A 55888-nucleotide genomic window follows, 5' to 3' on the forward strand; every position below is an offset into this window, starting at 1 on the left:
GGGTTGGCGTTGGCGTTGGTGTGGGCGTCGGCGTTGGTGTGGGGGTCGGTGCGGGTGCTGGCGCAGGGGTTGGCGTGGGTGTCGGCACCACGGCGGTGGTCTGGGTGCTGGTCCCTTGCGGCGAGCAGCCGCCGATGATCAGCGCGGACGCGAGCAATCTGGCTTTCGATGTCATTGCCACTCCAACGTCTCCACCGCGACGCGCCAACGGCCATCCGCTGCGCGACTCGGGCTCCGATATGTTGTGAATCCCCAATCGCGTTAGGCACGACGATTGTTGCGGGCGTATGAAAGCCGTTTGTGCGCGGCTTTCGGCTGTCGCGCGGGCCTCGGCGTTCTAGAACACCGCCTTCACCAGCGCGGCAAAGGCGCGCGCGCGGTGGTTGTTTGCCTGTTTTTCCTCGAACGGCATTTCGGCAAAGGTGCGCGTGTCGCCGAACGGCACGAACATCGGGTCATAGCCGAAACCTGCGGCGCCGCGCGGCGGCCAGTTCAGCGTGCCGTCGATCCGCCCTTCGAACCATTCGACATGGCCGTCGGGCCAGGCAAGCGCGAGCGTCGAGACGAAGGTCGCCGCGCGGCTGGCATCGGGGCCGAGCGCCGTCAGCTTCTCGTGCACCCGCGTCATCGCCAGCATCCAGTCGCGGCTGCCATCGGCGGTTTCGGCCCAGTTGGCCGTGTAGACGCCCGGATCGCCGCCGAGCGCTTCGACGCACAGCCCGCTGTCATCGGCGAGCGCAGGCAGGCCCGAGAGATCAGCAGCGGAACGCGCCTTCAGCTCGGCATTGGCGACAAAGGTCGTGCCGGTTTCCTCGGGCTCGGGCAGGTCGAGCTCGCCCGCCGCGATCGTCGTCATGCCGTAAGGCGCGAGCAGCGCGGTGATCTCGCGCACTTTCCCCGCATTATGCGTCGCGATCACCAGCTTGCCGGGCACCAGCTTGCGGATCGCCTGCGGCGGCACCTCGGTCATGCGACGGCGCGGGCTTGCGCGGCAAAAATGTCGGCGCAGCCGATGCGCGCGAGGCGGAGCAGGCGGAGCAGGCCTTCCTCGTCATAGGTCGCGCCTTCGGCGGTCGCCTGCGCCTCGGCGATGTTACCGTTTTCGAGCAGCACGAAATTGGCGTCGGCGTCGGCGGTCGAATCCTCGTCGTAATCGAGGTCGAGCACCGGCGTGCCCTGCCAGATGCCGCAGCTGATCGCCGCGACCTTTTGGCTGAGCGGGTCGGCGGTGAGCTTGCCCTCGCGGAGCAGCCCGTCGATCGCGAGCCGCAGCGCCACCCATGCGCCCGAAATGCTGGCGGTGCGGGTGCCGCCATCGGCCTGGATCACGTCGCAATCGAGCGTGATCTGGCGCTCGCCGAGCAGCTTCAGGTCAGTGACGGCGCGCAGGCTGCGACCGATCAGCCGCTGGATTTCCTGCGTGCGGCCCGATTGCTTGCCCTTGGCCGCCTCGCGATTGCCGCGGGTGTGCGTGGCGCGGGGGAGCATGCCATATTCGGCGGTCACCCAGCCTTCGCCCTTGCCGCGCAGGAAGGGCGGCACGCGCTCCTCGACGCTGGCGGTGACCAGCACCTTGGTGTCGCCGAAGCCGATCAGCACCGACCCTTCGGCATGTTTGGTGAAGCGCGGCTCGATGCTGATCGAGCGCATCTGGTCGGGGGCGCGGCCGGAGGGGCGCATGTCGGTCTCCTGTGAATGACTGGCCTCGCCTTAGAGGATCGGCGGCGGCGCGCAACGCTTGTCGCCACCGCGCCGAGACCATAGCTATAACGCCATGAGCCCACCGATCGTCGAACTGAGCGACCGCGCGCGCGACGTGTTTCGGATCGTTGTCGAAAGCTATCTTGAATCGGGTGCGCCGATCGGGTCGCGGACCATAGCCAAATTGTCGGGTCTCAACTTGTCGCCCGCGTCGATCCGCAACGTGATGCAGGATCTGGAGGAACTCGGCTTGCTCGCCGCCCCCCACACCAGCGCCGGCCGGATGCCGACGGATACTGGCTTGCGGCTGTTCGTCGACGGGATGATGCACGCGCTCGAGCCATCGCCCGAGGAACGCGCGACGATCGCCGCGCGGTTGGCGCAGGCCGGACCGGTCGAGGAAGCGATCGCGGCGACGACTGCCGCGCTGTCCGGGCTGTCGGCCTGTGCCGGCCTCGTCTTCGTGCCCAAGCGCGAAGTGGTGTTGCGCCAGCTGGCGTTTGTGCCGCTGTCGGGGACGCAGGCGCTCGCGGTGCTGGTCGCCGAGGATGGCTCGGTCGAAAACCGCGTCGTCGATCTGCCGCCCGGCACCAGCGTGTCGGCACTGACCGAGGCCGCCAATTACGTCAGCGCGATGCTCTCTGGCCTGACGCTCGCCGAGGCGCGGGCACGGCTCGACCGCGAGATTGCGGCGGAGCGGGCGGCGCTCGACGGGGCGGCGCGCGCGTTGGTCGAAGCCGGGCTTGCGGTGTGGAGCGAGGATGGCGAGCGACGCCCGGTGCTGATCGTGCGCGGGCAGGCGCGACTGATCGATGCCGCCGCTGCCGCCGACCTCGACCGCGTGCGCGATCTGCTCGACGACCTTGAAGGCAAGCAGGAAATTGCCCAATTGCTCGATCGCGCGCGCGATGGCGACGCGACCCGGATTTTCATCGGCGCGGAGAACAACCTCTTCGCGCTGTCGGGATCGTCGGTGATCGCGCGGCCGTTCCACGGCGTCGACGGGCGCGTCGTCGGCGTGGTCGGGGTGATCGGGCCGACACGGTTGAACTATGCGCGCATTGTGCCAATGGTGGATTTCACCGCTGCCACGCTTGCGCGCCTGATGCAGTAACGGGGATTTGTGACGACATGACCGAAGACGACAATCTGGCCGCGGCGGAAACCGCTGGCAGCCCCTTTGCCGAGCAGGCCGCCGCCGATCGCGCGGGCGACGCCGATGCCGAAGCGGCGCAGGCGCGCCTCGCCGCGCTCGAAGCCGAACTCGCCGAGGCCAAGCAGGCCGTGCTCTATGCCGCTGCCGAAGCGCAGAACGTCCGCCGCCGTGCCGAAAAGGAAGCGATCGATGCGCGCGCCTATGCCGTCACCGGTTTCGCGCGCGATCTGCTGTCGGTCGCCGATAATCTCGAACGCGGACTGGCGGCGATCCCAGCGGAAATGCGTGCCGACGACAAGATGAAGGGCCTCGTCGCGGGTCTCGAAGCCACCGGCCGCGAGCTCGAAGCGGTGTTCCAGCGCCACGGCATCGCCAAGGTGAAGGCGATGGGCGAAAAGCTCGATCCCAATTGGCACCAGGCAATGATGGAAGTGCCGAGCGACGCTGAACCCGGCACGATCGTGCAGGAAATGCAGGCGGGCTATTCGCTGAAGGACCGGCTGCTGCGTCCGGCGCTGGTCGGCGTGGCGAAAGCGGGGTGACTCTCAACCCCAACCTCACCGAGGCGCGCGCGTCCTACGTGACGCATCTCGAATGTTCGATGACGGGCGAGCGCTATGAGGCCGACCAGCTGCATGGGCTGAGCAAGGTCGGGCGGCCTTTGCTCGTGCGCTATGATCTCGCGGCGATCCGGGCCGCGTTGCCGCGCGCGCTCGTCGAGGCGCGGCCGACCGATCTGTGGCGCTGGCGCGAATTGCTGCCGGTACGCGACCCCGCCAACATCGTCAGCCTGGGCGAGATCGAGACGCCGCTGGTGCCGGTGCCCGCGTCGGGCGGGTCGCGCGTGGTCGTGAAGGACGAGGGGCGGCTGCCGACGGGGTCGTTCAAGGCGCGCGGGCTGGTGATGGCGGTCAGCATGGCCAAGGCGCTCGGGGTCACCAAGATCGCGATGCCGACCAACGGCAATGCCGGGGCGGCGCTCGCGGCCTATGCGACGCGCTGCGGCATCGAGACGGTGGTGCTCTGCCCTGACGACACGCCCGAGATCAACGTGCGCGAGATCGCGCTGCAGGGTGCGCGCGTCTACCGCGTCAATGGCCTCATCGACGATTGCGGCGCGATCGTCGGGAAGGGCGCGGCGCAGGGGCTGTGGTTCGATTTCTCGACGCTCAAGGAGCCGTACCGGATCGAGGGCAAGAAGACGATGGGGCTCGAGCTGGCCGCGCAGTTCGGCTGGCAGCTGCCCGATGCGATCTTCTACCCGACCGGCGGCGGCACCGGGCTGATCGGCATGTGGAAAGCATTTGACGAGCTCGAAGCGCTCGGCTGGATTGGCCCCACGCGGCCCAAGATGTTCGCGGTGCAGGCGAGCGGCTGCGCGCCGATCGTCAAGGCCTTCGATGACGGTGTCGAGCACGCCGAACGCTGGGAAGGCGCACACACGATCGCCAGTGGCATCCGCGTGCCAAGGGCGGTCGGCGATTTCCTGATCCTGCGCGCGGTGCGTGAGAGCGGCGGCATCGCGATGGCGGTGGATGACGATGCGATCGAAGCGGCGGTTGTCGACTGCGCAGCGAAGGACGGGTTGCTGCTGTGTCCCGAGGGCGGCGCGACGCTCGCGGCCTATCACGCGGCGCGCGCGCGTGGGCTCGTGGGAGCGGACGACAAGGTGGTGCTGTTCAACTGCGCGACCGGGCTGAAATATCCGATGCCCGACCAGTCGAAGACGCTCGATCGGCACGCGGAGATCGATCTGGCGGGGTTGTAGACCGACCGGTGGGAACCATTAAACCCCTCCCCTAAAGGGGAGGGGCTGAGTAAGCCCGCTACCCCAGCACCTCCGCCACCAGATCCTTGCGGCTCAGCTTGCCGATCATCGTCTTGGGCATCGTCAGCCGCACCACGACTTCGTCGACCCGCTCATGCTTCCCCAGCTGGGGGTTGAGCCACGCGCAAAGCGTCTCGCCGGTTTCGGTCGCGCCCTCGTTGAGCGTCACATAAGCGCGCGGGTGTTCGCCGCGATAGGTATCGGGGATGCCGATGACGAGCGCCTCTTTCACCGCCGGGTGGGTGTAGAGCACGGCTTCGATCTGGCTGGGGAAGACCTTGAAGCCGCCGACCGCGATCATGTCCTTCAGCCGGTCGACGATGCGTACAAAGCCGTCGGCGTCGATCGTGCCGACATCGCCGGTGCGCAGCCAGCGCGTTCCCTCGGCATCGGTTACGAACACTTCGGCGTCAGCCTCGGGCCGCTGCCAATAGCCCTTCATGATCTGCGGGCCGGCGACGATGATCTCGCCGGGCTCGCCCTCGGGTGCAGGCTTCGACGGGTCTTCCTTGTCGACCAGCCTGATCCGCGTGGCCGGCACCGGCTGGCCGATCGTGCCGGGCTTGCCCTCGGCTTCATAAGGATTGGCCGAGACCACGCCCGAGCTTTCGGACAGGCCATAGCCTTCGATCAGGGTCGATCCGGTGACGCGCTCAAAGCGGGTCTTGAGTTCGCTCGGCAGTGGCGCGCCGCCCGAAATGCAGGCGCGCAAATGGCTGAAATCGGTCTTGCCGATCGCCGGATTGTCGAGCAGCGCCTGATACATGGTCGGGACGCCGGGAACCGCAGTCACTTTCGATCGGCTGATCGCGGCGAGTGCCTGCGCCGCGTTGAAGCGCGGCAGCATGACAATGCAGCCACCGCTCAGCACGGTGCGGTTGAGCACGCAGGTGTTGGCGAAGACATGGAACAACGGCAGCGCGCCGAGGATACGGTCGGGCATGCCGGGTTGCGGATCGATCGCATGCACCTGGCGCGCATTGGCCGACAGATTCTGGTGCGTCAGCATCGCGCCCTTGGGCGTGCCAGTGGTGCCGCCGGTATATTGGATCAGCGCGACATCGTTTTCGGGATCGATTTTCGCGGTGGCGTGGCGACCGTCATTGGCGATCAGCCTGGAAAAAGCGATGATCCGCGCGTCGTCGGGCTTCGCCGCGATGTCCTTCCGGCTGAACCAGCGGTAGAGCACCGACTTGGCGGCGGGCAGCGCGCCCGCCACCGATCCCACTACCAGCCGCTCGAGCGCGCTGTCGCTCAGCACCTTGAGCGCGGTCGGCAACAGCGCGGTGGCCGAAATCGTGAACAGCATCCGCGTGCCCGAATCCGCCACCTGATGCGCGAGCTCGGCAGGCGTGTAGAGCGGCGAGAAATTCACTACCGTCGCGCCCAGCTTCAGAATGCCGTAATAGGCGGCGAGGTAGTGCGGCACATTGGGCAGGAACAGCCCGATCCGGTCGCCCGGCCCATAGCCGAGCGCTGACAGCCCCGCCGCAACGCGGTTCGCGCCGTCGAGCGTTTCGGCATAGCTGTAATGCCGCCCCAGGAAATCGATCAGCGGTGCACGGCCATGGTCGGCGGCGGCGCGATCGAACAGGTCAACCATCGACAGTGGCGGCAGCGCCATCTCCCATGTGCCGGGGTGACGATAGGCAGCGCGCCAGACGGCTTCGGGATCATGCATGGTCAATCGTGTAGGCAAGCCCGGCGGGGCGTGCAAGGCAGCTCAGCCGACGCGCTTGGCCGTCCAGGTAATCAGCAGCGAGAAGGCCATCACGCCAACGTCGATGGCGGCGGTCACTTGCCGCGGCGCGGGGTCGCCCGCCTGATGCATGATCACGCGGACATCGGCCGACGGGTGCCGCAAGGTCGTAACCGCCAGCAGCAGCAAGGCAAAGGCAACAATGGCAGTGCGGCGCTTGGCCATCTCATCCCTCCGATGAAGATTTACCATAGCTGCTGCGCTCGCGCCGGACAAGCGCGCAACGAGCGAAACACGCCGCCGTCGCCGGGTGGTATCCGGCGACGGCGCGTGCGCGTTACTTGGCCTCGATCGGCTCGGCCTTGCCCTTTTTCTTGGGCTTTTTGGGCGCAGCCGGCGTGATTTCGAATGCCAGCGCGCCGTCCTTCAGCTTGACCGTCACTTCGCCGCCATGGACGAGCTTGCCGAACAGCAGTTCCTCAGCAAGCGGCTGCTTGACCTTTTCCTGGATCAGCCGCCCCATCGGCCGTGCGCCATAGAGCTTGTCATAGCCCTTGGCCGTCAGCCAGCTCTTGGCATCCTCGTCGAGCTTGATGTGGACGCCGCGGTCGGCAAGCTGCAGTTCGAGCTGGAGGATGAACTTCTCCACCACCCGCGCGACGACTTCGGGCGGCAGATAGCCGAACGGCACGATCGCATCCAAACGGTTGCGGAACTCGGGCGTGAACATCTTCTGCACCGCCTGCTCGTCCTCGCCCTCGCGGGTGAGGTTGCCGAAGCCGACCGTTTCGCGCGCCATGTCGCTGGCACCGGCATTGGTCGTCATGATCAGGATGACGTTGCGGAAATCGACGCTCTTGCCGTGCTGGTCGGTCAGGCGGCCATTGTCCATCACCTGCAGCAGGATGTTGAACAGATCGGGGTGCGCCTTTTCGATTTCGTCGAGCAGCAGCACCGAATGCGGCTGCTGGTCGACGGCGTCGGTAAGCAGCCCGCCCTGATCGAAACCGACATAGCCCGGGGGCGCGCCGATCAACCGGCTGACCGAGTGGCGCTCCATGTATTCGCTCATGTCGAAGCGCTGGAGCGGGATACCCATGATCGACGCGAGCTGGCGCGCGACTTCGGTCTTGCCGACACCGGTCGGGCCGGTGAACAGATAGTTGCCGATCGGCTTGTCGGGATCGCGCAGGCCTGCGCGTGACAGCTTGATCGCCGAGGCGAGCTTTTCGATCGCGGCATTCTGGCCGAACACAACGCGCTTCAGATCGGCCTCGAGCGTTGCGAGCGCCTTGGTGTCGTCGGTCGACACCGATTTGGGCGGGATGCGTGCCATTGTCGCGATCACAGCCTCGATCTCCTTGGCGGTGATCGTGCGCTTGCGGCGGCTTGGCGGCACCAGCATCTGCATCGCGCCGACTTCGTCGATCACGTCGATCGCCTTGTCGGGCAGCTTGCGGTCGTTGATGTACCGCGCCGACAGTTCGACCGCCGACTTGATCGCGTCGGGGGTGTATTTGACCTTGTGATGATCCTCGAACGCGGTGCGCAGGCCAGCCAGGATCTTGACCGTATCCTCGATCGTCGGCTCGTTGACGTCGATCTTCTGGAACCGGCGCAGCAGCGCCCGATCCTTTTCGAAATGGTTGCGGAATTCCTTGTAGGTGGTCGAGCCGATGCAGCGGATCGTGCCGCCTGACAGCGCGGGCTTGAGCAGGTTCGACGCATCCATCGCGCCGCCGCTAGTGGCGCCAGCGCCGATCACGGTGTGGATTTCGTCGATGAACAGGATCGCGTCGGGCAGCTTTTCGAGTTCGTTGACGACGGCCTTAAGCCGTTCCTCAAAATCGCCGCGATAGCGCGTGCCGGCGAGCAGCGCGCCCATGTCGAGCGAATAGATGACGGCGGGCTTCAATACGTCGGGCACATCGCCCTCGACGATCTTGCGCGCGAGACCCTCGGCAATCGCGGTCTTGCCGACGCCGGGATCACCGACATAGAGCGGGTTGTTCTTGCTGCGGCGGCACAGGATCTGCACCGTGCGATCGACTTCGGCGGTGCGGCCGATCAGCGGATCGACCTTGCCGCGCTTGGCCTTTTCGTTCAGGTCGACCGTGAACTGCTTGAGCGCGCTCTCGCTCTTGCCCTTTTCGCTTTGCTTGGCGGGCTTTTCCTCCTCGGCGCCTTTGGGTGTCGAGGGTTCGGGCGTCGTCGCGCCCTTGCCGACGCCGTGGCTGATGAAGCTGACGGCATCGAGGCGGCTCATGTCCTGCTGCTGCAGGAAATAGACCGCATAGCTTTCGCGCTCGCTGAACAGCGCGACGAGCACGTTCGCGCCGGTCACTTCGTCGCGGCCCGACGACTGGACGTGCAGGATCGCGCGCTGGACGACGCGCTGGAAACCGCTGGTCGGCGACGGATCGGTCGCCTGCGCCACTTTCAGCGCTTCGAGTTCGGTGTCGAGATAATGGGCGACGGTGCGTTTCAGCTCGCCGAGGTCGACGCCGCACGCGGTCATCACCTTCGAGGCATGCTCGTCGTCGATCAGGGCGAGCAGCAAATGCTCGAGAGTCGCATATTCATGGCGCCGGGTGGACGCAGCTTCGAGCGCCTTGTGGAGCGTGGTCTCGAGAGCGGAAGCAAAGGACGGCATCAACTTACTCCTTGGGACCGCGACCGATGCGCGGGCCAGCCGATCCTATGTCGGAAGGCTGGCGTCTGGCATCAAGCACTTGAAATCGAGTTTCCGCCACACAGCGCCGAGGCGAGCCGGCGCTCACCGCTTGAACAGCTGGTCGGCAATGGCGCGGTGGCTGACCGCGCGCGTCATGTGGGACTTGGTGCGCTCGATCTCCGCTTCCAGCGCGGCGATGCGGGCTTCGAGTTCGCGCACGGACAAAGGATCGAGGTCCTGCTTGCCCAGCAGTCCCACCGGATCGCCAGCGCGAGGCGGCGGTGCGATGTCGTCGGTGTCCATCTTTGTCGATGGTCTCGCTTGCGCGAAGGCGAGTCAATGGGCTCACGCCTCATTTGAACGCGAATTCGGCACCCCAATGCGCCATGCAGGCGACATCGGCGGCAGAATTGCTGCTGACTTTGCTGCCCGCCCGCGGCTAAGAAGCATTCTGGGGGACGAGATGACGGCTATACCCGAAACAATGCTCGCGATCGACCCGGTGACGCCCTGCGATGCCGATGCGCTGGTGCCGGTCGAGCGGCCCGTGCCGACGCCCGGCCCGGGCGACGTGCTGATCCGGGTCGCCGCCGCCGGGGTCAACCGCCCCGACGTGCTTCAGCGCCGGGGCATGTACCCGATGCCGCCGGGCGCGCCGTCGATCCTGGGCCTTGAAGTGGCGGGCACGATCGTCGCGGTCGGCGAAGGCGTCGAGCCCGACCAGATCGGCCAGCCGGTATGCGCGCTGCTCGGCGGCGGTGGCTATGCCGAGTTTGTCGCAGCGCCGATCGGCCAGTGCCTGCCGGTGCCCGAAGCGCTGACGATGGTCGAGGCGGCTGCGATCCCGGAAACGCTTTTCACGGTCTGGACCAACTTGTTCGAGCGCGCTTATGCGGTCGAAGGCGACACGGTGCTGGTCCATGGCGGTACCAGCGGCATCGGCACGATGGCGATCGCGCTCGGCGGGCTGTTCGGCCTCACCGTGATCGTGACGGCAGGGACGGACGAAAAATGCGCCGCCGCGCTGAAGCTGGGCGCCGCGCATGCAATCAATTACCGGACCGAGGATTTTGTCGCGCGCGTGCGCGAGATTACCGGCGGGCAGGGGTGCCAGGCAGTGCTCGACATGGTCGGCGGTGATTATGTGCCGCGCAATCTCCAGTGCCTTGCCGATGACGGGCGCCATGTGTCGATTGCGGTGCAGGCGGGGCTGACCGCGACGATCCCGATCTTCGACGTGATGCGGCGGCGACTGACGCTGACGGGGTCGACGCTGCGCCCGCGTGACGTGTCGTTCAAGACGATGGTCGCCGACGAACTCGCGCGCATGGTGTGGCCCTGTGTTGCCGAAGGGCGGCTGAAACCCGTGATCGACACGACCTTCCCGCTGGCCGAAGCAGGCGCCGCCCATGCGCGGATGGAAGGCGGCGATCATGTGGGCAAGATCGTGCTGACGGTCGGAGCCGGTAAATGACATACATCCTCCACGAATATGCCCCGTCGGGGAACTGCTACAAAATCCGGTTGACCGCGGCGCACCTCGGCACCCCGATCGAGCGGCGGGGCTATGACATCATGGCGGGTGAGACGCGTACGCCCGAATTCCTGCGCAATGTGAATGCGAATGGTCGCATCCCGGTGCTCCAGGTCGGCGACAAGTTTTTGCCCGAAAGCAATGCCGCCTGCGTCTATCTCGCCCATGGTTCGCCGCTGATTCCGGGCGACCGGTTCGATCACGCCGACATGCTGCGCTGGATGTTCTGGGAGCAGTATAACCACGAACCCAATATCGCGACCTTGCGCTTCTGGCTGGCGTTTGTCGGCGCCGACAATCTGAGCGACGCGCAGAAGGGCCAGTTGGCGGCGAAGCAAGTCGCGGGCATGGCCGCGCTGAAGCTGATGGACGACCAGCTCGCGAAGACGCCGTTTCTCGTCGGCGATACGCTGACGCTCGCCGACATCGTGCTCTACGCCTATACGCACGTCGCCGAAGAAGGCGGTGCGTTCTCGCTGGCGCCCTATGCCAACGTCGTCGCATGGCTGGCGCGAGTGGCGGCGCAGCCGGGGCATATCGCCATCGCCGATTAAGGTCGCGGCATCGCCATCGGGGGCCGTCGGCTCGGTCGCCGACGGTTGATGACATCAGGGCCGCGGTGGTGCGTCATGCGGTGCGCCGAGCATGTTGCCCGCCAGCCGGATCAGCGTCGCGCGATCCTCCGGCAGCAGCAGCGACAACATGGCGCGGCAGTTTTCACGCTGGATTTGCAAGAGCCGGTCGACCAGGGCAACCCCTTCGGGGGCCAGCGAAATAAGTACGCTGCGACGGTCCGCATCGCTTGGTCGGCGCTGAATCAGTCCGCGACGGGCCAATCGGTCGAGCGCGGAGGAAATCGTCGAATCGGGCGCTCCTAGCTCGGCAGCCAGTGCGCGCACCGGCTGCGCATCCCCTGGCTTGAGATGCGTGAGCAGACCGATGTCGTTGTGATGCAGATCGGCATAGACGCTGTCAGCCAGCAGGCCCGGCTCAAGCTTGAACCGCCGCAGCAGCCCGGTGACGCCAGCGAGGAAGGCGTCAACCTGCGCTTCGTCCACGGGAAGTCGTGTGTCGCCCATGGCGCGACCTAATCCACCCGATGGCAAGCCTGCAAGCGCCCGTTGACCAATACTCCGAATGTCGGATAATACGACTATCGGTATTTCCGATTTTCGTTGAAGAAGGAGTGGGCATGCGACGCTTGATCACCGCGCTATTCATGTTGGGGACCACCGGATCGGCGGAGGCGGCGCGCTGTGGCACCGGTGCCAACACGAAGAGTCCACCGCCCGTGCCGCTGCCGGTTGATCGGCTGGTGGCGCATGTCGAGACGATCCGGATCAAGGCGCCGCTTGCGACGGTGCTGGCCTCGGCGGAGGCTGCGCGGCTGGAAGATGCGATCCCGCGGCAAAAGGGCTTGCCATATGTGACCGGCACCCGCGCCCTAACACCTGGCGCCTTCGACTATGCCGGCGCGCGCCGCATTGTCTGCCTCTCGGATGGCTCAACCCTGACCGAGCAATTGCTTGAAACCCGGAAGACAGCATCGGAAGCGCGGTTCCGCTATATAGTTTGGAACTATACATCCGCGACAGCGCGGCCGGTCCGCTACGGCGTCGGCGAATTTGTGCGGACAGCATTGCCGAGGGGTGAAACCGACGTCCGCTGGACCTATGCCTTCAAGATGGATCGCACGCGCTTTCCGGGATTTCTTGGCTTTGTCGGCGACTGGCTGTTTCGCTGGTCTTTTCTCGATGCCGATTACGCGCAGATGATGCGTGCGACGCTTGCGGCGGGCAAGCGCGATGCCGAAACGCTGGCAAATGCAGGCAAGCAGTGACGGGCCGGGAGGCCGAGCGACAGCCTCCTTGAGCAGTCGCGCAACAACGATTCAAACTGTAACACAAACCCGGCATAGCGGTCCGATCAACCAAGTTCCGCGTGCAGGAAAATCGCATGAAGGTCGCACAAGTCGTTGATGCCGGACTGGGAGAACTCGCCGATTTCGCCCAGTCCAACCCGACAATTCCCGAGCGCCAGGTGACCGAGCGGCGCAAATATCGCACGATCTGGATTTCGGACATCCACCTCGGCACGCGCGGCTGCAATGCCGAAATGCTGATCGACTTCCTCGATCATGTCGACAGCGAGACGATGTATCTGGTCGGCGACATCATCGATGGCTGGCGGCTGAAGAAGAAATTCTACTGGCCCGCCGCGCACAATGACATCGTCTGGCGGCTGCTGAAGCGGGCCAAGCGCGGCACGCGGATGATCTACATCCCCGGCAATCACGACGAAATTTTCCGGCAGTTTTCGGGCCTTGATTTCGGCGGCGTCGCGATCCGGCGCAAGGCGATCCACGAAACCGCCGACGGGCGCCGGTTGCTGGTGCTCCACGGCGACGAGTTCGACGCGATCACGCTGGCGCACAAGTGGCTCGCGCATGTCGGCGATTTCGCCTATAATGCGCTGATGACCGCCAATGTCTGGGTCAACGGCGTTCGCCGCGCGTTCAACATGCCGTATTGGTCGCTGTCGAAGCATGCCAAGGCACGGGTCAAGAACGCGGTCGAATTCATCTCCAATTATGAGGAGGTGGTGGCGCAGGCAGCGGGCGCGCGTGGTGTCGACGGGGTCGTGTGCGGCCACATCCACACCGCCGAGTTCCGCACGATCGGCGGGGTCGAATATTATAACGACGGCGATTGGGTGGAAGGCTGCACCGCGCTGGTCGAACATTTTGATGGCCGGATGGAGATTTTGCACTGGGCCGACGAAATGGCGGTACGCGCGCTCGCCGAGCGCGAGCGCGCCGCGCCCCTCTCCGATTTGCCCGCACTGGCGGCATAGTGCGGATCGCGATCGTCACCGACGCTTGGAGTCCCCAGGTGAACGGCGTCGTCCGCACGCTCCAGTCGGTGCGCGCCGAACTCGAGCGGCAGGGACATGAAGTGCTCGTGATCTCGCCTGAGCGCTTCTATTCGCTGCCGTGCCCAACCTATCCCGAAATCCGGCTCGCCTTTGCGCGCACCGCCGCGGTCGGCAAGATGCTCGCCGATTTTCGCCCGAACGCGATCCATCTCGCGACCGAAGGGCCGGTGTGTCTCGCCGCACGACGCTGGTGCCTTGCGCGGCGGTTTCCGTTCACCACCGCCTATCACACGCAATTCCCCGATTATGTGTCGGCGCGGATCGGCATCGATCCGGGCTGGATCTGGCGTTACATCACTTGGTTCCACTGGCCCGCGCAGGCCGTGCTCGCCTCAACCCCGTCGATTGCCGAGACGTTGCGCCAGCATGGCCTGACCAAGATCCGCCATTGGGGACGCGGCGTCGATTTGTCGACTTTCGGCCCCGAGGTAACGCCCGACCCGGCGATCCGCAGCCTGCCCGGCCCGATCCAGCTCTATGTCGGGCGGGTCGCGATCGAAAAGAATATCGAGGCATTTCTCGACAGCGACCATTCCGGCACCAAGGTGATTGTGGGAGATGGCCCCGCGCGCGCCTCGCTGGAGGCAAAATATCCACAGGCGCATTTCCTGGGGCCGAAGTTCTGCGCCGATCTCGCCGCTGCCTATGCCGCCGCCGATGTGTTCGTCTTCCCGAGCAAGACCGACACCTTCGGGCTGGTGATGATCGAAGCGCTGGCGTCGGGCGTGCCGGTCGCGGCCTTCCCGGTGACCGGGCCAGTTGACGTGCTGAAGCCCGGCGTCGGCGTGATGGACGAAGACCTGACCGCCGCGATTGCCGCTGCGCTGAAGCTCGATCGCGCGGCCTGCGCCGATTACGGCAAGAGCTTCACCTGGGAAGCGAGCGCGCGGCAATTCCTCGAAGCGCTCGCCCCGGTCGGGCTGGAAAGCGAGCGGCAGGCGGCTTGAGGACGCTGCGCCGGGTCGTTGCCTGGTTGGTGCTGGCGGCGGGACTGTTAACGGCCTTCATGGTGTGGCAAGCGACTGCCGATCCGGTCGTGCGGCGGCTGACGCTCAATCTGCCAGACTGGCCCGCCGGCACGCCGCCGATGCGGCTGGTGCTGATCAGCGACCTGCATGTCGCGGGCCCCGAGACGCCGCCGGCGCGGCTGGCGCGTGTGGTCGGGCAGGTCAATGCGATCCACCCCGATCTCGTGCTGATCGCGGGCGATTTCGTGACCGAGAAGCGGACAGCGACGAAGCTTTACGGTGCCGATGCGGCGATTGCGCCGCTGGCGGCGCTGCGGCCAAAGCTCGGCACGATCGCGGTGATGGGCAATCACGACCATTGGCTGAACAGCCGTGACGTCCATGCGGCATTGGCGAAGGCGCGGATCACCGTGCTCGACAATCGCGCCGTGCGGGTCGGCCCGCTGGCGATTGGTGGCGTCGATGATGCGTTCACCAGGCACGCCGATGTCGCGGGCACGGTCGCGGCGCTGGAGCGTATCGGCGGGGTGCCGATCGTGCTGAGCCACAGCCCCGACATTTTTCCGCAGATTCCCGGCAGCGTACCGCTGACGCTGGCGGGCCATACGCACTGCGGCCAGATCGTACTGCCGCTGTTTGGCCCGGTCGCCACCGCGTCGCGCTATGGCGAGCGTTATCGCTGCGGCGCCGTTGAGGAGGGCGGCAAGCGGCTGATCGTGACTGCCGGCATCGGCACAAGCATCCTGCCGTTTCGGCTGGGGGCGCCAGCGGATTTGTGGGTAATCGAAGTCGGCGGACGCCGATAGCCTCGGCTTCAGGCACACGCGCCTTGCCTCTCGGGGGCATCCGCATTAAGTCCATAGCGTGACAGGCCATCCCGCAAGGGGTGGCCCTTATTGTTTCCAATGGAGTTTCCCGCATGGCCCAGCCGCTCATGCCGCACGCGACCGCCAGCTGGCTGGTCGACAATACCGCGCTCAGCTTCGAACAGATCGCCGAATTCTGCGGTCTGCACATCCTTGAAGTGCAGGCAATTGCCGATGATACCGCCGCGACCAAGCTGACCGGCCGCGATCCGGTGCGCGCGCACGAACTGACGCAGGAAGAGATCGAGAAGGGCCAGGCCGATCCGTCCTATGTCCTGAAGATGTCGAAGGGCCCCGAGCAGGTCCGCCGCACCAAGGGGCCGCGCTACACGCCGGTGTCGAAGCGGCAGGACAAGCCCGACGGCATTGCCTGGATCATCCGCAATCACTCCGAGATTTCGGACGGCGCGATCAGCAACCTGATCGGCACCACCCGCACGACGATCGCAGCGATCCGCGACCGCAGCCACTGGAACATCGCCAACATCGTCCCGAAAGACCCGGTGACGCTTGGCCTATGCTCGCAGCGCGAACTCGACGCAATCGTTGCCAAGGCAGCGAAGGCGGCAGGGATCGAAGCACCCGTTGACAACAAGCTTGAAGGCGATCGTGCCGCGCTGATCCAGTCGCTGCGCAACGAACGCGAGCAGGCGGCGCGCGATGCCGAGGGCGGCGACGCCGCGCTGCTGCCCGGCGGTCTGCAAGACCCGTTCAAGCGCGCCTGATCCGGCGGTGACGCGCCGCGCCGACGCGCCGCTGATGCTCGACGGCAGTTTCGTGCCGACCAGCCATCGCGGGCTGACCTATCCGTTCGGCCATGTCGGGCCCGAACCGCAGCAAGTGCTGACGGTGGCGGATGGGCTGCGCTGGGTGCGGCTGGTGGTGCCGGGGCCGCTGAAGCACATCAATTGCTGGCTGATCGACGACACCGATGCGGCCGGGCCGGGGGTTGCGCTGGTCGATACCGGCATGAACCTCGATGCGACGCGCGCCGACTGGAAAGCGATGTTCGCCGACGGCGGCGCGCTGGCGGGGGTGCGGCTGACGCGCGTGATCGGCACGCATTTCCATCCCGACCACATTGGCTTGGCCGGCTGGATGTGCGCGCACCACGGATGCCCGCTGGAGATGACGCGCGGCGAGTGGCTGACTGCGCGGATGCTCGCGGCCGATGCGCGCGATGCCGTGCCCGACGAGATGATTGCCTTCTGGCGCGGCGCGGGCTGGGACGATGAGGCGATCGAGCGCGGCACCGCGCGGGGATGGTCGGGCTTTCGCCGGATCATCACGCCGCTGCCGCTCGGCTATCGGCGGCTGGTCGATGGCCAGGTGCTGACGATCGGCGGGCGTACGTGGCAGATCGTCGTCGGCAGCGGCCACAGCCCCGAGCATGCCTGCCTGCTCGATGCCGAGCGCGGCATCCTGATTTCGGGCGATCAGGTGCTGCCCCGCATCAGTTCCAACATTTCGCTCGGCGTGACCGAGCCTGAGGGCGATCCGCTGGGCGACTGGCTGGCGTCGATCGCCAAGCTGCGGCAACTGCCCGCCGATCTGACGGTGCTGCCATCACATGGCGACATCTTCACCGGGCTGCACCAGCGGCTCGATGCGCTCGACCGCGAGCATCGCGACCGCCTCGACGAGCTCGAAGTGTTCATCGGCGCCGCGCCGCGCCGGTCGGTCGACTGTTTCGGGCGGTTGTTCCGCCGCGCGATCGGGCCGGAGTTGCTTGGCATGGCGACGGGTGAGTCGCTCGCGCATTTGCGCCGCCTCGAAGTCGAAGGCCGCGCGGTGAAGGATGTGGTCGACGGGGTCTGGTGGTACCGCAAGGCGGCTTGACTCGCGCGGCCTTTCGTTCTCCATTCGTTCACATCAGTGGAGGTGAGTCGCGATGACCCTGACTTTCTACACCAACCCGATGTCGCGCGGACGGATCGCGCGCTGGATGCTCGAAGAGACGGGCGCCGATTATGAAACGGTCGTGCTCGACTATGCCTCGTCAATGAAGGCCGAGGATTATCTCGCGATCAACCCGATGGGGAAAGTGCCCGCGATCGTGCATGACGGACACGTCGTCACCGAATGCGCGGCGATCTGCGCCTATCTGGCCGATGCGTTTCCCGATGCGGGCCTTGCGCCGCCGGTTGACCAGCGCGCGGCCTATTACCGCTGGCTGTTCTTCGCCGCCGGGCCGGTCGAGCAGGCAGTGACGATGAAGGCGATTGCGGTCGATCCGCCCCCCGAGAAATCGGGAATGCTCGGCTTCGGCAGCTTCGACAAGATGGTCGATGTGCTTGAGGCAGCCGTGTCGGCCACCCCCTATGTCGCGGGCGAGGCGTTCAGCGCCGCCGATGTCTATGTCGGGTCGCAGATTGCCTGGGGCACCCAGTTCGGCACGCTGCCCAAGCGCGACGGCTTCACGGCCTATCTGGGCCGCATCCTCGCGCGCCCGGCCTATGCACGCGCAAACGCGAAGGACGACGCGTTGATTGCAGCGGCGAACGCGCCGGTCGACGCCTAACCCTTCGGTCGGTCCTGCGCGCGGCGCGCGGGGAGCGCTGCCATCACCGCCGCGCGCCATGCCGGGGTGGCGCTGGCCCACTGCGCGATTTCGTCGAGCGTGCGCGCGCAGCCGGTACAGCGCCGGGTCGCGGGATCGATCGCACAGATATTGACGCAAGGACTGGCGATCATTTCCGGTTCTGTCGATGATGCGCCTTCGCCGGGCGGCATTTTGCTAGCCGAGTGTTGGCCGGAGGAAATCGGGGAAGGGGCCGTCCCAATTGTCCTCGCCGACGGGCTTGCCGCGCTCGGCCGGCCCCGCTGGTGCCTCGCTGCGCGGACGAGGCGCAGGAGGCGTTGCTGATCGCGCCGGAGGGGCGGGCGCCACAGCGCGTGCTTCTTCCGCTGGTATCTCGCCAGCCTCGGCGCGCTTGCCGCCACGACGGCTGCGCTTCGGGCGCTCGTCGGCGCGGTCGTCGCGGCTGTCATCGGGCGTTTCGGGAGCCTTCTTGGCTTTCGCCCGCGGCTTGGTCGGCGCGCTGTCGTCCGACGGTTCGGCGGCACCGATGCGCTCGATCGTCTGGCCGGTCAGCTTTTCGATATTGGCAATGTTCTCGGCGTCGTCAGGGGTAATGAGCGTGAAGGCGATGCCGGTCGCGCCTGCGCGGCCCGTGCGGCCGATGCGGTGGACATAATCATCGGGATGCCACGGCGCGTCATAATTGAAGACATGGCTGACGCCCTTGATGTCGAGTCCGCGCGCGGCGACGTCGGACGCGACGAGGATGTTGATGTCGCCCGACTTGAACCGGTCGAGTTCGGCGATCCGTTCGGATTGCTCCATGTCGCCATGGATTTCGCCCGACCGCATCCCTTCGCGCTTCAGGATCTTGTTGAGATCGCGCACCGTCGTCTTGCGGTTGCAGAAGATGATCGCGGTGCGGACATCGTCGCCGAGCAGCCCGATCAGCCGGTCGCGCTTCCTGGTCGCGCTGACAGGCACCAGATATTGCTTGATGTTGGTGTTGGTCGTCGCCGGGCGGGCAACCTCGATCGTCTTGGGATTCTCAAGGAACTTGTCGGCCAGCTTCTTGATCGGCGGTGGCATCGTCGCCGAAAACAGCAGGGTCTGGCGCTGTTTCGGCAGCTTGGTGCAGATTTCCTCGATATCGGGGATGAACCCCATGTCGAGCATCCGGTCGGCCTCGTCGATCACCAGCAGCGAACAGCCGTTGAGCATGATCTTGCCGCGCCCGAACAGGTCCATCAGCCGCCCCGGCGTCGCGATCAGCACATCGACGCCCTTTTCGAGCGCGGCGAGCTGGTCCCCCATCGAGACGCCGCCGATGAGCAGTGCCATCGAAAGCTTGTGATATTTGCCGTATTTCTCAAAATTCTCGGCGACCTGCGCGGCAAGCTCGCGGGTCGGCTCGAGGATCAGCGAGCGCGGCATCCGCGCGCGGCTGCGGCCGTGGGCAAGGATGTCGATCATCGGCAGCACGAAGCTGGCGGTCTTGCCGGTGCCGGTCTGGGCAATGCCGATGATGTCGCGCATCATCAGCACGGACGGAATCGCGTTCGCCTGAATAGGCGTGGGTTCAGTATAGCCCGATTCAGTGACCGCGCGCAAAAGTTCGTCGGAAAGGCCGAGATCGGCAAATGTCATAATGTGTCCGGAAATACCCGGCCATTGCCGGGGAAACATGGGGCAGCGCTTGCGGATTCCACGGCGCTTGTCAAGGTTTCGGCCCGGTTACCGCTTGGGCACGAGCCGCTTGAACGCGCGGATTTCGCAGGCCGCGCCGGATCGCGAACGGACCGCGTCGCGCCGCGCGCAGACCCGGCCATCGGCGGCGGGCTTGATGTAGAAGCCCGAATAGAAATCGATCGCCGGGCATTTGTCACCGAGCAGCGCGCGCAGCCGGCGCCCATCGCTGAAGTAAAGATCGACGCTGCCGTTGTTCGTGAACGCCGCGCCGGCAATCCCGTCGAGCAAAGTACAGCGATCGGCACGCTTTTCGCGCCATTCGATCGGCTTGACCGGGGCTAGTCGCGGCACGCGGATTACCAATCGCTGGCGAATGGTGAGTTGCGACAGCTGCTGGCCTTCGCCCGGGTCGCCGAGCAGCGCCATTGCCAGGAAAGTGATCGCCGGAATCATGATGGCATATCGGCATAGCCGGGCCGCTTGAACAACCGATGAATTGGCGCGGCGCCCGCCACATGATAGCGCGGTCGCCATGACCGAGCCGCAAAACGCCCTGATCACCGTCGTCCGCGCGCGCTTCGGCGCCAAAGCGGTGATCGTCGATCCGCACGACGTCGCGCCGTGGCTCAGCGACTGGCGCGGGCGCTATCACGGGCGCGCAGCTGCGATCCTTGCGCCTGGCTCGACCGAGGAAGTGGCAGCGATCGTCGGGCTGGCGCATGACGCGGGCGTCGCGCTGGTGCCGCAGGGCGGGAATACCTCAATGGTCGGCGGCGCGACGCCGCCCGCCGATGGCAGTGCGCTCATCCTGTCGACGCGGCGCCTGAACCGCATCCGTTCGGTCGATGCCGACGCGGGGCTGGCGATTGCCGAAGCCGGTGTGATTCTCGCCGATCTGCATGCCGCAGCGCTCGCGGTGGGACGGCGCTTCCCGCTAACGCTTGGCGCGCGCGGCTCAGCGACGATCGGCGGACTGGTGTCGACCAATGCCGGCGGCACGCAGGTGCTGCGCTTCGGGACGATGCGTTCGCTGGTTGCGGGAGTCGAGGCCGTGCTGCCCGACGGATCTGTGCACGACGGGCTTGCCGCGCTGAAAAAGGACAATCGCGGCTATGACCTGAAGGAACTGCTGGTCGGTGCCGAGGGGACGCTGGGCATCGTGACCGCCGCCACGCTGCGGCTGGTCCCGGCCGTTGCGGCGCGCGCGGTTGCTTGGTGCGGTCTGGCGAGCCCGGCCGATGCGCTGGCGTTGCTGCGGCACATGGAAGCGAAGACCAATACGGTCGAAAGCTTCGAAATCGTGCCGCAGGTGTCGCTCGATCTGGTGCTGCGCCACATTCCGGGCACGCGCGCGCCGCTCGGCGGCGTCCATCCGTGGCACGTGCTGATCGAGGCGACCGCTGCCGACGGTGCCGCCGAAGTGCCGACGGCACTGTTCGAACGCCTGCTCGCGCCCGCGCTCGCCGATGGCATGGTCGCCGATGCCGTGATCGCCGCCAGCGAAGCGCAGGCCGATGCCTTCTGGAAACTGCGCGATTCGATTTCGGAAGCCGAGCGCGCCAACGGCCCGGCGGTCCAGCACGACATTTCGGTACCGGTCGAGGCCATGCCGCGCTTCATGGTCGAGGCAGCGGCGGCGTGCGAGGCGCGCTTCCCCGGCACCAGCGCGAGCGGCTTCGGGCATCTGGGCGACGGCAATGTCCATTTTCACGTCCGCGCGCCCGCGGGTGTCGATGGCGAGCGCTGGTATGCCGAGGAAGCGCCGCGAATCACGCCCTTCGTCAACGATCTGGTGATCGCGGCGGGCGGATCGATTTCGGCCGAACACGGCATCGGCCAGATGAAGCTCGGCGAACTCGAGCGCTTGTCGAGCCCGGCGCGGCTGGCGGCGCTGCGCGCGATCAAGGCGGCGTTCGATCCCGGGGCGTTGATGAACCCCGGCAAGCTCGTCGCGCTTGCACCCGCGCGCGCCGCGCCATAAGGCCTGCGACTCGTAGGGCCCGGGGGGACTTGGCCTTTCGTTCTGATGGAGATTTTTCGATGGCCAGCGCGCCCAAACCGCTTCCGCTTTTCTACAACGGCCTCGAGCCGCTTTCGAGCCAGCTGCACGCCGATTACCGCGCCAAGCCGCAGGACAAGGCACCTTTCCTTGTCAACCAGCATGCGATTCCGATCACGGTCGACGAATTTGCCCTCGCCCAGCGCTTCATGCCGATCGTGTTTTCGAGCGGTGACGATCCCATCCCGCTCGCGCTGATGGGCCTGAACGAAGGCGTCAATGTCTTCGTCGATGCCGAAGGTGCACTGCTCGACAATACGCTGTACGTGCCGGCCTATATCCGCCGCTATCCGTACATGCTTGCGCGGCTGACGCCCGATGCGCAGGAATTGTCGCTGTGCTTCGATCCGACCTATGACGCGATCGGCAAGCTCGACGAAGGCGAAGCGCTGTTCGCCGATGGCCAGCCGACCGAGTTCACCAAGAACGTCCTCCAGTTCAACGAAATGTTCGAACAGGCCGGTGCCCGCACGCAGGCGTTCATGACCGAGCTGAAGGACAGCGGCCTGCTGATGGACGGCGAAGTGACGATCCAGCCGCAGGGCGTCGACAAGCCCTTCGTCTATCGCGGCTTCCAGATGGTCGACGAAACCAAGCTCGTCGATCTGCGCGGCGACGCTTTGCGCAAGATGTCGCAGTCGGGCATGCTGCCGCTGCTCTATGCCCACCTGTTCTCGCTGGCGCTGATGCGCGAAATTTTCGAACGGCAGGTCACTCAGGGCAAGATGCCGGTGCCGGAACTGACGGTAAACTGAGCCTTTTCGTGCAAAATCCGGTCCGGCCGTGAAAGCGGCCGAGCCCGGGTTGAACCGGTTGACTGTCTTTCCTATATCGTTGTGGCGCGGCTCGTGTCCCCCCCTTTCGCGGGCCCGCGCGGCGTGGCTTTCAGCCATGCCCTCCCTGAACCTTGGCCACCTCGTGCTTCGTGCACGAGGTGGTTTTTTATTGGCGCGGCTATTTGTGGACGCCTATTCGGCTGCGACCGGCAGTGGCACCGCGCGCGCCTCATCGGCCAGTGCGGCGAACATCCGCCGCAACAGCCGCGCGCAGGCGGCGAGCCCGGGACCTGGCCGGTCGCTCATCGCATCGAGATAGAGTTGCCGGTCGACTTCGATCTGCACGGCATGGATTGCGCGATCGGGCGCAGCGTGGACATCAAGGATATGGCCGCCGGCATAGGGCGTGTTGAGTGCATGCGCGATCCCGGCGGCGTCGGCTTCGGCCTCGATCCGGTTGACGAAGCGCGCGGCGGCGCTGCGCCCGAACCGGTCGCCGAACACGATCTGCGCAGCCTCGCCTCTGCGGCCGAGCGGCGGCATCGAATGAAGATCGACAAGCACTGCCGTGCCGAAGCGCGCGCGCGCCGCCGCCAGCGCCTGACCGAGCGCGGCGTGATAAGGCCGGTGGTGCTGCGCGATCCGCGCCTCGACATCGCGCGCGCGCAGTCGGCTGCGCCAGATGTCGTCGATTGTGCCGACGCGGCGCGGCACCAGCCCCAGGCCACTGCGCAGCTTGAGCGACGGCGCCGGCTGGCGGCGCGGGTCGGCGCCGTCATCGATCATCGGGTCGCGCTCATGCTCGCCGCGGTTGAGGTCGATCCACGCGCGCGGGGTGCGCTGGATCAACATCACTTCGTCGCCATGCGCGGCGCGCGCGAGCGAATCGACATGCCGGTCTTCCAGCGCCACCAGTTCGGCGATCCGCACTCGCACCGCCGCTGCCATTGCGGCGGGATAGTCGCGCCCGCCATGCGGCACCGACACGACCAACGGGCTGGTCGGGATGACCGGACCAAGCCGGTCGAAGCTGGGGCCGGGGTCTGCCATCGTCCTACGGGCTTAGGCGAGCGACCGGCGCCCGGCAATCGCTGTGCCTGTGCTGGAAAATATTAAAGGCTTCGCGCATAAGATGCGAACAGAAGGGACGCGAACCGGCGATGATACGAATCCTGCTTGCCGAAGATGATCGGGTGATGCGCGAATATCTGACCCGCGCGCTCGAACGGTCGGGCTATGCGGTTTCCGCGGTCGACCGTGGGACGGCGGCAATCCCGCTGCTCGAATCGGAGCCGTTCGATCTGCTGCTGACCGACATCGTGATGCCCGAGATGGACGGCATCGAGCTTGCGCAAAAGGCCGGCGAAATGTGCCCCGATCTGCGCGTGATGTTCATTACCGGCTTTGCTGCGGTCACGCTGAAGGCCGGCAAGACAATGCCGCAGGCGCGCGTGCTGTCGAAGCCGTTTCATCTGCGCGATCTGGTGCTGGAGGTCGACCGGCTGTTCGAGATGGAAAGCATCACCGGACGGCATTGAGGGTTGCAAGCTTGAAGGGCGCCGGTTATGGCGCGCTTCCCGTGGGCGTGTAGCTCAGTGGTAGAGCACTGTGTTGACATCGCAGGGGTCGCAAGTTCAATCCTTGCCACGCCCACCATTAAAGGCCCGCCTGGTCTCGCGACCCGGCGGGCTTTTTCGTGGGCGCCACCGAGCCCTACTGATGGCGCTTACGCGGCGCGCAGCCGGAAGATGGCGACGCCTTCCGCCCGCATCGGCGGGACCGGCAGCCCCGCTTCGGCCAGCCAGTCACCCGCGAAGGTCGCGTCGCCGTTGCGCATGCGGGCGAACAGCGGCGGCAGTTCGGCGCCGTCGTGCATTTCCAGATGGCATGTAAGCGCGGGCACGCCCGCAAGCATCGGCAGCCGGATAGGTTGCGGGCGGCGGTGGCTGGCGGGCGCGATGCGGGTGACGAGCAGGATCAGGTCGCCGGGTTCGCCGACGGCATGCCAAACCAGTCCGTCGGCGGCCTCGCCCTGCCACACGCGGCCGCTGTGGAGACGAGCGCGCAAGGCCTTGTAGCGCGCGATTGCGTTCGCCAGCTCGGCGCGGCCGGCGGGATCGAGCGTGCCCGGGTCGAGCTCGACGCCGAAATGGCCGTGGAGCGCGACACTCGCGCGAAAGCCGAGCGACTGGCTGCGTCCCGTCGCATGCGCGGGGCTCGCGCCGACATGCGCGCCCATCAGTTCAGGGGGCATGAACGCCAGAAAACCGCGCTGGATCGCGACGCGGCTGACCGCGTCGAGATTGTCGCTGGTCCAGAAACGATGCGTGCGCGCGGCGATCCCGGCGTCGATACGCCCGCCGCCGCCGGCGCAGGCCTCGATCTCGACCGCCGGATGCGCGGCGCGGATGCGGTCGATCAGCGCATAAGTGCCGGTGACCTGCGCATGATAGCGCGCGCGGCCTTGCGCATCCTCGGCAGGCGCAAGGTCGCGATTATGGTCCCATTTCAGATAGCCGATCGGCAGCGTACCGAGCAGGGTATCGAGCCGCACGAAAAGGTAATCGCGAACCTCCGCCCGACCCATGTCGAGCACGAGCTGGTTGCGCGCCGTGCGTAGCGGGCGGCCCGCCGCACCCAAAGCCCAGTCGGGATGCGCGCGGTAGAGATCGCTATCGGGATTGACCATTTCGGGTTCGACCCACAGCCCGAATTCCATGCCGAGCGCCGTGACGCGGTCGGCGAGCGCGGCCAGCCCTTTCGGATATTTGGCTGCGTCCGGTGTCCAGTCGCCAAGGCCACGGCGGTCGTTATCGCGGCCCGCGAACCAGCCGTCGTCGAGCACGAAGCGTTCGATTCCGATCGCGGCGGCGCGTTCGGCGAGCGCGCCGATCCGCGCTTCGTCATGGGCGAAGTAACAGGCTTCCCAGCTGTTGAGATGGACCGGGCGGGGCGGGGGCGGCGATCCCGCCCAGGGACCGCGTTGGCGGATCGCGGCATGGAAATTCTGGCTCGCGCCGTTCAGTCCCGCGCGCGAGAAGGTCGCGAGCAGCGGTGGCGCCGCGAAATGCTCGCCCGGTTGCAGCTGAATCTCGCCGGGCGCGAGCCAGACGCCTGCCTGCAGCGTCCAATAGCCTTCGTCGCTGCGGTCGATCGCCAGCGTGTGGTTGCCCGACCACGCAAGCTGGCAAGCGAAGACATCGCCGGCGTGCGCGGTCGCGCCGTCGCGCAGCACGAACAGCCCCGGCGGCCCGGCATGGCCGGTCAGCCCGCGCCGGTTCTCGCGCCGCCAGCCATGGGCGGGCATCGGCTCGATCGTCTCGGCCAGCTCGGCATTGTGGCGACCGGTGAACGAGCGCACCCGCTGGCAATCGCCGGGGAGCGGCAGCAGCGCCGAGGCAAGCCAGACGAGGTCGAGCGGCGCGTCGCCTTGATTGGTAAGCCTAGCGCTTGCCTCGACCACATCGGTTGCGGGGTCGAGCGCGAACCGCTGGTCGAGCGTGATCCGGGCGACCGTGTCGGTCAGGCGCACGACCAGCGCATCGCCGTTACGCTCGACTACGCATCGGTCGAACTCGACGCCGACATGCTGCGCGCCGCGACTGGCGAGCACGAACGGGCGGTCGAACCAGCCGTTGCCGAACCCCGGCGCGGTGGTGAGTGGCAGGTCGGTATCGAGCGAAAAGGACGCGCTGCTCCGGCCATTGACGAGCGGCGCCAGCGCGACCTCGCTCGCGACGCGGCCGCCCCAGTGCCGCCAGATTGGTGCGCCCGTGTCGCGCACTTCCAGCACCAGCGAACAGTCGCGGCCGTGCAGCGCTTCGTATCGGGTCATGCAGCACCAATGCGGGGACGGGAAAAGACCGGCATTGTGACCTTCCTCATTCCCGGTCCGGCGGGCGATCAGTGGGCAGGCTTATGGTCGCCCCCGCCCGTCGATGCAATCATCGACCGCCCGCTGCCGCCCGTTTCCGATGCTGCACGGGCGCTTGCATCCGTCGGCAAAGCTGGGAAAAGGGGCGCCGCACGCCAATTGGGGACACGCCATGGAAACGATCGTCGACCGGCTCGAAGCCAAGCGCGCCGCCGCGCGATTGGGCGGTGGCCAGAAGCGGATCGACGCGCAACACGCCAAGGGCAAGCTCACCGCGCGTGAGCGGCTCGACGTGCTGCTCGACGCCGGATCGTTCGAGGAACTCGACATGTATGTCGAGCACAACTGCGTCGATTTCGGCATGGCCGACCAGATTATCCCCGGCGACGGCGTGGTGACGGGGAGCGGCACGATCAACGGGCGGCTGGTGTTCGTGTTTTCGCAGGACTTCACCGTGTTCGGCGGCTCGCTGTCAGAGCGGCACGCGCAGAAAATCTGCAAGATCATGGACATGGCGATGAAGGTTGGTGCTCCCGTCATCGGCCTGAACGACTCGGGTGGCGCGCGCATTCAGGAAGGCGTCGCGAGCCTTGGCGGCTATGCCGAGGTGTTCCAGCGCAATGTGCTGGCGTCGGGCGTGGTGCCGCAGCTGAGCCTTATCATGGGGCCGTGCGCGGGCGGGGCGGTGTACTCGCCCGCGATGACCGACTTCATCTTCATGGTGAAGGATTCGAGCTACATGTTCGTCACCGGCCCCGATGTCGTGAAGACGGTGACCAACGAAGTGGTGACGCAGGAGGAACTCGGCGGCGCGATCACCCACACGACAAAATCGGGCGTCGCCGATGTCGCGTTCGACAATGACATCGACGCGCTGCTCGCCGCGCGCGACTTCGTCGATTTCCTGCCCGCCTCCAACCGGGAGGGCGTTCCGGAGCGGCCGACGGCCGACCCGTGGGACCGGATCGAGGACAGCCTCGACACGCTGATCCCGGCCAATGCCAACCAGCCCTATGACATGCACGAGCTGATCCGGAAGACCGTCGACGAAGGCGATTTCTTCGAGATCCAGCCGGCGCATTCGGGCAACATCATTATCGGATTCGGCCGGATCGAGGGGCGCACGGTGGGCATCGTCGCCAACCAGCCGATGGTGCTGGCGGGCGTGCTCGACATCAATTCGGCGAAGAAGGGGGCACGGTTCGTCCGCTTCTGCGATGCATTCGAGATTCCGATCGTCACTTTCGTCGACGTCCCCGGCTTCCTGCCCGGCACCGCGCAGGAGCTGAACGGCATCATCAAGCACGGCGCCAAGCTGCTGTTCGCCTATGCCGAAGCGACCGTGCCGAAGATCACGGTGATCACGCGCAAGGCCTATGGCGGGGCCTATGACGTGATGGCGTCGAAGCATCTGCGCGGCGACCTGAACTATGCGTGGCCGACGGCGGAAATCGCGGTGATGGGCGCGAAGGGCGCGGTCGAGATTATCTTCCGTGGCAAGACCCCCGAGGAGATTGCCGAACGGACGGCGGAATATGAGGCGCGGTTCGCGAACCCATTTGTCGCGGCGTCGAAGGGCTTCATCGACGAAGTGATCCAGCCGCACTCGACGCGGCGGCGGGTGGCGTTGGGGCTACGCAAGCTGCGGGGTAAGGTGCTGGAGAACCCGTGGAAGAAGCATGACAATATTCCGCTGTGAGCAGGAAGCGATATCAGCTCCGGGCCGAAATGGAGGAGCGTTGGCCGACGCTCTATCAGTTTCTTGCTGCGTATTGCCATCAGGACTGGCCCTACTTTTACGGCAGCTTCGAGGAAGCCATTGAAGCGGCAATTTCAGATTATCCGCTAGACGCTCGCCAGCGAGTTCTTAAGGAATGGCGAGATTGCAATAGGACGGCAATGACAGGTGACGACATCCGGTCGACTTTGCAGGACGGTTTCAGCGTAAATGTGAACTTCACGACGCCCATTGATGGGCGTAACTTCTGGAACACCGTCTACGATAAGCTGATCGTCTCGGTGCGGGACGAAGTTGGAGAACGCTGGAAACCATGATCCTCGGCCGTCTGAACCATATCGGCGTCGCGACGCCCTCGATCGAAGCGTCGATCGCGCTGTACCGCGACATCCTCGGCGCGACGAAGATCCACGCGCCGTTCGATCTGCCCGCGCAAGGCGTGAAGGTGTGTTTCGTCGACACCCCCAACACCCAGATCGAGCTGATCGAGCCGCTTGGCGAGGCGTCGCCCATCCACGGTTTCCTCGCGAAGAACCCGGCGGGTGGGCAGCATCATGTCTGCTACGAAGTCCCCGACATCCATGAGGCCAAGGCATGGTTCGAGGCGAAGGGCGCCAAGGTGCTCGGCGAACCGCGCATCGGCGCGCACGGGACGCTGATCTTCTTCGTCCACCCCAAGGACATGGGCGGCGTGCTGACCGAGATCATGGAGACGCCCAAGGGCGATCACTGAACGCTGCGGCGCCGTAGCGGCAGCGTCCGATGCGGCATACCCGGTTTTCCAAATCATGCCTCACGATTGCATTTTCAGGCGTTTTGTCGCATTCTTGGGATCAGAATGACGTCGGGAGAGGGTGTCAAATGACCTATGAAATGATCCGCACCGAGCGCGCCGGGGACGTGCTCGTCGTCACGCTCAACCGGCCCGAGCGCTTGAACGCGGCGCCGCCGCAGATGTTCGAGGAAATCGGCCATGTGCTCGATCACCTCGACGGCGCGCGCGCGGTGCTGATCACGGGGGAGGGGCGGGCCTTCTGCTCGGGTGCCGATCTCGCTGGGCGGGATCAGAGCCAGGCATCGCCCGCCGAACGCGCGAAGAATTCGCTGACCAACAGCTACAACCCGACGATGCTCAAGATCGCGCAGGCCAGCGTGCCGATCGTCAGTGCCGTCAACGGCGCGGCGGCGGGGATCGGGTGCAGCCTCGCGCTCGCCGCCGATTTCTGCATCGCGGGCGAAAGCGGCTATTTCCTGCAGGCGTTCGTCAACATCGGCCTCGTCCCCGATGGCGGCGCGTCGTGGATGCTCGCGCGGCTGGTGGGCAAGGCGCGCGCGACCGAGATGATGCTGCTCGGCGAGCGCATCTATGGCCCGCGCGCGGCGGAATGGGGCCTTATCCATAAGTGCGTGCCCGATGTCGTGCTGATGGAAGAAGCGATGGCGCTGGCAACGCGGCTCGCGGCGGGGCCGACGGTGGCGCTGGGGCTGATGCGGCAGGGCCTGGCCGCCGCGCTCGAAAGCGATTACGCGACCGCGATGGCGGGCGAGGCCGAGCGCCAGTCGATCGCGGGCCAGACCGAGGATGCCCGCGAAGGCGCGATCAGCTTCCTCCAGAAGCGCAAGGCCGAGTTCAAGGGCGCCTGACTTCCGCCTTTTCGCATGCCGTCATTGCGAGCGCAGCGAAGCAATCCAGGGGCCGGGCGAGCACTCTGGATCGGCTCGCTGCGCTCGCAATGACGTTTCAATTTATCTAGAACGCGGTTTAGGAGGCGAGGCATGACTGACAGAGCATCGACCGGGCCCACCCTCGCCGACTGGGAAGCGCTTGCCGCCAGGGAAGTGAAGGGCGTCGATCTTACCTGGCACACGCCCGAGGGGATCGCCGTCAAGCCGCTCTACACGGCGGCGGATGTCCGCGACGATCCCGGCCTGCCGGGCTTCGCGCCGTTCACGCGCGGGGTGCGCGCGTCGATGTACGCCGGGCGGCCGTGGACGATCCGGCAATATGCGGGCTTTTCGACGGCGGAGGCTTCCAACGCCTTTTACCGCCGCAATCTCGCCGCCGGGCAGAAGGGGCTGAGCGTTGCCTTCGATCTCGCGACGCATCGCGGCTATGACAGCGATCACCCCCGCGTCACCGGCGATGTCGGCAAGGCGGGCGTCGCGATCGACAGCGTCGAGGACATGAAGATCCTGTTCGACGGCATTCCGCTCGATCAGATGTCGGTCAGCATGACGATGAACGGCGCGGTGATCCCGATCCTCGCCTTCTTCATCGTCGCGGGCGAGGAGCAGGGCGTGCCGCAGGCCAAGCTCGACGGCACCATCCAGAACGACATCCTGAAGGAGTTCATGGTCCGCAACACCTATATCTATCCGCCAGCGCCGAGCATGCGGATCATCGCGGACATCATTGCCTATACCTCGGCCAACATGCCGAAATTCAACAGCATTTCGATTTCCGGCTATCACATGCAGGAAGCCGGCGCGACGCAGGTGCAGGAGCTTGCCTTCACGATCGCCGACGGGCGCGAGTACGCCAAGGCAGCGATGGCGGCGGGGATGGACATCGATGCCTTTGCCGGGCGGCTCTCGTTTTTTTTCGCGATCGGCATGAATTTCTTCATGGAGGTGGCGAAGCTGCGCGCGGCGCGCACGCTCTGGCACCGGGTGATGACCGGGCTGGGCGCGAAGGACGAACGCAGCAAGATGCTGCGGACGCATTGCCAGACCAGCGGCGTGAGCCTGCAGGAGCAGGACCCCTATAACAACGTCATCCGCACGACCGTCGAGGCGCTGGCGGCGGCGCTGGGGGGCACGCAATCGCTCCACACCAATGCGCTTGACGAAGCGATCGCGCTGCCGACCGATTTTTCCGCCCGGATCGCGCGCAACACGCAGATCGTGCTGCAGGAGGAAACCGGCATTACCAAGGTCGTCGATCCGCTTGGTGGCTCCTACTATGTCGAGGCACTGACGAGCGAACTGGTCGACCGCGCGTGGGAAATCATCGAGCGCGTCGAGGCCGAAGGCGGCATGGCGAAGGCTGTCGCGGCGGGATGGCCCAAGGCGATGATCGAGGAAGCCGCCACCGCCCGCCAGGCCCGCGTCGACCGCGGCGAGGATGTGATCGTCGGCGTCAACAAATACCGGCTCGCTGAGCAGGACCCGATCGAAATTCTCGAGGTCGATAACGTCGCGGTGCGCGAGGGGCAGATCGCCCGGATCGCGCGAGTGAAAGCCGCGCGCGACGAGGCAAAGTGCCAGGCGGCGCTCGATGCGTTGCGCGAGGGAGCGCGGGCCAGCGACAACCTGCTCGCGCTCGCCGTCGATGCAGCCCGCGCGCGCGCGACGCTGGGCGAAATCTCTGCCGCGATGGAGGATGTGTTCGGCCGCCACGCGACCGTCCCGACGCCGGTCAGCGGCATCTACGGCGGCGCTTATGCCGACGACGCGCGCTGGGACCAGCTCCGCGACGCGGTGTCTGCGACCGAGCGGCGGCTGGGCCGCAAGCCCCGCATGCTGGTCGCCAAAATGGGGCAGGACGGGCATGATCGCGGCGCCAATCTGGTGAGCAGCATGTTCGGCGATCTCGGCTTCGAGATCGTGCCCGGGCCGCTGTTCCAGACGCCGCAGGAAGCCGCAGCGCTTGCCGTCGAAAGCGATGTCGATGTCGTCGGCGCGTCGAGCCTCGCGGCGGGGCACAAGACGCTGATCCCCGAGCTGATCGGCCATCTGAAGGACGCCGGCCGCGCCGACATCAAGGTGATCGCGGGTGGCGTCATCCCCGCGCAGGATTATGATTTCCTGCGCGAAGCCGGTGTGCAGGCGATTTTTGGCCCCGGCACCAATCTGGTCGACGCAGCGGGCGAGGTGCTGCGCCTGCTGGGGCATAATATGGCCCCCGAAAGCGAGGCTGCCGAATGAGCGATGAAGAGACGCCACAGATCGCGCCTGAACCGAACGAGCCCGATCTGCTCGTCTATGATTTCCTCAAATATCTGACTACACTTGCCATTCTGGTGCTCGGCGGCGTGCTGTCGCTGAATACCGTTGGTCAGGGACTGCCGCGCAATGGTCTGGTGTTGGTGATGATATTGGTGTCGATGGCCGGTGTTGTCGCCGTCACCGGCGCCGATGCGATCGTTGCCGCGCGGGTAAAATCACGTCCGCTCGGTTGGATGGCGCGTTGGTCGCGGGGGCTTGCGCTTGGATTGCTTGGGGCCGGCACGGGCGCCTTTCTCTCAATGTGGACGCAAGCACTCAAATGATACGCACTGACTGGACTCGCGCCGAAATCGCCGCCCTCTTCGATCTCCCCTTCGACGAACTGATGTGGCGCGCGCAGGGCGTGCACCGCGCGCATCACGCAGCGGGCGAAGTGCAGCTCTGCACGCTCCTCTCGATCAAGACCGGCGGCTGCCCCGAGGATTGCGGCTATTGCTCGCAAAGCGCCTCGGCCGACACCGGGCTGAAGGCCGAGAAGCTGATGGAAGTGGATGCGGTGCTTGCTGCCGCCGCTGAGGCCAAGGCGAGCGGGTCGCAGCGTTTCTGCATGGGGGCGGCGTGGCGCAACCCCAAGGACCGCGATCTCGACGCGGTGGTGCAGATGGTCGAGGGCGTGAAGGCGATGGGGCTGGAGACTTGCATGACGCTCGGCATGCTCGAGCCGCATCAGGCCGAGCGGTTGGCCGAGGCGGGGCTCGATTACTACAACCACAATATCGACACCTCGCCGGAGAATTACGGCAACATCATCTCGACGCGTACCTTCGAGGATCGGCTGGAGACGCTCGAGCATGTCCGCGCGGCGGGGATCAACGTGTGCTGCGGCGGGATCGTCGGCATGGGCGAGACGCGCGCCGATCGCGTCGGCTTCGTCCACGCGCTGGCGACCTTGCCGCGCCACCCGGAAAGCGTGCCGGTCAACGCGCTGGTGCCGGTGAAGGGGACGGTGCTCGGCAACATGCTCGCCGACACACCGATGGCGAAGATCGACGATATCGAATTCGTCCGCACGGTCGCCGTCGCGCGGATCACGATGCCGATGAGCATGGTGCGGCTGAGCGCGGGGCGCGAGAGCATGTCGGAGGCAACGCAGGCCTTGTGCTTCATGGCGGGGGCGAATTCGATCTTCACCGGCGACAAGCTGCTGACGACGGGCAATCGCGGCGACAGCGCGGATGGGGCGATGTTTGAGCGGCTCGGGCTGCGGCCGATGGTGGGGGAAGAGCCGATGCGGGTGGTGGCGTGAATGTTGGTCGCTTTGGCCCTTTCTGCTATGGTAGCGGCGCTTGGTAGAAAGATAGTCCGATGGGCGCGCAGATGAATATCAAGAGCGACGAAGCCCATGCGCTGGCGACCGAAATTGCGGGCCGCACGGGCGAGACGCTGACGCAAGTGGTGCTGGAGGCATTGCGGGCGCGGCAGCGCGAGCTGACGAAGGACGAACGATTCGAGCAGGCCATGGCCATCTGCAGGGATGCCCAGTCGCGCATGACCCCCGAATTTCTGGCACTTAACCATGACGCGCTGCTCTACGACGAGTTTGGCCTGCCGAAATGATTGTCGACAGTTCAGCAGTCGTCGCGATGCTCAAGATTCAGCCGGAGGCGACAGCTTTTCTGGAGGCGATCGTCAACGCGTCGACCGCTGTCATGTCCGCCGGCGGCTATCTGGAGACGGGCATTGTGATCGACGGCATGCGCGACCCTGCGCTGAGCGCCGACGTGGATCGCTTGCTGGACGAGCTTTGGATCGAGATCGCGCCGGTGACAGAAGCCCAGGCGCGCATTGCCCGGCAGGCCTATCGCGACTTCGGCAAGGGCAGCGGGCACAAGGCGCAGCTCAACTATGGCGACTGCTTCGCCTATGCGCTGGCGATGGAGCGTGGCGAGCCTTTGCTGTTCAAGGGCGAGGATTTTGTGCACGCGGGCGTCGCGAGGGCGGGGTGATCAGCAACTCGTCGCATTTGCTGCCAGCACGCCGCGGGTGCTCAGCCTACTATGGTGCCGGGGGACTTTGAAGATGGGCGCTAAGCTAGCTCTTTTTTTGGCAGCCGGATTCCCGCTGGCGGCTTGCAGCCCCGCTTCGATAAAAACAGAAAAACTCCTCACCGCTCATTTGGAGATCGAAACACCGAACGGAATGAGCCGAGGTCTGGCATATGCTCGTTTGACAGAAGTTACGACACCACCGCCAAAGTGGTGTTCTTCGCTTCCTGGCTGCGGCGGCAGCTACAAATACTCAATTGAAGTGCAACCGGCAAAACTTTGGCTTGCCGACGAGAGCGTTATATACATGTTGAATGTCGGCCCGGGTGCATCCGACTGGTTCAAAAAAAATTCTGAATTTTTCTTGAGCGCAGGTGAAATCAAAAACGAAATATACAATCAACGCGCGAGTGTGAAAAAGAACGGTCTAGTGCTGCCCCCTAGACTGAAATTGCCTTATTTTATATGGGTAAATAATTACAATCCAAGAATAATAGATCCGTTGAATGTCGAGAAAGATCTAGGTCCAGGATTTTATTTAAGAACGTTTACATTGTCGAGCTACAGTTTGGAACCTCGCACAAAACCATTTATTGAAGAGCCAATGCAAGCCTGTTGGCTCAGCCGACGATTTGGGGCTAGCGCGCCACCTGAGATTAAATGTGACGGAGGTAATTCACGGTAATGCTCAAGAAAATCCTCGTCGCCAATCGCGGTGAAATCGCCTGCCGCGTGTTCCGCACGGCCAAGCGGATGGGCTTGCAGACTGTCGCGGTCTATTCCGATGCCGATGCGCGTTCGCCGCATGTGCTGATGGCCGATCAGGCCGTGCGGCTTGGGCCTGCGCCTGCGAGCGAAAGCTATCTCAAGGCCGAGCTGATCCTGCTCGCCGCGCGCGAAACCGGGGCCGACTGCATCCACCCCGGCTATGGCTTCCTGTCCGAGCGCGAGAGTTTCGCGCGGGCGTGCACCGAGGCTGGCATCGCTTTTGTCGGCCCGCCGCCGAATGCCATTGCCGCAATGGGTGATAAGATCGAATCGAAGAAGCTCGCCAAAGCGGCAGGGGTCAATGTCGTCCCCGGCTTCCTCGGCGAGATCGCCGATACCGATGAAGCGGTGAAGATCGCCAAGGACATCGGCTTTCCCGTGATGATGAAAGCCTCGGCCGGCGGCGGCGGCAAGGGGATGCGGCTCGCGTACTCCGAGCAAGACGTCCGCGAAGGTTTCGAGGCGACCAAGCGCGAAGGGCTGGCGTCGTTCGGCGACGACCGCGTGTTCATCGAGAAATTCATCGAAAGCCCGCGCCACATCGAAATCCAGCTGCTCGGCGACCAGCATGGCAACATCGTCTACCTCAACGAGCGCGAATGCTCGATCCAGCGCCGTCACCAGAAGGTCGTCGAGGAAGCGCCTTCGCCCTTCGTCACGCCGAAGATGCGGCAAGCAATGGGCGAACAGGCCGTCGCGCTGGCCCGCGCGGTCGGTTATTACAGCGCGGGCACGGTCGAGCTGATCGTGTCGGGCGCCGACACCACCGGCGAGAGCTTCTACTTCCTCGAAATGAACACCCGGCTGCAGGTCGAGCATCCGGTGACCGAAGCGATCACCGGCATCGATCTGGTCGAGCAGATGATCCGCGTCGCAGCGGGGGAGGCGCTGCCGTTTACTCAGACCGACATCGGCATCAACGGCTGGGCGATCGAGAACCGCGTCTATGCCGAAGATCCGTATCGGGGTTTCCTGCCGAGCATCGGGCGGCTGGTGCGGTACAATCCGCCCGAGTCCATCGGTACGCCTTATTGGAGCCCCTCCCCTTCAGGGGAGGGGCTTGAGAGCTACACCCGCGTCGACGACGGCGTGATGGAAGGCGGCGAGGTCAGCATCTTCTACGATCCGATGATCGCCAAGCTGATCACTTGGGCACCGACCCGGATCGGCGCGATCGACCAGCAGATCGCCGCGCTCGACGCTTTCGAGATCAGCGGGCCAGGCCACAACATCGATTTCCTGTCGGCGATCATGCAGCACCCGCGCTTCCGCAGCGGTGCCATCACCACCGGCTTCATCGCCGAGGAGTATCCCGAAGGCTTCCACGGCGCACCCGCCTCGCCCGAACTCACGCGCACGCTTGCGGCCGTCGCGGCTTTCGTCGCCACGGCAGAGGCGGATCGCGCGCGCCGGGTCGATGGCCAGCTTGGCCAGCGGCTGCTGCCGCCCGCCGACTGGGTGGTGCGAATCGGCGGCGCCGATCACGACGTCGAACTCGCCGAAGACGAGATCAGCGTCGACGGCGAGCTGCTCGACCTTGAAATCGCCTACACTCCGGGCGACCGGATGATCGAAGCGACGCTGTACGACAGCGGGGACGAGGAAGTCGTTGCCGACCAGCTGATCGTGCGGCTTGCCAAGGCGCCCTCCGGCTATGTTCTCACCACCCGCGGCGCCAGCCACCGCGCGCGCGTGCTGCCGGCCCACGCCGCCCCGTTCGCGCAGCATCTGATCGAAAAAGTGCCGCCCGATCTGTCGCGGTTCCTGCTCTGCCCGATGCCAGGGCTGTTGATGCGGCTCGATGTCGGCGAAGGGGACAAGGTCGAAATCGGCCAGCCGCTGGCAGTGGTCGAGGCAATGAAGATGGAAAACATCCTGCGCGCCGAAAAAGCCGGCACGGTCAAATCGGTGAAGGCACAGCCCGGCGACAGCCTGGCGGTCGATGCGGTCATCCTCGAAATCGACTGAAGGGGTGCAGTCGTCATTATTGTGATGATGCAACAACAAACCCCATAGACGCCCCCCGCGCGGCGCGGCATTATATTGCGCTATGTTGCGTCCGTCCCGATTGGCAGTTTCCGGTACCGCCCTGCTGCTCGCATCCTGCGCCGTCGGGCCGAATTATCGACCGCCGGCGGGGGCTGCGCTTGGCGTGCCCGGCGGCTATGCCACGCCCGCCCCCCAAGAAGCGGTGCCCGATCTCCAGCGTTGGTGGGTCAATTTCAACGATCCGCAACTCGATGCGATCGTCGATCTGGCGCTGAAGCAGAATCTGGACATTGCGCAGGCGGTGTCGCGGCTGCGACAGGCGCGCGAATCGCTGATCCAGTCGCGCGCGTCGCTGTTCCCGTCGGTGAACGCGAGCGCCGGTTATTCGCGCAACATCAACATCCGCGGGCGCACTTTCGGCCAGATCACCAATGCCGGCATCGTCAACGAGAATTATTCGCTGTCGGGCGACGTGTCCTACACGGCCGACATCTTCGGCGGCGTGCGGCGCGGGGTGGAAGCGGGTCGCGCCAGCTACGAAGCCAGCGGCTATAACCTTGCGCAGGTGCAGGCAACGATCGCGTCCGAAGTCGCGCGCAACTATATCCTCGCGCGCGCGGCCCAAGCGGGCGTCGCGATTGCGCGCAGCAGCCTTGCGATCCAGCAGGACAATCTGGAAATCGCAGGCTTTCGCGTGCAGGCGGGGTTGGTGTCGTCACTCGACGCCGAACAAGCGCGCGCACAGCGAGCGCAGACGGCGGCCAATGTGCCCAGCCTCGAACAGCAATATGAGCAGGCGACCAATCGGTTGGGCGTGCTGACGGGCCAAGCGCCGGGCGCACTGAAGGCGCAGCTCGCGGCAACCGTGCCGATCCCGCAGGGGCCGGGCGCGGTGCCGGTCGGGCTGCCCGCCGATGTGATCCGGTTGCGCCCCGACGTCCGCGCGGCCGAGCGCAATCTGGCGGCGGCGACCGCGCAAATCGGTGTCGCCAAGGCCAATCTGCTGCCTCAGCTCAACCTGTCGGGCAGCATCAACACCAACGCGTCGTCGATCAACGCGCTGACCGACATCATCACTGGTCGCGTGTTCGGCCAGATTGCGCAGACGATCTTCGATGCCGGACGCGGGCGGTCGGTGGTCCGCGCCCGCCGCGCACAGGCAGAGGAAGCCTTTGCCGCGTACAAGGCGAGCGTGCTCGGCGCGCTGGAGGATGTCGAAAATGCGCTGACTGCGCTGGCGACCGCGCAGGCGCGCCAGCGCGAGCTTGAAGTCGCGGCCGATGCCTCAAGCAATGCGGCGCTTCTCGCGCGCAGCCAGTATCGCGCCGGGCTGACCGACATCACCACGCTCAACAACACCGAAGCGTCGCTGCTGTCGGCGCAAAGCGGCCTCAACACCGCGCGGTCGGATCAGGCGCAGGCGCTGGTGCAGCTTTACCTCGCGCTCGGCGGCGGCTGGAATGCCAGCGCCCCGCCGCCGACCGCAGAACCCTTGAAGGCGGGGGACGGCCAGCCCGCGCCCCGCGCGACACCTTAGGACCATCGATGGCAGACGCACCCGCATCCGATCTCAACGATTTCCTTGGCGTCCGACCGGTGCCTGCGTGGCGCCGCTGGGGTAAATGGGTTCTGATCGCGATCGGCGTGGTGCTGCTGATCCTGCTCGTGCTCAGTTTCTTCAGACCCGCCGCCAAGGCGAGCTACGCGACCGATGTCGTGCAGAAGGGCACGCTGACGGTAACCGTGTCCGCAACCGGCAAGCTGGCGCCGACCAATCAGGTCGATGTCGGTTCGGAAGTGTCGGGGCTGGTGTCGAAAGTGCTGGTCGACGTCAATGATCGAGTTGTGAAAGGGCAACCGATCGCGCTGATCGATCCATCGCGCTTCCAGGATTCGGTCAACCAAAGCCGCGCACAGCTGGCGTCGAACCAGGCCGCCGTTGCGCAGGCACAGGCAACGCTGGCGCAATCGAGCGCGCAGCTCAAGCGGCTGGAAGAAGTCAATCGCTTGTCGGGCGGGCGCGTGCCGGCCAAGACCGAAATGGAACAGGCAATCGCCGATCGCGACCGCGCGGTCGCCAATCTGCGCGCGGCGCAGGCCAATGTTGCGGCCGCGCGTGCGACCTTGTCGTCGAACGAGTATAATTATGTCCGCGCGGTGATCCGCTCGCCCGTTAACGGCGTCATCCTCGCGCGGCAGGTCGAGCCGGGGCAGACGGTTGCCGCCTCGTTCAACACGCCGACCCTGTTCGTGATCGCCGAAGACCTGACGCGGATGAAGCTCGAAGTCGCGATCGACGAAGCCGATGTCGGCGAAGTGCGCGAAGGCCAGAAAGCGACCTTCACGGTCGATGCTTTCCCCGGCCAGACTTTCCCGGCGACGATCACGCGCGTCGACCTCGGCTCCAACCTGTCGGCGCAGTCGTCAACGACGACGACCACGACGACGACCAATCAGGTCGTCAGCTATTCGGCGACGCTGTCAGTCGCCAATCCCGACATTCAGCTGCGCCCGGGCATGACGGCAACGGCGGAAATCACGACGACGCAGAAGACCAATGTCCTGCTCGTCCCCAACGGCGCGCTGCGCTTCCGCCCGACGACGCCCGCGGCTGGGTCGCAGGGTGGCGTCGCCAGCGTGTTCGGCCCGCCGCGCCTCAATCGCGGGGGGCCGCGCACCGCCAATGCCGGTCGCGGCGCCACTCAGACGCTCTACGTCCTCGACGCCGATGGCAACATCAAGCCTGTCGAAGTGCGCACCGGTGACACCAATGGCACGCTGACGGAGGTGACCGGCGGTGAACTGAAGCCGGGGCAGAAGGTCGTGACCGGCGAGCTGTCGGCAGCAGCCGCTGCCAAGGCCGCAAGACCCGGCGTGACCGTTGGAGTGAGCCGTGCCCGGTAACGACGGGGCGACCAGTCCGCCACCGCTGATCGCGCTGCGCGGCGTCACCAAGACCTATGGCAGCGGCCCGACGGCGTTTCAGGCGCTGAAAGGCGTCGATCTCGATATCACCGCGGGTGATTTCGTCGCGGTGATGGGGCCGTCGGGCTCGGGGAAGTCGACCACCATGAACATTCTCGGCTGCCTCGACGTGCCGAGCCGGGGATCGTTCCTGTTCAAGGGGCATCACGTCGAATCGCTCGATCGCGACGAACGCGCGCTGCTGCGGCGCAAATATCTCGGTTTCGTGTTTCAGGGGTTCAACCTGCTCGCGCGCACGACCGCGCTCGAAAATGTCGAGCTGCCGCTGCTCTACCGCGGCGACAAGCGCAAGGCGCGGCACGAAGCGGCGATGGCGGCACTCGACAAGGTTGGCCTTGCGCCGTGGTGGGACCACACCCCCGCCGAGCTTTCGGGCGGGCAGCAGCAGCGCGTGGCGATCGCGCGCGCGCTGGTCACGAACCCCGATGTGCTGCTCGCCGACGAGCCGACCGGCAATCTCGATTCGGAACGCTCGCTCGAAATCATGGAATTGCTGACTGAACTCAACCGGTCGCTCGGCATTACCGTGCTGATGGTGACGCATGAGCCCGATATGGCGGCGTTCGCGAACACGATCATCCACTTCAAGGATGGGCTGGTCGAACGCATCGAGACCGGCATGCGCATGACTGAGTCCGACCGGGCGAGCACGCACTGATGTTCTTCACCACGATCAGCCTCGCGCTCCGGTCGATCGCGCGGCACAAGCTGCGCTCGTTCCTGACGACGCTCGGCATCATCATCGGCGTGGCGGCAGTGGTGACGATGGTCACGCTCGGCAAGGCAACGACGGCGGCGGTGCAGGCGTCAATCTCGTCGCTCGGCACCAACATCCTGCAGGTGCGCCCGGGTGCCGGCTTCGGGCGCGGTGGCGGCGGGCCCCGTCCGGCCGACTTCAAGATCGAAGATGTCGAGGCGGTGCGCAAACAGATCGCCGGCATCAATGCGGTCGCTGAAGAATCGCAGACGACCGCCACGGTAATCTATGAAGGCGCCAATTGGTCGACCACGGTCAACGGCACCACCAACGACTTCTTCCGCGTTAATCCGTGGCCGCTGACGGCGGGGCGCGAATTCACGCCGCAGGAATTGAGCGCGGGCAAGTCGGTTTGCATCCTCGGCAACACCGTCAAGACCAACCTCTACCGCGAGGCTGACCCCGTCGGCACGCAAATGCGCATTGCCGGCATCAGTTGCGAAGTGATCGGGGTGCTGAAAGGCAAGGGGCAGGCAGGCTTCGGGCAGGACCAGGACGACCTGGTCGTCATGCCGATCAAGGCCGTGCAGCGCCGCATCACGGGTAACCGTGACATCCGGGTGATGCTGGTCGGCGTCAACGCCGATTATTCGACCGCGCAGGTGCAGGCATCGATCACCGATCTGATGCGCGAACGCCGCAACATCACCAAGGGCAAGGACGACGATTTCTTCATCTTCGACACCAAGCAGTTCACCGACACACTCACGCAGACGACGTCGCTTTTGACCGGCATCGTTTCGGCGGTCGCGGCAATCAGCCTGATCGTTGGCGGGATCGGCATCATGAACATCATGCTCGTCTCGGTAACCGAACGCACGCGCGAGATCGGCATTCGCCTCGCGATCGGCGCGGTCGCGCGCGAAGTGCTGATGCAATTCCTGATCGAGGCGATCGCGCTGTCGTGCATCGGCGGCATCATCGGCATCCTGCTCGCGCAGCTCGTAATCGTGGGACTGGTGCCGTTGCTGAAGGTGACGTGGCTGTTCGATTTGCAGATCAACATCGTCGCCTTCGCGATTTCGGCGATCATCGGCGTGGTGTTCGGCTTCTTCCCGGCGCGGCGTGCGGCCAGCCTGAACCCGATCGACGCGCTGCGGCACGAATAGACTTTTCGTCCCCCGTTCGTCACGAGCGAAGTCGAGGAGCAGGAGTGCGGCGAGATCGCTTGTGGCCGGTCCCTCGACTTCGCTCGGGACGAACGGGGTGGATTTGGACGCGCAGGCTCAAACCAGCGCGCGCAAGGCTGCCAGATCCTCGGGCGTGTCGATGTCGATCAGTTCGGCGGGGTTGGTCACGATATGCCGTCCGGCACGGATGAGCGCGCGACCGCCTTCGTCGCCACGGCTTTCGGCAAGCGTGGAGAAACGCCCGGCAGCGAACAGCGCGGGCGGGGAAGGGCGGGTGCCGTCGCTGGAGGCAATTACATCATCGGGGCCGCTGGCGGCGTCGAGCAGACGGAAAATCTGCGCGGCGGTGACGCGCGGCATGTCGGCGAGCGCGACCACCATCGCGGTGACGCCAGCCGCCTGCGCTGCGGCGACGCCCAGCCGGAGCGATCCCGACAGTCCGGCCTCGGGCGCGGGGTTGGTGACCGTACGATAGCCGTGGGCGCCGAAATCGAGATCAGTGCCCGACGTGATCGCGACCCGGTGCGCAAAGGGCACCGCCTCGAGCGCGATCACGACGTGCAGGGCAAGCGGACGGCCGAGGAAATCGACCGCCAGCTTGTCGGTCTCGCCGAAGCGTAGCGATCGCCCTGCCGCAAGCAGGACGAGCATCGTCGATTCGGCGCGGATCACGCCACTTTGGCGTTGAACGCCGCCACCATCGCTGCCGCGATCGACAGCGCGATTTCGGCCGGGCCGACCGCGCCGATGTCGAGCCCGACGGGGGCGTCGATGCGGTCGAGCACATCGGCGGCGAGGCCCGCCGCCGCCAGCCGCTCGCGCCGCGCGGCGTGGCTGCGCCGCGAGCCGAGCGCGCCGACGTAAGCCGCAGGGCTGGCGAGCGCGGCGGTGAGCGCCGGGTCGTCGATCTTGATGTCATGGCTGAGCGTGACGATCGCGGTTGCCGGATCGGGCCTGAGCGCGGCAATCGCCTCGTCGGGCCAGCGATCGTCGAGCGTGACGCCGGGGAAACGCTCCTCGGTCAGGAAGCGCGCGCGCGGATCGATGACGGTGACGGCGATCCCCAGTTCGCGGGCGAGTCCGCTCAGCGCCTGCGCAATCTGCACCGCGCCGACGATGAGCAGGCGGCGTGGCGGATCATAGCGGTTGACGAAAGCACCCTCGCGCTCGCCGATCATCGATTCGCCGCTGGCGGTGTCGGTGGCGATGCTCAGCCGCTCGCCGCGCGCGCGCGCCTCGGCGATGGCGTCGAACAGCGCGGGCGCAAAGCCGCCGTCGCGCACTGGCTGGACCAGCACGTCGATTTCGCCGCCGCACGGCAGACCGACTTCCCAGGCCGCCGCGTCGGCGACGCCGTAGTGCTTAAGCTGCGCAGGGGCGCCCGCGATGACTTCGGCAGCGGTGGCGAGAATGTCGCTTTCGACACAGCCGCCCGAGACCGAGCCTTCGAAGCGGCCGTCTTCGTGGACGATCATATGGCTCCCGCGCGGGCGCGGCGCCGACCCCCAGGTGCTGACGACGGTCGCCAGCGCGAGCCGCGCACCCTGCCATTGCGCGGCGGCGGCGAGGACGGAGTCATTATCGGCCACGTTCAGCTACTTCCCTGTCCCCGTTCGTGTTGAGCTTGTCGAAACACCGTCCTTTTTCTGCGAGCCGGTGGAGAAGAAGGACGGCCCTTCGACGAGCTCAGGGCAAACGGCATTATCGTGCATCGTCACGAAACCTAAACCGGCGGCAGCCCGGGCAAAATCTGGTCGAGCGTCATCGGCCAGTCGCGCACGCGCACGCCGCAGGCATTGTAAACCGCGTTCGTCACCGCGGCGCCCAGCCCCGAGATGCCGAGCTCGCCCAGCCCCTTGGCGCCGACAGGGCTGGCGTGCTCATCGATCTCCTCGACGAAGTAAGCCTCGATCTGCGGCACATCGGCATTCACCGGGATGTGATATTCGGCGAGGTCGCGATTGACGTAAGCGCCAGTGCGCGGGTCGAGGATCGCGGCTTCGTGGAGCGCATAGCCAAGGCCCCAGATCATCCCGCCGATCGCCTGGCTGCGCGCGGTCTTGGCGTTCAGGATCCGCCCGCAATCGAACACGCCGAGCAGCCGCCGCACACGGACTTCGCCGGTGACGGCATGCACCGCGACTTCGGCGAATTGCGCGCCATAGGTGCCCTGGCTGAAGCTGCGGCTGTTGCTGCCAGGATGGATCGCGCCGATCGCTTCGATGGGCGCGTCGCCGACGAGTTCGGCGATCGGCACGCGGCGGTTGCCCGCAATCGCGTGGCCGTCCTTGAGCGTCATGTCCTCGGGGTTCGCCCCCATCCGCATCGCCAGTTCGGCGACGATGTCCTCACACGCGATCATCACCGACGATCCACTCGACGCCGCCCCGAACGAGCCGCCCGACCCCGCGCCATCGGGATGGTCCGAGTCGCCGAGCGCCACCCGCACGCGATCGATCGGCAGCCCGAGCGATTCGCCCGCGATCTGCGCGAGAATCGTGTAGGTGCCGGTGCCGATATCGGTCATGTCGGTTTCGACTTCGGCGATCCCCTCGGGCGTCAGCCTTACCCGCGCGAAACTGTCGGCGAGGAAGTTCACCCGCGCTGCCGTCGCCATGCCCATGCCGATCAGCCATTCGCCTTCGCGGCGCTGGCCGGGCGTGGCGATGCGCTGGTCCCAGCCGAAGCGCCGTGCGCCTTCGTCGAAACAATCGATCAGGCGGCGCGTGGAGAAAGGCTTGCCGCTGGTCGGGTCGACGCTTGGTTCATTGGCCTTGCGGAAGTCGATCGGGTCCATGCCGAGTTGCTCGGCCATTTCGTCCATCGCCGCTTCGAGCGCCATCATGCCGACCGCTTCGCCGGGCGCGCGGACGGCGCCGGCGGCGGTGACGTTGATCTTGACGATCTTGGTCGTGAAGCTGCGCGCGGGCGCGGCGTAGAGCGACAAGGCACCGAGCGCCACGGGTTCGAAGAAGTTCAGCCCGGTCTTCTGGCTGGTGACGCTGTCCTGCGCCATTGCCGTCAGCTTGCCGTCGGGGCCAGCGGCGAGCCGCACGCGCTGATGCGTATCGGCGCGGCCATAGACCGAGTGGAACAGCTGCTGCCGGGTCAGCGCGACCTTCACCGGCCGCCCGACCTTTTCGGCACCGATCGCCGCCAGCACCGTCTCCGGCCCGCCGATCTTCCCGCCGAAACCGCCGCCGATATAGGGCGACAGGACGTGAATCTTCTCGACCGGAATGCCGAGCGAATTGGCGAGCACTGGCGTGAAGCCGCGCATGATCTGGATCGATCCGTAAAGCGTCAGCCGGTCGCCATCCCATTCGGCAATCGCCGCGTGCGGCTCCATCGCGGCATGAACCTGATAGGGTGTCGAATAAGTGACATCGAGCGTCACCTCGGCTGCGGCCATCGCCGCGTCGACATCGCCGATGACGACATTGGGCAGCATCGCGCCCTTGTGCGGGTCCTGCGCGCTTGCCTGATTGCCGAGCGTGTCGAACTGGCCCTTGACCTGGACATAATCGACCGTGACCGCTTGTGCGGCGGCGCGCGCGGCTTCGAAGCTGTCGGCGACGACGAGGCCGATGATCTGGCCATAGCTTTCGAGCGTGCCGTCGTTGCGCGGATGCTGGGCCGCGCGGATGATGTGCGATTCGCTCGGCAGGCGGGGATCGTCGGTGATGACCGCGAGCACGCCGGGCATCGCTTCGGCGGCGCTGGTGTCGATCGACCGCACCGCACCGACCGCGACCGTCGCGGTGATCGCATAGCCATAGGCCATCGCGCCCTGCGGCCGATGTTCGGCGGCGTAGCGCGCGGCGCCCGTTACCTTGGCGACGCCGTCGATCCGGTCGATGCCCTTGCCGAGCAGCCCCTGCACGCTGCGCGAGAGCGCGGAGGGGCCGAAATCGGCGTCCATCGTGTATTCGGTCATCGAGCGGCCTCCGTCAGGTCGCGCAGCGCCGCGATCAGCGTGCGGCGCATCAGCGGGATCTTGAAGTTGTTATGGCCTTGTCCGCGCGCATTCTTGAGCAGCGCATCGGCAGCGGCTTCGAACGCGGCGATGCCCGCCGGTTGGCCGACCAGCGCGGCCTCGACCGCCGCGTCGCGCCACGGCACCGGCGCCAGCCCGCCGAAGGCGAGCCGCGCCGAGGCGATCCTGCCGTCCTCGACCGCAATCGCCGCCGCGACCGACACCACCGCAAAGGCATAGGACGCGCGGTCGCGAACCTTGCGATAGAGTTGCTTGCCGGCAGGTGGCGCGGGCAGTTCGATGTGCGTGATCAGCTCGCCGGGCTGGAGGCTCGTCTCGATCTGCGGGGTCTCGCCGGGCAGGCGGTAAAGGTCGCCGAGCGCGATCCGCCGCCGGTCGCCGCCGGGCTGGAGCGTCACCACCACGGCATCCAGCGCGCGCATTGCCACTGCCATGTCGCTCGGGTGGGTGGCGATGCAATGCTCGCTGGTGCCCAGAATCGCGTGGATGCGGTTGAACCCGCCCTGCGCGTTGCAGCCCGTGCCCGGCGCGCGCTTGTTGCACGGCGCGGCGGTGTCGTAGAAATAATAGCAACGCGTCCGCTGGAGCAGATTGCCCCCGGTCGTCGCCTTGTTGCGCAACTGCGCCGATGCGCCCGACAGCAGCGCGCGGGCGAGCATCGGATAGCGCGCGCGGATCAGCGGATGCGCGGCGAGATCGCTGTTGGGCACCAGCGCGCCGATCCGCACGCCGCCGTCATGCTCCTCGACCTGCGCGAGGTCGATCCGGCTGATGTCGACGAGCGCCTCGGGCGCTTCGATCTGCAGCTTCATCAGGTCGAGCAGATTGGTACCGCCCGCGATGAACTTGGCGCCTTCGCCGATCGCCGCGACGGCGGCTTCGGGGCTGTCGGCGCGCGCATAGCTGAACGATTTCATGCGCCTGCCACCTCGCGGCCAGCGGGAGTCAGCCCGGCAACGTCGGCAATGGCGTCGACGATATTGGGATAGGCCGAACAGCGGCACAGATTGCCGCTCATCCGCTCCGAAATCTCGTCGTCGTTCAGCTCGACCATGTCGAGCGACGCGCTGACATGGCTCGGCATGCCGGCGCGGACTTCCTCGAGCATGCCGACCGCCGACATGATCTGGCCGGGCGTGCAATAGCCGCACTGGAAGCCGTCGTGCTTCACGAACGCCGCCTGCATTGCGTGGAGTTCGTCGCCCTCGGCCAACCCTTCGATCGTGGTGATCGTGTCGCCGTCGTGCATCACCGCCAGCGTCAGGCAAGCGTTGATGCGCCGCCCGTTGACGAGCACCGTGCACGCCCCGCACTGGCCGTGGTCGCAGCCCTTCTTGGTGCCGGTCAGCTCCAGATGATCGCGCAGCAGATCGAGCAGCGAAGTGCGGATATCGGGATCAGCGTCATAGGCCGCCCCGTTGATGGTGAATTGCATGCGGGGCCCCTTTGCCTGAAGACATGCGATCGGAAGGACCCTAAAGGTGGGGCACCGAAGCGCGGAGGGCAAGCCATGCGGATGTTTTTTGCAGCAGCGGGGGCACTGGTCGCCGCGCTGGTGCTGGGGCAAGGTGCCGCGATGTCGTCCGCACCGCCCGCCGCCAAGCCGTCCGCCCAAAAGCCGATCGTCATTGCGCATCGCGGCGCGAGCGGGCTGCGGCCCGAACATACGCTTGCGGCTTACAAGCTGGCGATCGAGCAGGGCGCCGATTTCATCGAACCCGACCTGGTGCTGACCAAGGACGATGTGTTCGTCGCGCGCCACGAAAACGACATCACCGGCACCACCGATGTCGCCGCGCACCCCGAATTTGCCGCACGCAAGACCACCAAGGTAATCGATGGCGAAAGCCACACCGGCTGGTTCACCGAGGATTTCACGCTCGCCGAGTTGAAGACGCTCCGGGCGAAGGAACGGCTCCCGCAACTGCGCCCCGGCAATGCGAAATTCGATGGCCAGTTCGAAGTGCCGACGCTCGCCGAAGTGATCGCGCTGGCAAAAAGGCACGGCGTCGGCATCTATCCCGAAACCAAGCACCCAAGCTATTTCGCGTCGATCGGCCATCCGATGGAAGCGCGGCTGGCCGCCGAACTGAAAGCGGCTGGCTGGGATTCGGCGAGTGCGCCGGTGTTCATCCAGTCGTTCGAGGTCAACAACCTGAAGGCGCTGCACAAGCTGACGCGCGTGCGGCTGATCCAGCTGATGAACGACCTCGGCGGCCCCGCCGACAATGCCGCGCCAAGCTATGCCGCGATGGCGACGCCCGCCGGGCTCAAGGCGATCGCTGCCTATGCGTACGGGATCGGGCCGAGCAAGACGATGATCTGGAAAGGCGAAGGGCCGCCGACCTCGCTGGTGGCGGACGCGCATGCCGCCGGACTCAAGCTTCATCTCTGGACCTTCCGCGCCGAAAACGCCTTTTTGCCCGCGGCTTTCCGCACCGGCAGCGATCCGGCGACGCACGGCCGCGTCGCCGACGAAATCCGTGCCTATATCGGCTTTGGCGTCGACGGTTTCTTCACCGACTTCCCCGGCATCGGCGTCGAAGCGCGCAAAGCATCGCGGCGATGAAGCTGCTTGCCGCCATGCTGCTGCCGCTGCTGTCAAGCGGCTGTCTGGCGAAGGCCGTGGTCGGTGTCGCGACGGCGCCGGTCAAGGTGGTGGGCAAAGCGGTCGACTGGACCACCACCAGCCGCGACGAGGCCGATCGCAATGCCGGACGCAAGGCGCGCAAGGCCGAGAAGCATTGCCGCAAGCACCCCGACGATTGCCGCGTCGAGGAAAGGCTCGTGCCGCGCGACTGACGGCGCGGGCCCTTTTGCGGAATCGGCGGCGCATGATAGGCTACGCCCATGGCCACCGACACACATGTTCTGACGCGCCCGCCCGAGGGCGCTGGTCCCGACTGGACGATCCCGCAGGGTTGGGAAAGCTATTCCGCGGAAGAACATGCGATCTGGGACACGCTCTATGCGCGTCAGGCGCGGCTCTTGCCCGGGCGCGCGTCGGAGGCTTTCCTGCGCGGTCTCGACGCGCTCAAGCTTTCAGAAGCAGGCATTCCCAATTTCGAGGAACTTTCCGAACGGCTGATGAAGCTGACCGGCTGGCAGGTCGTCGCCGTGCCGGGGCTGGTGCCCGACGATGTCTTTTTCGATCACATGGCCAATCGCCGCTTCGTCGCGGGCAATTTCATCCGCCGCGCCGACCAGCTCGATTATCTCGAAGAACCCGACGTCTTCCACGACGTGTTCGGCCATGTGCCGTTGCTCGCCGATCCGGTATTTGCCGATTATCTCGCGGCCTATGGGCGCGGCGGGCAGCGGGCGCTGGCGCTGGGTGGCGAGAAATACCTCAAATATCTCTCGCGGCTCTATTGGTACACGGTCGAATTCGGGCTGGTCGAGGAAGCGGGCGCGTTGCGCATCTATGGCTCGGGCATCGTCTCGTCAGCGGCCGAAAGCGTGTTCGCGCTCGACGATCCCAGCCCCAACCGGATCGGCTTCGGGCTCGAACGCGTGATGCGCACCGAGTACCGGATCGACGATTTTCAGCAGAATTATTTCGTCATTCCGAGCTTCGACGAATTGCTGCGGGTGACGGTCGAAACCGATTTCGCGCCGGTTTACGCGGCGGTCGAGGCGGCCGACACCATTCGCATTGCCGAGATTGTCGATGGCGACCGGGTGTTTACGGTCGGCACCCAGGCCTATGCGGCGGCACGCGCCGAGGCGAAGCTGGTCTGACGGACGCTACCAGCGCTCGGCATCGCCGAGGCCATGCCCCGGCAGGCCGCGCAGGCGAAAGCCCGGCCGCTTGCGCAGGCGCAGGATCGTCCAGTCGCCCAGCACCAGCCGCTCGGCGACGCGGCAGCCCCGACGCCGATACGCCGCCTCGACCGCTGCCGCCTGACGCGTCAGCAAGCCCGCCAGCACGATCTGCGCGCCGGGCGAGGCAATCGCGGTGAAATCTCCCGCCAGCTCAATCAGCGGCGCGGCAAGGATGTTGGCGATGACGAGGTCATAAGGCGCGCGGTCGAGCACCAGCGGCGCCGCAACGCCATCGGCGACGCCCAGCGCGAGCCTGCCCGGCGCATTGCCCGTCGGCACGCCGTTGGCGACCGCGTTTTCGGCCGAGACGTCGATCGAGACCGGATCAATGTCGGTCGCGGTCGCATAGGCGCGCGGCCACAGATGCAGCGCCGCGAATGCCAGCAGCCCGGTGCCGGTGCCGAGGTCGATCAGATTGTCGACTCGCGTGCCGCGCCGCCGGATCGCATCGAGCATCATCAGGCAGCCCGTCGTCGTCTCGTGATGGCCGGTGCCGAACGCACGGCTTGCCTCGATGCGATAGGCGCGCACGCCCGCCGGCACATCATCGGCATAAGCGCCGGTGTGGACGTAGAAGCGGCCGGCGCGCACCGGCGTCAGATCGGCCTGGCTCAGCGAGACCCAATCGGCATCGGGGATGTGGACCGGCTTGGCCGCAACCTTGGCCGACGACGGCACCAGTGCCCGCACAGCGGCAATCGCGGCGGCATTCGGCTTGCCTTCGAAATAGGCATCGAGCCGCCAGCGCTCGGCATCGTCCTCGACTTCCTCGGTGGTCATCAGCACCGGCGGCGGATCGATCCCGAGGTCGATCATCTCGGCGTCGATCGCCTCGGCCTCGGCGCGAGTGCACGGCAGCGTGAGCTTCCAGCTAGCGGACATAGCTCGCCCCGTTCACGTCGAGCACGGCCCCGGTCATCGACGGCGGTGCCTCGAGCGCGCAGAAACGGGCGGCAATCGCCACTTCTTCGGGATCGGCGACCTTGCCGAGCGGGATGTCGGCGAGCAGCTTGTCGCCGCCGCGGCTCGCCAGATAATCCTCGGCCATGCCGGTCATGGTGAAGCCGGGGCAGATCGCGAACGCCAATATGCCTTCGCGGGCATAGCCGCGCGCGATGCTCTTGGTCATCGCGACCATCCCGGCTTTCGACGCGGCATAATGCCAGTGATCGGGCGAGTCGCCGCGATAGGCCGCGCGGCTGGCGATGTTGACGATGCGCCCGCCAGAGCCGCGTGTGCGCCAGTGGAGCACCGCGCGGCGGCAGAGATCGGCCGAGGCGGTCAGGTTGATCTGCATCGTCCGCGCCCAGTCGGCCAGCCATGCCGCATCATCGCGGTCGATCGGGTTCGCTTCGAACACGCCGGCATTGTTGATCAGCACGTCGATCCGCCCGTCGAACTGCGCGAGCGCGGTTTCCCACAGGCGCGCGGGTGCGTCGGCATCGGCGAAGTCGGCGGCGATGCCGCTTCGCGTGGCATGAGCGGCGAGGCGGACGGAGTCGCCCGCCAGTGCCGATGCGATTGCCGCGCCGATGCCACGGCTGCTGCCGGTCAGGAGAATGTTCACCATGTCGGCGACTTAAGCGCGGCGACGGCAGCGATGTAAAGCCGTGTGCGCGAAGGGCGGCGCGCCGAAGCCGCCTCAGTCGGCGATCTTGGCCAGGAAATCGCCAGCGGTCAGGTTCAAATCGTCGAGCGCGTGGTGCAGGCGGGCAAAGTCATTGCCAACCCGGTCGATATCGTCGGCGACACTCTTGGTGTTGCTGCGGATCGCGTCGATCGTGCGCGCGGTGTTGCTGGCCGCAACGGCAGTCTGGTCGACCGCGGCAGTGATTGACATGACGGTCTTCGCCTGCGCGCCGATCACTTGCTGAATACGCTCCGCGCTGGCGCGGACATCGGCGACCGTCTGGAAGATCAGCGCGTTGGTGTCGACTGTCGAGCGGCTTGCCGACTGGATCGCGGCGATCTTGGCGGCGATGTCATCCGTCGCGCGCGCCGTCTGGTTGGCAAGGCTTTTCACTTCCTGCGCAACCACCGCGAAGCCGCGCCCGGCGTCGCCTGCACGCGCGGCTTCAATGGTGGCGTTAAGCGCGAGCAAATTGGTCTGCCCGGCAATGTCGCGGATCAGGCCCAGAATCGATTCGATCGACTTTGCATGATCACTGAATGCGGCCGACGCGACCATCGCCTCGCGCGCTTGTTCGGATGCGCGCGCAGCGATCGTGCCGGTCGCATCGACTTCGTCGCAAGCGGTTTCGATCGCCTGCATCAGCCCGCCCGCTGTCTGCGCCGCCTGACGCATCGCTGCCGCCGATTGCTCGGCTGCGATCGCGACTTCGCTGGTCTGATCGAGCATCACGCGGGCCGACGTCGACACCGTCTTGGCCTGATCCTTCAGTTGTGCGCCCAGCGAAGCGCTCTGTTGGACGCTTGCAGCCATCGTCGCGCGAAAGCGCTCGGATTGCTCACGGCGTTCTTCGCGCACGACGCTGGCTTGCAGGTTGCCAAGCCACGACACCATTGCTTCATTTTCAACACAGGCGAGCCGCTGGGCAACGTCGGCCATCCGGTAATAGCGATCGAGATCGCCGTCACATTCTGCGCGCAGAAGATCCATGATCTTGCTGCAGCCCCAATTATAGCTCGACAGCATTTCCTGCACCGAAGCACGGGCGGCATGCGCCTCGGCGACTTGCCGCGCGCAGGTTTCGATCCACGCATCTTCAAAGGGCGCGCGGAACTTCAACCGGGTGTAGTCGGCGCTCCGCTTGATGCGCTTGGCGCGCACCTCCGGGGTGAAAACGCCACGATAGGGCGCCATGTGCGGGTGGCCGAGATAATGGTCCCAAAAGGCTTCGGAGACGCGGTCGGCGATGCGGTCGATCGCCGCACTGGTTTCGCGGTAGTGGGCCGAAATAAAGCCGTCGCGGTCGTAGTTCATCACCCGGTCGCGCGCGGAACGCTGGCCTTCGCCCCAGACGGCACTTGCTGCAAACGCGCTCGGGGACGGTATCATGCGGCGACTTTCGAGATGAAATCGCCGGCCGTCACCTTGAGCCGGCCGAGCTGGGAATCGAATGCGTCAAAACCCGAGCCGACACGGTCGATGTCGCGCGCGACGCTTTTGGCGTCTTCGCGGATCGCCGCGATCGTGTTCGACATCGAATCGGCGGCGAGCGCGGTTTCGTCTACCGATGCGGTGATCGCGGTCACGGTCTGCGCCTGCATTTCCATCGCCGCGCGGATTTTTTCCGCCGACAGCTGAACTTCGGCGACAGTCGAGCAGATCGACGCATTGGTTTCGACGGTTGACCGCGTGGCCGACTGGATCGCGGCGATCTTGGCGGCAATGTCATCGGTCGCCCGCGCGGTCTGGTTGGCCAGACTCTTCACTTCCTGCGCGACTACCGCGAAGCCGCGGCCAGCGTCGCCGGCACGCGCCGCTTCGATTGTCGCGTTCAGGGCAAGCAGGTTGGTTTGCCCCGCAATGTCGCGGATCAGGCCCAGGATCGATTCGATCGACTTGGCGTGATCGCTCAGCGTTTCGGACATGCCGACGGCGGCGCCCGCCTGACCGGCGGCGCGGGTCGCGATTTCAGCGGCCGCTTCCACTTCGCTCCGCGCATCTTCGATCGCACGGATCAGGCCGGCAGCGGTCTGCGCGGCCTCGCGCATCGCGACCGCCGATTGTTCGGCAGCAGCAGCGACTTCGCTGGTCTTGCCGAGCATCCCGCGCGTCGAGTTCGACGAGCGGCTGGCCTGGGTCCGCAGCGCGCTGCCCTCCTGGCTGACGCTTTCGACCATCTTGGCGATGCCGTCGCGGAATTCCGACGCGAGCCGATCGCGGGCGACCTGCGCGCTGTGATCGCGATAGGCGTTGTAGATCGCGACGGTGATCTCGCCTTCCAGCGCGGACAACCGCAGCAGCGTGTCGATCATCGCCGGCAGCCGCTGGTCGGTGCGGTCGATCCGGCGCATCAGCACGTCGAGCGCGGCGCGATCGCTGGCGTTGATCATTGACAGCAGCGCCATCGGCGTGACGCCCGCGACATAGGCGGCGGCGACCGACCGCTCGATCGATTCGATCCAGTTGCGACCGGCAGTGTCGAGAAAGCGGTTGCGCAAGAACTCGCAGCCGATGTCGATCATCTTCTGCGTTTCCATCGGCGCCCATTGCCGCTCGTCAGCAAAGCAGCGGAGCCATTGCTGCCAATAGGCGGCGGATGCCTCGCGTACTTCGGGCTCAAGCGCGGTCCAGGCGTCGCGGCTGGCCTGCGCGAGCGATCCGTCGAAATCGAACACCCGCAGACGTGCCGACAAATCGATTGCCGCTGCGACGGTTCCGATTACGGGCAAATCACTGTTGTGCAACGGGCATTCCTTCCAAGGACGCAACACCGGGATCGTTCCCTGATCACCGCAATCGGTACGGCGATTTGGTTAAGACTGAGTTAGGACGCGGTACCGCGCATCGGGCAGGTTGCATCGCCGGGCGCCCGGGGTAATAGGAGCGCCACAGTCGCATGAAGGGATCAATGCCTTGGCTTCGTCGCGCCCAGCCCGCCCGCTTTCGCCGCATCTGAGTATCTGGAAATGGGGGCCGCACATGCTGGTCTCGATCCTGCACCGGGTGACGGGTGACGGGATGGCGCTCGTCGGCTCGTTGCTGTTCGTGTGGTGGCTGGCTGCCGTTGCAAGTGGCCCTGAGGCCTATGGCTGGTTCCTGAAGCTGTTCACGCTCGACGGCGGCAAGCTGACCCCGCTCGGCTATCTGTTCGGCATCGGGCTGACGCTGGCCTTCTTCCAGCACATGATGAGCGGCATCCGCCATCTGATGCTCGATACCGGTGCGGGCTATGAGCTGCGGTCGAACAAGGCGTTTGCCCAGGCGACGATGCTGGTGTCGATCATCCTGACGGTGGCCTATTGGGCCTATCTGCTGGCGGGGAAATAACATGGGCAATGGTACCGAACTCGGCCGCGTGCGCGGCCTCGGCTCGTCGAAGCACGGCGCGCAGCATTGGTGGCACCAGCGGTTGACCGCCGCGGGCAATCTGTTGCTGATGGCATGGCTGCTGGCGTCGATCGCGTTGCTGCCCGGCCATGATTATGAAACGATGCGTCGCTGGATCGCCGCCCCCGTCGCCGCCATCCCGATGACGCTCTTGGTCACCAGCGTCTTCTATCATTTCCGGCTCGGGCTGCAGGTGCTGATCGAGGATTATCAGCACGGCGCGATGCGGACGGCGCTGATGCTGCTGTTGAACTTCTTCGTGGTCGGCCTTGGCGCGACCGCCATTTTCTCGATCCTGAAAATCGCCCTTGCCGGAGCCGCTGCATGACCGCCTACAAGATCATCGATCACACCTATGACGCGGTGGTGGTCGGCGCGGGCGGCAGTGGCTTGCGCGCGACGATGGGCATTGCCGAAGCCGGGCTGAAGACCGCGTGCATCACCAAGGTGTTCCCGACCCGCAGTCATACCGTCGCGGCGCAGGGCGGGATTGCCGCCTCGCTCGGCAACATGGGGCCGGATCACTGGACCTGGCACATGTACGACACCGTCAAGGGCTCCGACTGGCTCGGCGATCAGGACGCGATCGAATATCTGTGCCGCGAAGCGCCCGCCGCCGTGTACGAGCTCGAACATGCCGGCGTGCCGTTCAGCCGTACCGAGGAAGGCAAGATCTACCAGCGCCCGTTCGGCGGCATGATGCAGAACATGGGCGAGGGGCCGCCGGCGCAGCGCACCTGCGCCGCCGCTGACCGTACCGGCCATGCGATGCTGCACGCGCTCTATCAGCAGAGCCTGAAATATGACGCGGACTTCTACATCGAATATTTCGCGCTCGACCTGATCATGGAAAACGGCGTCTGCCGGGGCGTTATCGCGCTGTGCATGGAAGACGGGTCGATCCACCGCTTCCGCAGCCATGCCGTGGTGCTCGCGACCGGTGGCTATGGCCGCTGCTATTTCTCGGCGACCTCGGCGCATACCTGCACCGGCGACGGCGGCGGGATGGTGCTGCGCGCCGGGCTGCCGCTGCAGGATATGGAGTTCGTCCAGTTCCACCCGACCGGCATCTATGGCGCGGGCGTGCTGATCACCGAAGGCGCGCGCGGCGAGGGCGGTTACCTGACCAATTCCGAAGGCGAGCGCTTCATGGAGCGCTACGCCCCATCGGCGAAGGACCTCGCCTCGCGCGACGTCGTCTCGCGCTCGATGGCGATGGAAATCCGCGAGGGGCGCGGCGTCGGCAAGGAGAAGGACCATATCTTCCTCCACCTCGACCATATCGATCCCAAGGTGCTCGCCGAGCGTCTCCCCGGCATCACCGAGACCGGCAAGATCTTCGCCGGCGTCGACCTGACGCGCCAGCCGCTGCCGGTGGCGCCGACCGTGCATTACAACATGGGCGGCATC

58 protein-coding genes and 1 tRNA gene (1 of these 59 cut by a window edge) are annotated in these 55888 nt (G+C 65.9%); 38 read left to right on the top strand and 21 right to left on the bottom strand.

The window, feature by feature from the left end; translation table 11 throughout:
• Nucleotides 1–248 (top strand): hypothetical protein (locus AX672_RS18815; protein WP_231731135.1); only part of this gene is annotated, 248 nt, incomplete at its 5' end.
• 89 nt (nt 249–337) lie between these two features.
• Here the strand turns inward: AX672_RS18815 and rdgB are convergent.
• Together rdgB and rph are read right to left on the bottom strand one after the other, a co-directional pair.
• The gene (gene rdgB / locus AX672_RS03090) at nt 338–970 is read right to left on the bottom strand and encodes an RdgB/HAM1 family non-canonical purine NTP pyrophosphatase (RefSeq protein WP_066648091.1); all 633 of its coding nucleotides are present in this window, start codon (nt 968–970) and stop codon (nt 338–340) included.
• Nucleotides 967–1680 (bottom strand): ribonuclease PH, encoded by a 714-nt coding sequence (rph, locus tag AX672_RS03095; RefSeq protein WP_066648094.1) that lies wholly within the window; start codon nt 1678–1680, stop codon nt 967–969. The genes rdgB and rph overlap by 4 nt, the downstream gene beginning before the upstream one ends.
• 94 nt (nt 1681–1774) lie before the next feature.
• Between rph and hrcA the strand changes: the two genes are divergently transcribed.
• From hrcA to AX672_RS03110, 3 genes are read left to right on the top strand one after another with little or no spacing between them, the layout of a single operon-like run.
• Entirely contained in the window at nt 1775–2815 is a 1041-nt protein-coding gene (gene hrcA, locus AX672_RS03100; protein WP_066648097.1) for a heat-inducible transcriptional repressor HrcA, read from the top strand.
• Between the two features lie 17 nt (nt 2816–2832).
• Nucleotides 2833–3399, top strand: coding sequence for a nucleotide exchange factor GrpE (gene grpE, locus AX672_RS03105; RefSeq protein ID WP_066648100.1), 567 nt, complete (start codon nt 2833–2835; stop codon nt 3397–3399).
• Nucleotides 3396–4625 (top strand): threonine synthase, encoded by a 1230-nt coding sequence (locus tag AX672_RS03110; RefSeq protein WP_082730347.1) that lies wholly within the window; start codon nt 3396–3398, stop codon nt 4623–4625. Before grpE ends, AX672_RS03110 begins: the two co-directional genes overlap by 4 nt.
• 58 nt (nt 4626–4683) lie before the next feature.
• On the opposite strand, the gene AX672_RS03115 is transcribed toward AX672_RS03110, so the two are convergent.
• The 4 genes from AX672_RS03115 to AX672_RS03130 form a co-directional block, all read right to left on the bottom strand.
• Nucleotides 4684–6366: a long-chain-fatty-acid--CoA ligase gene (locus AX672_RS03115; RefSeq protein WP_066648103.1), complete on the bottom strand. Its 1683-nt coding sequence runs from the start codon at nt 6364–6366 to the stop codon at nt 4684–4686.
• Between the two features lie 42 nt (nt 6367–6408).
• On the bottom strand, nt 6409–6609 hold the full coding sequence (locus AX672_RS03120; protein WP_231731136.1) for a hypothetical protein: 201 nt from the start codon (nt 6607–6609) through the stop codon (nt 6409–6411).
• Between the two features lie 112 nt (nt 6610–6721).
• Entirely contained in the window at nt 6722–9037 is a 2316-nt protein-coding gene (clpA, locus tag AX672_RS03125) for an ATP-dependent Clp protease ATP-binding subunit ClpA (RefSeq protein WP_066648106.1), read from the bottom strand.
• Between the two features lie 123 nt (nt 9038–9160).
• Entirely contained in the window at nt 9161–9361 is a 201-nt protein-coding gene (locus AX672_RS03130; RefSeq protein ID WP_066648109.1) for a DUF1192 domain-containing protein, read from the bottom strand.
• A 160-nt stretch (nt 9362–9521) separates the two neighbouring features.
• Between AX672_RS03130 and AX672_RS03135 the strand changes: the two genes are divergently transcribed.
• Nucleotides 9522–10532, top strand: a complete 1011-nt coding sequence (locus tag AX672_RS03135) for an NAD(P)H-quinone oxidoreductase (RefSeq protein ID WP_202189220.1) — start codon at nt 9522–9524, stop codon at nt 10530–10532.
• Nucleotides 10529–11146, top strand: a complete 618-nt coding sequence (locus AX672_RS03140) for a glutathione S-transferase family protein (protein WP_066648114.1) — start codon at nt 10529–10531, stop codon at nt 11144–11146. The genes AX672_RS03135 and AX672_RS03140 overlap by 4 nt, the downstream gene beginning before the upstream one ends.
• A gap of 54 nt (nt 11147–11200) precedes the next feature.
• Here AX672_RS03140 and AX672_RS03145 read toward each other — a convergent pair whose 3' ends face one another.
• Nucleotides 11201–11650: a MarR family winged helix-turn-helix transcriptional regulator gene (locus tag AX672_RS03145; RefSeq protein WP_202189221.1), complete on the bottom strand. Its 450-nt coding sequence runs from the start codon at nt 11648–11650 to the stop codon at nt 11201–11203.
• 134 nt (nt 11651–11784) lie between these two features.
• On the opposite strand from AX672_RS03145, the gene AX672_RS03150 reads away from it, so the two are divergent.
• The 7 genes from AX672_RS03150 to AX672_RS03180 all read left to right on the top strand — a co-directional run bounded on the left by AX672_RS03150 (nt 11785) and on the right by AX672_RS03180 (nt 17881).
• Nucleotides 11785–12432, top strand: coding sequence for a hypothetical protein (locus AX672_RS03150; RefSeq protein ID WP_066648117.1), 648 nt, complete (start codon nt 11785–11787; stop codon nt 12430–12432).
• Between the two features lie 116 nt (nt 12433–12548).
• Nucleotides 12549–13445 carry a UDP-2,3-diacylglucosamine diphosphatase gene (locus AX672_RS03155; protein ID WP_066648272.1) on the top strand — a complete coding sequence of 299 codons (897 nt, stop codon included), beginning with the start codon at nt 12549–12551 and terminating at the stop codon, nt 13443–13445.
• The gene (locus AX672_RS03160; RefSeq protein WP_066648118.1) at nt 13445–14473 is read left to right on the top strand and encodes a glycosyltransferase family 4 protein; all 1029 of its coding nucleotides are present in this window, start codon (nt 13445–13447) and stop codon (nt 14471–14473) included. The genes AX672_RS03155 and AX672_RS03160 overlap by 1 nt, the downstream gene beginning before the upstream one ends.
• Nucleotides 14470–15300: a metallophosphoesterase gene (locus AX672_RS03165; protein ID WP_231731137.1), complete on the top strand. Its 831-nt coding sequence runs from the start codon at nt 14470–14472 to the stop codon at nt 15298–15300. Before AX672_RS03160 ends, AX672_RS03165 begins: the two co-directional genes overlap by 4 nt.
• A 113-nt stretch (nt 15301–15413) precedes the next feature.
• Nucleotides 15414–16085: a DUF1013 domain-containing protein gene (locus tag AX672_RS03170; protein ID WP_066648121.1), complete on the top strand. Its 672-nt coding sequence runs from the start codon at nt 15414–15416 to the stop codon at nt 16083–16085.
• Nucleotides 16021–17199 (top strand): MBL fold metallo-hydrolase, encoded by a 1179-nt coding sequence (locus AX672_RS03175; protein WP_331711163.1) that lies wholly within the window; start codon nt 16021–16023, stop codon nt 17197–17199. Before AX672_RS03170 ends, AX672_RS03175 begins: the two co-directional genes overlap by 65 nt.
• Nucleotides 17200–17251: 52 nt before the next feature.
• Nucleotides 17252–17881: a glutathione S-transferase family protein gene (locus AX672_RS03180; RefSeq protein ID WP_066648123.1), complete on the top strand. Its 630-nt coding sequence runs from the start codon at nt 17252–17254 to the stop codon at nt 17879–17881.
• Here AX672_RS03180 and AX672_RS03185 read toward each other — a convergent pair.
• From AX672_RS03185 to AX672_RS03195, 3 genes are all read right to left on the bottom strand, one after another.
• Nucleotides 17878–18054, bottom strand: a complete 177-nt coding sequence (locus AX672_RS03185) for a DUF1289 domain-containing protein (protein WP_202189222.1) — start codon at nt 18052–18054, stop codon at nt 17878–17880. The two genes, AX672_RS03180 and AX672_RS03185, sit on opposite strands and share 4 nt — an antisense overlap.
• A gap of 43 nt (nt 18055–18097) precedes the next feature.
• Entirely contained in the window at nt 18098–19528 is a 1431-nt protein-coding gene (locus tag AX672_RS03190) for a DEAD/DEAH box helicase (protein WP_066648127.1), read from the bottom strand.
• Between the two features lie 87 nt (nt 19529–19615).
• Nucleotides 19616–20023: a hypothetical protein gene (locus tag AX672_RS03195; protein WP_066648130.1), complete on the bottom strand. Its 408-nt coding sequence runs from the start codon at nt 20021–20023 to the stop codon at nt 19616–19618.
• Nucleotides 20024–20102: 79 nt separating this feature from the next.
• On the opposite strand from AX672_RS03195, the gene AX672_RS03200 reads away from it, so the two are divergent.
• Nucleotides 20103–21551, top strand: coding sequence for an FAD-binding oxidoreductase (locus AX672_RS03200; RefSeq protein WP_066648136.1), 1449 nt, complete (start codon nt 20103–20105; stop codon nt 21549–21551).
• A gap of 59 nt (nt 21552–21610) precedes the next feature.
• On the top strand, nt 21611–22384 hold the full coding sequence (locus AX672_RS03205) for a SapC family protein (protein ID WP_066648139.1): 774 nt from the start codon (nt 21611–21613) through the stop codon (nt 22382–22384).
• 213 nt (nt 22385–22597) lie between these two features.
• On the opposite strand, the gene AX672_RS03210 is transcribed toward AX672_RS03205, so the two are convergent.
• Nucleotides 22598–23455, bottom strand: coding sequence for an N-formylglutamate amidohydrolase (locus AX672_RS03210; RefSeq protein ID WP_066648141.1), 858 nt, complete (start codon nt 23453–23455; stop codon nt 22598–22600).
• 110 nt (nt 23456–23565) lie between these two features.
• Here AX672_RS03210 and cpdR point away from each other — a divergent pair, with 110 nt between their 5' ends.
• Nucleotides 23566–23943 carry a cell cycle two-component system response regulator CpdR gene (gene cpdR, locus AX672_RS03215; protein WP_066648145.1) on the top strand — a complete coding sequence of 126 codons (378 nt, stop codon included), beginning with the start codon at nt 23566–23568 and terminating at the stop codon, nt 23941–23943.
• Between the two features lie 43 nt (nt 23944–23986).
• Nucleotides 23987–24061, top strand: a tRNA-Val gene (locus AX672_RS03220).
• Nucleotides 24062–24131: 70 nt separating this feature from the next.
• Here AX672_RS03220 and AX672_RS03225 read toward each other — a convergent pair.
• Entirely contained in the window at nt 24132–26240 is a 2109-nt protein-coding gene (locus AX672_RS03225) for an alpha-galactosidase (RefSeq protein ID WP_066648147.1), read from the bottom strand.
• Between the two features lie 211 nt (nt 26241–26451).
• Between AX672_RS03225 and AX672_RS03230 the strand changes: the two genes are divergently transcribed.
• From AX672_RS03230 to AX672_RS03295, 15 genes are all read left to right on the top strand, one after another.
• Nucleotides 26452–27978 (top strand): acyl-CoA carboxylase subunit beta, encoded by a 1527-nt coding sequence (locus AX672_RS03230; protein ID WP_066648149.1) that lies wholly within the window; start codon nt 26452–26454, stop codon nt 27976–27978.
• Nucleotides 27979–28007: 29 nt separating this feature from the next.
• Nucleotides 28008–28334 (top strand): contact-dependent growth inhibition system immunity protein, encoded by a 327-nt coding sequence (locus AX672_RS03235; protein ID WP_202189223.1) that lies wholly within the window; start codon nt 28008–28010, stop codon nt 28332–28334.
• Nucleotides 28331–28750: a methylmalonyl-CoA epimerase gene (gene mce, locus AX672_RS03240; RefSeq protein ID WP_066648151.1), complete on the top strand. Its 420-nt coding sequence runs from the start codon at nt 28331–28333 to the stop codon at nt 28748–28750. The genes AX672_RS03235 and mce overlap by 4 nt, the downstream gene beginning before the upstream one ends.
• Before the next feature lie 128 nt (nt 28751–28878).
• A complete protein-coding gene (locus AX672_RS03245; RefSeq protein ID WP_066648154.1) occupies nt 28879–29661 on the top strand; it encodes an enoyl-CoA hydratase-related protein in 783 nt (260 codons plus the stop codon).
• 132 nt (nt 29662–29793) lie between these two features.
• Entirely contained in the window at nt 29794–31944 is a 2151-nt protein-coding gene (gene scpA / locus AX672_RS03250; RefSeq protein WP_066648157.1) for a methylmalonyl-CoA mutase, read from the top strand.
• On the top strand, nt 31941–32288 hold the full coding sequence (locus AX672_RS03255; protein WP_066648160.1) for a hypothetical protein: 348 nt from the start codon (nt 31941–31943) through the stop codon (nt 32286–32288). The genes scpA and AX672_RS03255 overlap by 4 nt, the downstream gene beginning before the upstream one ends.
• Entirely contained in the window at nt 32285–33271 is a 987-nt protein-coding gene (gene bioB, locus AX672_RS03260) for a biotin synthase BioB (RefSeq protein ID WP_066648162.1), read from the top strand. The genes AX672_RS03255 and bioB overlap by 4 nt, the downstream gene beginning before the upstream one ends.
• A gap of 59 nt (nt 33272–33330) precedes the next feature.
• Complete coding sequence (locus tag AX672_RS03265; RefSeq protein ID WP_066648165.1) at nt 33331–33582, top strand: type II toxin-antitoxin system VapB family antitoxin; 252 nt, start codon at nt 33331–33333, stop codon at nt 33580–33582.
• Nucleotides 33579–33971 carry a type II toxin-antitoxin system VapC family toxin gene (locus AX672_RS03270; RefSeq protein ID WP_066648168.1) on the top strand — a complete coding sequence of 131 codons (393 nt, stop codon included), beginning with the start codon at nt 33579–33581 and terminating at the stop codon, nt 33969–33971. The genes AX672_RS03265 and AX672_RS03270 overlap by 4 nt, the downstream gene beginning before the upstream one ends.
• Before the next feature lie 73 nt (nt 33972–34044).
• Nucleotides 34045–34695, top strand: a complete 651-nt coding sequence (locus tag AX672_RS18455; protein ID WP_168727303.1) for a hypothetical protein — start codon at nt 34045–34047, stop codon at nt 34693–34695.
• Nucleotides 34695–36746, top strand: coding sequence for an acetyl-CoA carboxylase biotin carboxylase subunit (locus tag AX672_RS03275; protein WP_066648179.1), 2052 nt, complete (start codon nt 34695–34697; stop codon nt 36744–36746). Before AX672_RS18455 ends, AX672_RS03275 begins: the two co-directional genes overlap by 1 nt.
• An 85-nt stretch (nt 36747–36831) precedes the next feature.
• Nucleotides 36832–38304, top strand: coding sequence for an efflux transporter outer membrane subunit (locus AX672_RS03280; RefSeq protein WP_372587557.1), 1473 nt, complete (start codon nt 36832–36834; stop codon nt 38302–38304).
• 8 nt (nt 38305–38312) lie between these two features.
• Nucleotides 38313–39671 (top strand): efflux RND transporter periplasmic adaptor subunit, encoded by a 1359-nt coding sequence (locus AX672_RS03285; RefSeq protein WP_066648181.1) that lies wholly within the window; start codon nt 38313–38315, stop codon nt 39669–39671.
• A complete protein-coding gene (locus AX672_RS03290) occupies nt 39661–40410 on the top strand; it encodes an ABC transporter ATP-binding protein (RefSeq protein WP_066648182.1) in 750 nt (249 codons plus the stop codon). Before AX672_RS03285 ends, AX672_RS03290 begins: the two co-directional genes overlap by 11 nt.
• The gene (locus tag AX672_RS03295) at nt 40410–41618 is read left to right on the top strand and encodes an ABC transporter permease (protein WP_066648183.1); all 1209 of its coding nucleotides are present in this window, start codon (nt 40410–40412) and stop codon (nt 41616–41618) included. Before AX672_RS03290 ends, AX672_RS03295 begins: the two co-directional genes overlap by 1 nt.
• Nucleotides 41619–41735: 117 nt before the next feature.
• Here the strand turns inward: AX672_RS03295 and AX672_RS03300 are convergent, their stop codons facing one another.
• The 5 genes from AX672_RS03300 to AX672_RS03320 all read right to left on the bottom strand — a co-directional run bounded on the left by AX672_RS03300 (nt 41736) and on the right by AX672_RS03320 (nt 47071).
• Nucleotides 41736–42311, bottom strand: coding sequence for a nucleotidyltransferase family protein (locus tag AX672_RS03300; protein WP_066648185.1), 576 nt, complete (start codon nt 42309–42311; stop codon nt 41736–41738).
• Complete coding sequence (locus AX672_RS03305; protein ID WP_066648194.1) at nt 42308–43228, bottom strand: XdhC family protein; 921 nt, start codon at nt 43226–43228, stop codon at nt 42308–42310. The genes AX672_RS03300 and AX672_RS03305 overlap by 4 nt, the downstream gene beginning before the upstream one ends.
• A 134-nt stretch (nt 43229–43362) precedes the next feature.
• On the bottom strand, nt 43363–45576 hold the full coding sequence (locus tag AX672_RS03310; RefSeq protein WP_066648196.1) for a xanthine dehydrogenase family protein molybdopterin-binding subunit: 2214 nt from the start codon (nt 45574–45576) through the stop codon (nt 43363–43365).
• The gene (locus AX672_RS03315; RefSeq protein ID WP_066648198.1) at nt 45573–46553 is read right to left on the bottom strand and encodes an FAD binding domain-containing protein; all 981 of its coding nucleotides are present in this window, start codon (nt 46551–46553) and stop codon (nt 45573–45575) included. Before AX672_RS03315 ends, AX672_RS03310 begins: the two co-directional genes overlap by 4 nt.
• On the bottom strand, nt 46550–47071 hold the full coding sequence (locus AX672_RS03320; protein WP_082730348.1) for a 2Fe-2S iron-sulfur cluster-binding protein: 522 nt from the start codon (nt 47069–47071) through the stop codon (nt 46550–46552). The genes AX672_RS03315 and AX672_RS03320 overlap by 4 nt, the downstream gene beginning before the upstream one ends.
• Nucleotides 47072–47212: 141 nt before the next feature.
• Between AX672_RS03320 and AX672_RS03325 the strand changes: the two genes are divergently transcribed.
• From AX672_RS03325 to phhA, 3 genes are read left to right on the top strand one after another with little or no spacing between them, the layout of a single operon-like run.
• Nucleotides 47213–48205, top strand: a complete 993-nt coding sequence (locus tag AX672_RS03325; RefSeq protein WP_066648278.1) for a glycerophosphodiester phosphodiesterase — start codon at nt 47213–47215, stop codon at nt 48203–48205.
• A complete protein-coding gene (locus AX672_RS03330; protein ID WP_066648201.1) occupies nt 48202–48438 on the top strand; it encodes a hypothetical protein in 237 nt (78 codons plus the stop codon). The genes AX672_RS03325 and AX672_RS03330 overlap by 4 nt, the downstream gene beginning before the upstream one ends.
• A 48-nt stretch (nt 48439–48486) precedes the next feature.
• Nucleotides 48487–49377, top strand: a complete 891-nt coding sequence (phhA, locus tag AX672_RS03335; protein WP_066648204.1) for a phenylalanine 4-monooxygenase — start codon at nt 48487–48489, stop codon at nt 49375–49377.
• 6 nt (nt 49378–49383) lie between these two features.
• Here the strand turns inward: phhA and AX672_RS03340 are convergent, their stop codons facing one another.
• From AX672_RS03340 to AX672_RS03355, 4 genes are all read right to left on the bottom strand, one after another.
• Nucleotides 49384–50343 carry a 50S ribosomal protein L11 methyltransferase gene (locus AX672_RS03340; protein WP_066648207.1) on the bottom strand — a complete coding sequence of 320 codons (960 nt, stop codon included), beginning with the start codon at nt 50341–50343 and terminating at the stop codon, nt 49384–49386.
• Nucleotides 50333–51031, bottom strand: coding sequence for an SDR family NAD(P)-dependent oxidoreductase (locus AX672_RS03345; protein WP_066648210.1), 699 nt, complete (start codon nt 51029–51031; stop codon nt 50333–50335). The genes AX672_RS03340 and AX672_RS03345 overlap by 11 nt, the downstream gene beginning before the upstream one ends.
• 72 nt (nt 51032–51103) lie before the next feature.
• Nucleotides 51104–52480, bottom strand: a complete 1377-nt coding sequence (locus AX672_RS03350; RefSeq protein WP_066648212.1) for a methyl-accepting chemotaxis protein — start codon at nt 52478–52480, stop codon at nt 51104–51106.
• Entirely contained in the window at nt 52477–53820 is a 1344-nt protein-coding gene (locus AX672_RS03355; protein ID WP_066648280.1) for a methyl-accepting chemotaxis protein, read from the bottom strand. Before AX672_RS03355 ends, AX672_RS03350 begins: the two co-directional genes overlap by 4 nt.
• Nucleotides 53821–54070: 250 nt before the next feature.
• Between AX672_RS03355 and sdhC the strand changes: the two genes are divergently transcribed.
• The 3 genes in view from sdhC to sdhA are tightly spaced (at most 1 nt apart) and all read left to right on the top strand, a layout consistent with a single transcriptional unit that may run on beyond the window.
• Entirely contained in the window at nt 54071–54418 is a 348-nt protein-coding gene (gene sdhC / locus AX672_RS03360; RefSeq protein ID WP_231731138.1) for a succinate dehydrogenase, cytochrome b556 subunit, read from the top strand.
• Between the two features lies 1 nt (nt 54419).
• Nucleotides 54420–54806, top strand: coding sequence for a succinate dehydrogenase, hydrophobic membrane anchor protein (sdhD, locus tag AX672_RS03365; protein ID WP_066648217.1), 387 nt, complete (start codon nt 54420–54422; stop codon nt 54804–54806).
• On the top strand, nt 54803–55888 hold the 5' portion of the coding sequence (sdhA, locus tag AX672_RS03370) for a succinate dehydrogenase flavoprotein subunit (RefSeq protein WP_066648219.1). The gene runs 714 nt beyond the window's last position; the window shows 1086 of its 1800 coding nt (coding positions 1–1086); the start codon lies at nt 54803–54805; its stop codon lies beyond the right edge, outside the window. The genes sdhD and sdhA overlap by 4 nt, the downstream gene beginning before the upstream one ends.

The organism is Sphingomonas sp. CCH10-B3 (assembly GCF_001556185.1).
Classification (GTDB): Bacteria; Pseudomonadota; Alphaproteobacteria; order Sphingomonadales; family Sphingomonadaceae; genus Sphingomonas; species Sphingomonas aquatica.

Bases quoted from the DNA above. Each gene is read 5' to 3' on its own strand.
- AX672_RS03200 (WP_066648136.1), top strand. From the start codon at position 20,103: ATGACCGAGCCGCAAAACGCCCTGATCACCGTCGTCCGCGCGCGCTTC.
- hrcA (WP_066648097.1), top strand. From the start codon at position 1,775: ATGAGCCCACCGATCGTCGAACTGAGCGACCGCGCGCGCGACGTGTTT.
- AX672_RS03150 (WP_066648117.1), top strand. From the start codon at position 11,785: ATGCGACGCTTGATCACCGCGCTATTCATGTTGGGGACCACCGGATCG.
- AX672_RS03325 (WP_066648278.1), top strand. From the start codon at position 47,213: ATGTCGTCCGCACCGCCCGCCGCCAAGCCGTCCGCCCAAAAGCCGATC.
- AX672_RS03170 (WP_066648121.1), top strand. From the start codon at position 15,414: ATGGCCCAGCCGCTCATGCCGCACGCGACCGCCAGCTGGCTGGTCGAC.
- AX672_RS03265 (WP_066648165.1), top strand. From the start codon at position 33,331: ATGGGCGCGCAGATGAATATCAAGAGCGACGAAGCCCATGCGCTGGCG.
- AX672_RS03350 (WP_066648212.1), bottom strand. From the start codon at position 52,480: ATGATACCGTCCCCGAGCGCGTTTGCAGCAAGTGCCGTCTGGGGCGAA.
- phhA (WP_066648204.1), top strand. From the start codon at position 48,487: ATGGCCACCGACACACATGTTCTGACGCGCCCGCCCGAGGGCGCTGGT.
- AX672_RS03315 (WP_066648198.1), bottom strand. From the start codon at position 46,553: ATGAAATCGTTCAGCTATGCGCGCGCCGACAGCCCCGAAGCCGCCGTC.
- rph (WP_066648094.1), bottom strand. From the start codon at position 1,680: ATGCGCCCCTCCGGCCGCGCCCCCGACCAGATGCGCTCGATCAGCATC.
- bioB (WP_066648162.1), top strand. From the start codon at position 32,285: ATGATACGCACTGACTGGACTCGCGCCGAAATCGCCGCCCTCTTCGAT.
- AX672_RS03130 (WP_066648109.1), bottom strand. From the start codon at position 9,361: ATGGACACCGACGACATCGCACCGCCGCCTCGCGCTGGCGATCCGGTG.
- mce (WP_066648151.1), top strand. From the start codon at position 28,331: ATGATCCTCGGCCGTCTGAACCATATCGGCGTCGCGACGCCCTCGATC.
- sdhD (WP_066648217.1), top strand. From the start codon at position 54,420: ATGGGCAATGGTACCGAACTCGGCCGCGTGCGCGGCCTCGGCTCGTCG.
- AX672_RS03120 (WP_231731136.1), bottom strand. From the start codon at position 6,609: ATGGCCAAGCGCCGCACTGCCATTGTTGCCTTTGCCTTGCTGCTGCTG.
- AX672_RS03285 (WP_066648181.1), top strand. From the start codon at position 38,313: ATGGCAGACGCACCCGCATCCGATCTCAACGATTTCCTTGGCGTCCGA.
- sdhC (WP_231731138.1), top strand. From the start codon at position 54,071: ATGCTGGTCTCGATCCTGCACCGGGTGACGGGTGACGGGATGGCGCTC.
- AX672_RS03140 (WP_066648114.1), top strand. From the start codon at position 10,529: ATGACATACATCCTCCACGAATATGCCCCGTCGGGGAACTGCTACAAA.
- AX672_RS03330 (WP_066648201.1), top strand. From the start codon at position 48,202: ATGAAGCTGCTTGCCGCCATGCTGCTGCCGCTGCTGTCAAGCGGCTGT.
- AX672_RS03180 (WP_066648123.1), top strand. From the start codon at position 17,252: ATGACCCTGACTTTCTACACCAACCCGATGTCGCGCGGACGGATCGCG.
- AX672_RS03245 (WP_066648154.1), top strand. From the start codon at position 28,879: ATGACCTATGAAATGATCCGCACCGAGCGCGCCGGGGACGTGCTCGTC.
- scpA (WP_066648157.1), top strand. From the start codon at position 29,794: ATGACTGACAGAGCATCGACCGGGCCCACCCTCGCCGACTGGGAAGCG.
- AX672_RS03205 (WP_066648139.1), top strand. From the start codon at position 21,611: ATGGCCAGCGCGCCCAAACCGCTTCCGCTTTTCTACAACGGCCTCGAG.
- AX672_RS03340 (WP_066648207.1), bottom strand. From the start codon at position 50,343: ATGTCCGCTAGCTGGAAGCTCACGCTGCCGTGCACTCGCGCCGAGGCC.
- AX672_RS03275 (WP_066648179.1), top strand. From the start codon at position 34,695: ATGCTCAAGAAAATCCTCGTCGCCAATCGCGGTGAAATCGCCTGCCGC.
- AX672_RS03210 (WP_066648141.1), bottom strand. From the start codon at position 23,455: ATGGCAGACCCCGGCCCCAGCTTCGACCGGCTTGGTCCGGTCATCCCG.
- AX672_RS03230 (WP_066648149.1), top strand. From the start codon at position 26,452: ATGGAAACGATCGTCGACCGGCTCGAAGCCAAGCGCGCCGCCGCGCGA.
- AX672_RS18455 (WP_168727303.1), top strand. From the start codon at position 34,045: ATGGGCGCTAAGCTAGCTCTTTTTTTGGCAGCCGGATTCCCGCTGGCG.
- grpE (WP_066648100.1), top strand. From the start codon at position 2,833: ATGACCGAAGACGACAATCTGGCCGCGGCGGAAACCGCTGGCAGCCCC.
- AX672_RS03320 (WP_082730348.1), bottom strand. From the start codon at position 47,071: ATGCAATTCACCATCAACGGGGCGGCCTATGACGCTGATCCCGATATC.
- AX672_RS03255 (WP_066648160.1), top strand. From the start codon at position 31,941: ATGAGCGATGAAGAGACGCCACAGATCGCGCCTGAACCGAACGAGCCC.
- AX672_RS03115 (WP_066648103.1), bottom strand. From the start codon at position 6,366: ATGCATGATCCCGAAGCCGTCTGGCGCGCTGCCTATCGTCACCCCGGC.
- AX672_RS03190 (WP_066648127.1), bottom strand. From the start codon at position 19,528: ATGACATTTGCCGATCTCGGCCTTTCCGACGAACTTTTGCGCGCGGTC.
- AX672_RS03135 (WP_202189220.1), top strand. From the start codon at position 9,522: ATGACGGCTATACCCGAAACAATGCTCGCGATCGACCCGGTGACGCCC.
- AX672_RS03345 (WP_066648210.1), bottom strand. From the start codon at position 51,031: ATGGTGAACATTCTCCTGACCGGCAGCAGCCGTGGCATCGGCGCGGCA.
- AX672_RS03295 (WP_066648183.1), top strand. From the start codon at position 40,410: ATGTTCTTCACCACGATCAGCCTCGCGCTCCGGTCGATCGCGCGGCAC.
- AX672_RS03225 (WP_066648147.1), bottom strand. From the start codon at position 26,240: ATGACCCGATACGAAGCGCTGCACGGCCGCGACTGTTCGCTGGTGCTG.
- AX672_RS03270 (WP_066648168.1), top strand. From the start codon at position 33,579: ATGATTGTCGACAGTTCAGCAGTCGTCGCGATGCTCAAGATTCAGCCG.
- cpdR (WP_066648145.1), top strand. From the start codon at position 23,566: ATGATACGAATCCTGCTTGCCGAAGATGATCGGGTGATGCGCGAATAT.
- AX672_RS03175 (WP_331711163.1), top strand. From the start codon at position 16,021: ATGCCGAGGGCGGCGACGCCGCGCTGCTGCCCGGCGGTCTGCAAGACC.
- AX672_RS03310 (WP_066648196.1), bottom strand. From the start codon at position 45,576: ATGACCGAATACACGATGGACGCCGATTTCGGCCCCTCCGCGCTCTCG.
- AX672_RS03185 (WP_202189222.1), bottom strand. From the start codon at position 18,054: ATGATCGCCAGTCCTTGCGTCAATATCTGTGCGATCGATCCCGCGACC.
- rdgB (WP_066648091.1), bottom strand. From the start codon at position 970: ATGACCGAGGTGCCGCCGCAGGCGATCCGCAAGCTGGTGCCCGGCAAG.
- AX672_RS03195 (WP_066648130.1), bottom strand. From the start codon at position 20,023: ATGATTCCGGCGATCACTTTCCTGGCAATGGCGCTGCTCGGCGACCCG.
- AX672_RS03235 (WP_202189223.1), top strand. From the start codon at position 28,008: ATGGAGGAGCGTTGGCCGACGCTCTATCAGTTTCTTGCTGCGTATTGC.
- clpA (WP_066648106.1), bottom strand. From the start codon at position 9,037: ATGCCGTCCTTTGCTTCCGCTCTCGAGACCACGCTCCACAAGGCGCTC.
- AX672_RS03155 (WP_066648272.1), top strand. From the start codon at position 12,549: ATGAAGGTCGCACAAGTCGTTGATGCCGGACTGGGAGAACTCGCCGAT.